Source organism: Streptococcus sp. AM28-20, assembly GCF_003603595.1.
In the GTDB taxonomy this organism is placed as follows: Bacteria; Bacillota; Bacilli; order Lactobacillales; family Streptococcaceae; genus Streptococcus; species Streptococcus ilei.
In genome coordinates this window covers 517,904-575,574 of record NZ_QTNK01000002.1, presented here as the reverse complement: position 1 = coordinate 575,574, position 57,671 = coordinate 517,904, and the positions used below count along the sequence as shown (strand labels likewise).

At 41.0% G+C, this 57,671-nt stretch carries 54 protein-coding genes (2 of these 54 running past the window's edge); 39 read left to right on the top strand and 15 right to left on the bottom strand.

Annotation, left to right across the window (positions count from 1 at the left end; genetic code table 11):
• Together sdaAA and sdaAB are read right to left on the bottom strand one after the other, a co-directional pair.
• Positions 1 to 576, bottom strand: the 5' portion of a protein-coding gene (sdaAA, locus tag DW738_RS07780; RefSeq protein WP_023024777.1) for an L-serine ammonia-lyase, iron-sulfur-dependent, subunit alpha. 297 nt of this gene lie to the left of the window's left edge; the window shows 576 of its 873 coding nt (coding positions 1–576); the start codon lies at positions 574 to 576; its stop codon lies beyond the left edge, outside the window.
• Positions 577 to 585: 9 nt separating this feature from the next.
• On the bottom strand, positions 586 to 1,257 hold the full coding sequence (sdaAB, locus tag DW738_RS07775) for an L-serine ammonia-lyase, iron-sulfur-dependent subunit beta (protein WP_023024775.1): 672 nt from the start codon (positions 1,255 to 1,257) through the stop codon (positions 586 to 588).
• Between the two features lie 230 nt (positions 1,258 to 1,487).
• On the opposite strand from sdaAB, the gene DW738_RS07770 reads away from it, so the two are divergent.
• The 9 genes from DW738_RS07770 (at position 1,488) to rpsD (ending at position 11,351) form a co-directional block, all read left to right on the top strand.
• Entirely contained in the window at positions 1,488 to 2,030 is a 543-nt protein-coding gene (locus tag DW738_RS07770) for a LysM peptidoglycan-binding domain-containing protein (RefSeq protein WP_023027418.1), read from the top strand.
• Between the two features lie 202 nt (positions 2,031 to 2,232).
• Positions 2,233 to 3,354 (top strand): tRNA 2-thiouridine(34) synthase MnmA, encoded by a 1,122-nt coding sequence (gene mnmA, locus DW738_RS07765; RefSeq protein WP_123160743.1) that lies wholly within the window; start codon positions 2,233 to 2,235, stop codon positions 3,352 to 3,354.
• 137 nt (positions 3,355 to 3,491) lie between these two features.
• Positions 3,492 to 3,947: an NUDIX hydrolase gene (locus DW738_RS07760; RefSeq protein ID WP_123159939.1), complete on the top strand. Its 456-nt coding sequence runs from the start codon at positions 3,492 to 3,494 to the stop codon at positions 3,945 to 3,947.
• 8 nt (positions 3,948 to 3,955) lie between these two features.
• The gene (gene mnmG / locus DW738_RS07755; RefSeq protein WP_023027415.1) at positions 3,956 to 5,869 is read left to right on the top strand and encodes a tRNA uridine-5-carboxymethylaminomethyl(34) synthesis enzyme MnmG; all 1,914 of its coding nucleotides are present in this window, start codon (positions 3,956 to 3,958) and stop codon (positions 5,867 to 5,869) included.
• A 193-nt stretch (positions 5,870 to 6,062) separates the two neighbouring features.
• Complete coding sequence (locus DW738_RS07750) at positions 6,063 to 8,060, top strand: DHH family phosphoesterase (RefSeq protein ID WP_165851230.1); 1,998 nt, start codon at positions 6,063 to 6,065, stop codon at positions 8,058 to 8,060.
• A complete protein-coding gene (gene rplI / locus DW738_RS07745) occupies positions 8,057 to 8,509 on the top strand; it encodes a 50S ribosomal protein L9 (RefSeq protein ID WP_023024764.1) in 453 nt (150 codons plus the stop codon). Before DW738_RS07750 ends, rplI begins: the two co-directional genes overlap by 4 nt.
• A 24-nt stretch (positions 8,510 to 8,533) precedes the next feature.
• A complete protein-coding gene (dnaB, locus tag DW738_RS07740; protein WP_023024763.1) occupies positions 8,534 to 9,889 on the top strand; it encodes a replicative DNA helicase in 1,356 nt (451 codons plus the stop codon).
• A gap of 3 nt (positions 9,890 to 9,892) precedes the next feature.
• Entirely contained in the window at positions 9,893 to 10,165 is a 273-nt protein-coding gene (locus DW738_RS07735; RefSeq protein WP_006595358.1) for a Veg family protein, read from the top strand.
• A gap of 574 nt (positions 10,166 to 10,739) precedes the next feature.
• Positions 10,740 to 11,351 (top strand): 30S ribosomal protein S4, encoded by a 612-nt coding sequence (gene rpsD / locus DW738_RS07730; RefSeq protein ID WP_003009175.1) that lies wholly within the window; start codon positions 10,740 to 10,742, stop codon positions 11,349 to 11,351.
• 94 nt (positions 11,352 to 11,445) lie between these two features.
• Here rpsD and DW738_RS07725 read toward each other — a convergent pair whose 3' ends face one another.
• From DW738_RS07725 to DW738_RS07715, 3 genes are all read right to left on the bottom strand, one after another.
• Complete coding sequence (locus DW738_RS07725; protein ID WP_123160742.1) at positions 11,446 to 12,612, bottom strand: site-specific integrase; 1,167 nt, start codon at positions 12,610 to 12,612, stop codon at positions 11,446 to 11,448.
• A gap of 184 nt (positions 12,613 to 12,796) precedes the next feature.
• Positions 12,797 to 13,948, bottom strand: a complete 1,152-nt coding sequence (locus DW738_RS07720; protein ID WP_123160767.1) for a Fic family protein — start codon at positions 13,946 to 13,948, stop codon at positions 12,797 to 12,799.
• 477 nt (positions 13,949 to 14,425) lie between these two features.
• Positions 14,426 to 15,046 carry a helix-turn-helix transcriptional regulator gene (locus DW738_RS07715; protein WP_123160741.1) on the bottom strand — a complete coding sequence of 207 codons (621 nt, stop codon included), beginning with the start codon at positions 15,044 to 15,046 and terminating at the stop codon, positions 14,426 to 14,428.
• 161 nt (positions 15,047 to 15,207) lie between these two features.
• On the opposite strand from DW738_RS07715, the gene DW738_RS07710 reads away from it, so the two are divergent.
• From DW738_RS07710 to DW738_RS07645, 14 genes are all read left to right on the top strand, one after another.
• Positions 15,208 to 15,405 carry a helix-turn-helix transcriptional regulator gene (locus DW738_RS07710; protein WP_123160740.1) on the top strand — a complete coding sequence of 66 codons (198 nt, stop codon included), beginning with the start codon at positions 15,208 to 15,210 and terminating at the stop codon, positions 15,403 to 15,405.
• Positions 15,406 to 15,419: 14 nt separating this feature from the next.
• A complete protein-coding gene (locus tag DW738_RS07705) occupies positions 15,420 to 16,046 on the top strand; it encodes a Rha family transcriptional regulator (RefSeq protein WP_123160739.1) in 627 nt (208 codons plus the stop codon).
• A 219-nt stretch (positions 16,047 to 16,265) separates the two neighbouring features.
• Entirely contained in the window at positions 16,266 to 16,772 is a 507-nt protein-coding gene (locus tag DW738_RS07700) for a hypothetical protein (RefSeq protein ID WP_123160738.1), read from the top strand.
• Between the two features lie 10 nt (positions 16,773 to 16,782).
• Positions 16,783 to 17,112 carry a hypothetical protein gene (locus DW738_RS07695; RefSeq protein ID WP_243634258.1) on the top strand — a complete coding sequence of 110 codons (330 nt, stop codon included), beginning with the start codon at positions 16,783 to 16,785 and terminating at the stop codon, positions 17,110 to 17,112.
• Positions 17,093 to 17,434, top strand: a complete 342-nt coding sequence (locus tag DW738_RS07690) for an HTH domain-containing protein (RefSeq protein WP_123160737.1) — start codon at positions 17,093 to 17,095, stop codon at positions 17,432 to 17,434. The genes DW738_RS07695 and DW738_RS07690 overlap by 20 nt, the downstream gene beginning before the upstream one ends.
• Positions 17,427 to 17,708 (top strand): XRE family transcriptional regulator, encoded by a 282-nt coding sequence (locus DW738_RS07685; protein ID WP_123160736.1) that lies wholly within the window; start codon positions 17,427 to 17,429, stop codon positions 17,706 to 17,708. Before DW738_RS07690 ends, DW738_RS07685 begins: the two co-directional genes overlap by 8 nt.
• Complete coding sequence (locus DW738_RS07680) at positions 17,695 to 18,456, top strand: DnaD domain protein (protein ID WP_123160735.1); 762 nt, start codon at positions 17,695 to 17,697, stop codon at positions 18,454 to 18,456. The genes DW738_RS07685 and DW738_RS07680 overlap by 14 nt, the downstream gene beginning before the upstream one ends.
• A gap of 15 nt (positions 18,457 to 18,471) precedes the next feature.
• A complete protein-coding gene (locus DW738_RS07675) occupies positions 18,472 to 19,296 on the top strand; it encodes an ATP-binding protein (protein ID WP_123160734.1) in 825 nt (274 codons plus the stop codon).
• A gap of 175 nt (positions 19,297 to 19,471) precedes the next feature.
• Positions 19,472 to 19,690: a hypothetical protein gene (locus DW738_RS07670; protein ID WP_123160733.1), complete on the top strand. Its 219-nt coding sequence runs from the start codon at positions 19,472 to 19,474 to the stop codon at positions 19,688 to 19,690.
• 41 nt (positions 19,691 to 19,731) lie between these two features.
• Positions 19,732 to 20,094, top strand: a complete 363-nt coding sequence (locus DW738_RS07665) for a phage replication protein (RefSeq protein ID WP_239665215.1) — start codon at positions 19,732 to 19,734, stop codon at positions 20,092 to 20,094.
• Between the two features lie 74 nt (positions 20,095 to 20,168).
• Complete coding sequence (locus DW738_RS07660) at positions 20,169 to 20,585, top strand: DUF1492 domain-containing protein (RefSeq protein ID WP_123160732.1); 417 nt, start codon at positions 20,169 to 20,171, stop codon at positions 20,583 to 20,585.
• Between the two features lie 219 nt (positions 20,586 to 20,804).
• A complete protein-coding gene (locus tag DW738_RS07655; RefSeq protein ID WP_123160731.1) occupies positions 20,805 to 21,116 on the top strand; it encodes a hypothetical protein in 312 nt (103 codons plus the stop codon).
• 829 nt (positions 21,117 to 21,945) lie between these two features.
• Positions 21,946 to 24,099: a peptide cleavage/export ABC transporter ComA gene (gene comA / locus DW738_RS07650; RefSeq protein WP_123160730.1), complete on the top strand. Its 2,154-nt coding sequence runs from the start codon at positions 21,946 to 21,948 to the stop codon at positions 24,097 to 24,099.
• Between the two features lie 26 nt (positions 24,100 to 24,125).
• Entirely contained in the window at positions 24,126 to 25,487 is a 1,362-nt protein-coding gene (locus DW738_RS07645) for a bacteriocin secretion accessory protein (protein ID WP_123160729.1), read from the top strand.
• Between the two features lie 36 nt (positions 25,488 to 25,523).
• Here DW738_RS07645 and DW738_RS07640 read toward each other — a convergent pair whose 3' ends face one another.
• Entirely contained in the window at positions 25,524 to 26,060 is a 537-nt protein-coding gene (locus tag DW738_RS07640; RefSeq protein ID WP_023024755.1) for a TetR/AcrR family transcriptional regulator, read from the bottom strand.
• Positions 26,061 to 26,195: 135 nt separating this feature from the next.
• On the opposite strand from DW738_RS07640, the gene DW738_RS07635 reads away from it, so the two are divergent.
• Positions 26,196 to 28,991, top strand: a complete 2,796-nt coding sequence (locus tag DW738_RS07635; RefSeq protein ID WP_123160728.1) for a YhgE/Pip domain-containing protein — start codon at positions 26,196 to 26,198, stop codon at positions 28,989 to 28,991.
• A 64-nt stretch (positions 28,992 to 29,055) separates the two neighbouring features.
• On the opposite strand, the gene DW738_RS07630 is transcribed toward DW738_RS07635, so the two are convergent.
• The gene (locus tag DW738_RS07630) at positions 29,056 to 29,721 is read right to left on the bottom strand and encodes a DUF4947 domain-containing protein (protein WP_229039010.1); all 666 of its coding nucleotides are present in this window, start codon (positions 29,719 to 29,721) and stop codon (positions 29,056 to 29,058) included.
• Positions 29,722 to 29,982: 261 nt separating this feature from the next.
• Here DW738_RS07630 and DW738_RS07625 point away from each other — a divergent pair, with 261 nt between their 5' ends.
• The 9 genes from DW738_RS07625 (at position 29,983) to DW738_RS07585 (ending at position 39,132) form a co-directional block, all read left to right on the top strand.
• Positions 29,983 to 31,248: a S41 family peptidase gene (locus DW738_RS07625; protein WP_023024749.1), complete on the top strand. Its 1,266-nt coding sequence runs from the start codon at positions 29,983 to 29,985 to the stop codon at positions 31,246 to 31,248.
• Positions 31,249 to 31,421: 173 nt separating this feature from the next.
• Complete coding sequence (locus DW738_RS07620) at positions 31,422 to 31,550, top strand: teichoic acid D-Ala incorporation-associated protein DltX (protein WP_006595368.1); 129 nt, start codon at positions 31,422 to 31,424, stop codon at positions 31,548 to 31,550.
• 14 nt (positions 31,551 to 31,564) lie between these two features.
• The gene (gene dltA / locus DW738_RS07615; protein WP_123159933.1) at positions 31,565 to 33,115 is read left to right on the top strand and encodes a D-alanine--poly(phosphoribitol) ligase subunit DltA; all 1,551 of its coding nucleotides are present in this window, start codon (positions 31,565 to 31,567) and stop codon (positions 33,113 to 33,115) included.
• Positions 33,112 to 34,362, top strand: a complete 1,251-nt coding sequence (gene dltB / locus DW738_RS07610; RefSeq protein WP_023024745.1) for a D-alanyl-lipoteichoic acid biosynthesis protein DltB — start codon at positions 33,112 to 33,114, stop codon at positions 34,360 to 34,362. The genes dltA and dltB overlap by 4 nt, the downstream gene beginning before the upstream one ends.
• A gap of 18 nt (positions 34,363 to 34,380) precedes the next feature.
• Positions 34,381 to 34,620, top strand: coding sequence for a D-alanine--poly(phosphoribitol) ligase subunit DltC (gene dltC, locus DW738_RS07605; protein WP_006595371.1), 240 nt, complete (start codon positions 34,381 to 34,383; stop codon positions 34,618 to 34,620).
• Entirely contained in the window at positions 34,613 to 35,881 is a 1,269-nt protein-coding gene (gene dltD / locus DW738_RS07600) for a D-alanyl-lipoteichoic acid biosynthesis protein DltD (RefSeq protein ID WP_123160727.1), read from the top strand. Before dltC ends, dltD begins: the two co-directional genes overlap by 8 nt.
• 144 nt (positions 35,882 to 36,025) lie before the next feature.
• The gene (locus tag DW738_RS07595; RefSeq protein WP_181971094.1) at positions 36,026 to 36,262 is read left to right on the top strand and encodes a hypothetical protein; all 237 of its coding nucleotides are present in this window, start codon (positions 36,026 to 36,028) and stop codon (positions 36,260 to 36,262) included.
• Positions 36,263 to 36,362: 100 nt separating this feature from the next.
• Positions 36,363 to 38,117, top strand: a complete 1,755-nt coding sequence (gene aspS, locus DW738_RS07590) for an aspartate--tRNA ligase (protein WP_117744838.1) — start codon at positions 36,363 to 36,365, stop codon at positions 38,115 to 38,117.
• 73 nt (positions 38,118 to 38,190) lie between these two features.
• The gene (locus DW738_RS07585; protein ID WP_023024741.1) at positions 38,191 to 39,132 is read left to right on the top strand and encodes a YitT family protein; all 942 of its coding nucleotides are present in this window, start codon (positions 38,191 to 38,193) and stop codon (positions 39,130 to 39,132) included.
• Positions 39,133 to 39,166: 34 nt separating this feature from the next.
• Here the strand turns inward: DW738_RS07585 and pulA are convergent, their stop codons facing one another.
• From pulA to DW738_RS07555, 6 genes are all read right to left on the bottom strand, one after another.
• Positions 39,167 to 41,218, bottom strand: a complete 2,052-nt coding sequence (gene pulA, locus DW738_RS07580; protein WP_123160726.1) for a type I pullulanase — start codon at positions 41,216 to 41,218, stop codon at positions 39,167 to 39,169.
• Between the two features lie 8 nt (positions 41,219 to 41,226).
• Positions 41,227 to 42,210, bottom strand: a complete 984-nt coding sequence (locus tag DW738_RS07575) for a LacI family DNA-binding transcriptional regulator (protein WP_120701465.1) — start codon at positions 42,208 to 42,210, stop codon at positions 41,227 to 41,229.
• 11 nt (positions 42,211 to 42,221) lie between these two features.
• A complete protein-coding gene (locus tag DW738_RS07570) occupies positions 42,222 to 43,034 on the bottom strand; it encodes a DUF1189 domain-containing protein (RefSeq protein WP_123160725.1) in 813 nt (270 codons plus the stop codon).
• 245 nt (positions 43,035 to 43,279) lie between these two features.
• The gene (locus DW738_RS07565) at positions 43,280 to 44,122 is read right to left on the bottom strand and encodes a sugar ABC transporter permease (protein WP_023024736.1); all 843 of its coding nucleotides are present in this window, start codon (positions 44,120 to 44,122) and stop codon (positions 43,280 to 43,282) included.
• Position 44,123: 1 nt separating this feature from the next.
• Complete coding sequence (locus DW738_RS07560) at positions 44,124 to 45,419, bottom strand: sugar ABC transporter permease (protein ID WP_023027397.1); 1,296 nt, start codon at positions 45,417 to 45,419, stop codon at positions 44,124 to 44,126.
• A gap of 81 nt (positions 45,420 to 45,500) precedes the next feature.
• Positions 45,501 to 46,760 carry an extracellular solute-binding protein gene (locus DW738_RS07555; RefSeq protein ID WP_023027396.1) on the bottom strand — a complete coding sequence of 420 codons (1,260 nt, stop codon included), beginning with the start codon at positions 46,758 to 46,760 and terminating at the stop codon, positions 45,501 to 45,503.
• A 466-nt stretch (positions 46,761 to 47,226) separates the two neighbouring features.
• On the opposite strand from DW738_RS07555, the gene malQ reads away from it, so the two are divergent.
• From malQ to nrdI, 4 genes are all read left to right on the top strand, one after another.
• On the top strand, positions 47,227 to 48,744 hold the full coding sequence (malQ, locus tag DW738_RS07545) for a 4-alpha-glucanotransferase (RefSeq protein ID WP_123160724.1): 1,518 nt from the start codon (positions 47,227 to 47,229) through the stop codon (positions 48,742 to 48,744).
• 21 nt (positions 48,745 to 48,765) lie between these two features.
• Complete coding sequence (gene glgP, locus DW738_RS07540) at positions 48,766 to 51,024, top strand: glycogen/starch/alpha-glucan family phosphorylase (protein WP_123160723.1); 2,259 nt, start codon at positions 48,766 to 48,768, stop codon at positions 51,022 to 51,024.
• Between the two features lie 173 nt (positions 51,025 to 51,197).
• Positions 51,198 to 51,710 carry an ABC transporter permease gene (locus DW738_RS07535; protein ID WP_123160722.1) on the top strand — a complete coding sequence of 171 codons (513 nt, stop codon included), beginning with the start codon at positions 51,198 to 51,200 and terminating at the stop codon, positions 51,708 to 51,710.
• Between the two features lie 55 nt (positions 51,711 to 51,765).
• Entirely contained in the window at positions 51,766 to 52,233 is a 468-nt protein-coding gene (gene nrdI, locus DW738_RS07530; protein ID WP_123160721.1) for a class Ib ribonucleoside-diphosphate reductase assembly flavoprotein NrdI, read from the top strand.
• Between the two features lie 240 nt (positions 52,234 to 52,473).
• Here nrdI and DW738_RS07520 read toward each other — a convergent pair whose 3' ends face one another.
• Entirely contained in the window at positions 52,474 to 52,719 is a 246-nt protein-coding gene (locus DW738_RS07520; RefSeq protein ID WP_006596982.1) for a hypothetical protein, read from the bottom strand.
• Positions 52,720 to 52,885: 166 nt separating this feature from the next.
• Positions 52,886 to 54,574 carry an arginine--tRNA ligase gene (gene argS / locus DW738_RS07515; protein ID WP_123160720.1) on the bottom strand — a complete coding sequence of 563 codons (1,689 nt, stop codon included), beginning with the start codon at positions 54,572 to 54,574 and terminating at the stop codon, positions 52,886 to 52,888.
• Positions 54,575 to 54,676: 102 nt separating this feature from the next.
• On the opposite strand from argS, the gene argR reads away from it, so the two are divergent.
• On the top strand, positions 54,677 to 55,120 hold the full coding sequence (argR, locus tag DW738_RS07510; protein WP_023024723.1) for an arginine repressor: 444 nt from the start codon (positions 54,677 to 54,679) through the stop codon (positions 55,118 to 55,120).
• A gap of 106 nt (positions 55,121 to 55,226) precedes the next feature.
• Positions 55,227 to 57,671, top strand: the 5' portion of a protein-coding gene (gene mutS, locus DW738_RS07505; RefSeq protein ID WP_123160719.1) for a DNA mismatch repair protein MutS. It continues 99 nt past the right edge of the window; the window shows 2,445 of its 2,544 coding nt (coding positions 1–2,445); the start codon lies at positions 55,227 to 55,229; the stop codon falls past the right edge of the window.

The following is a 57,671-nucleotide window of genomic DNA, read 5'->3' as shown; positions in this document are numbered from 1 at the left end:
TTGGTAGGGACTTCCTCCCGCTGCTAGCGTTAAAGCTGCTGCGCTCATAGCAGATGCTGACCCAACCTCTGCTTGACAACCTCCCTCGGCTCCAGAAATCGATGCATTGTTGGCAATAACCAGACCAAAGGCTCCAGCCGCTAATAAGAATTCCAATTGTTGGTGTTCATCTAAATGGAGTTTCTCAATCGCTGAAGTGAGAACAGCGGGTAAACAACCGGCCGATCCGGCTGTTGGAGTAGCACAGACCAAGCCCATTTTTGCATTGTGTTCGTTGACAGCGATAGCATTTTTGGCTGCAGTTAGGACAGTATAGTCAGAGAGGGCTTTTCCAGATTGAATATAGCGATCTAGTTTTGCAGCATCTCCTCCTGTCAAGCCACTTCGAGAAAGCTGATCATTGAGGCCTAAGTGGACAGATTCTTTCATCACCTCAAGATTACGTGTCATAAGAGTCAGAACTTCTTCTCGCTCACGGCCAGTTAGTTCAAACTCGGTAGCAATCATTAATTCTGCGACATTTCCTTCATAGTGGAGGGTCGCTTGCTCAACTAGTTCTGTAATTGAATAAAACATGGGGTCTCCTTATTGAAAGAAATTCACATTGTGTAAATGGGGAATTTGACGGATTAATTCAATCGCTTCGTCACAATTTCGAGAATCTACTTCAATGATCATAATAGCCTTTTCACCAGCTTTTTCGCGGGTTACGTTCATTTGGGCGATATTGATATCATAGCGGGAAAGGGCTTCTGTAACATGGGCAATCATCCCAGGAACGTCTTGGTGAACGATAATAATAGTTGGGGTGTTCATGTTCAGTGAAATTGCGAAGCCATTTAACTCAGTTACCTGAATATTCCCCCCACCAATAGAAATTCCTGTGACGGAGATAGTTTTATGCTCATTTTTTACCGTGATGGTCGTCGTATTTGGATGAGGAGCATTACTCTCCTTTTGAATAGACCAAACGATTCGAATTCCTCTTTCATGTGCAATTTCAAGACTATTGGGAATTCTTGGATCATCTGTGTCCATGCCTAAAATACCAGCTACAAGGGCCAAATCTGTTCCGTGACCGCGATAGGTTTTGGCAAAGGAATTAAACAACTGAAATTCAACTTCTGTCGGATCCTCTCCAAAAATAGAAGAGACAATTTTTCCAATACGAACGGCTCCAGCAGTATGGCTACTAGAAGGTCCAATCATAACTGGTCCAATAATATCAAATACGGATTGGAATTTAAGCGAATTCATCAGTCTGCTCCTTAGGGTTTCTTTTCTTTCATTATAACAAATCTAGGTCTTGTTTTCTCCTATTTGAGAGGGAAATTTTGTTTTAAACTTAAAAGATACTTAAAACTAGTTTATTTGAGGTGTTATTTATTCTCGCTAACACATTGTTGAAACATTTGACGTGATTTCATAAAATTTCCGAAACATTTCTTCTGTAAGATAGAGAGCATACAGAAAAGGAGTGTAAAACCATGAATAAAAAAATGTTTGTAAAACGTGTTATCGAACTTAGCTTATTATCAGGAATGTTTATTCCTGTCCTCGCCAGTGCAGAATCTTACACTGTAAAGTCAGGGGATACCTTATCTGCTATCGCTAAGGAAAAGAACACCACTGTTGATGAAATTGCTAAGAAAAATAAGATTAGCAATGTAAATCTCATTACAGTTGGACAAGTTCTTGAGATTGAAGAAACTAGCTCAACTAAACAGACAACTGAGCAAGCTACCACCAGTAAAGTTGACACTACACAAGCAACAACGACGGGTTCTGCATCAAATGGCTTGAGTGCAGAGGATGCTGCGGCTAAAGAATGGATTGCTCAGAAAGAATCAAGCGGCAGTTATACAGCACAAAATGGCCAATATTATGGTCGATATCAGTTAACAATCACGTATTTAAATGGAGATTTATCACCTGAAAATCAGGAGAAAGTAGCCAATCAATATGTCGTTAACCGCTATGGATCATGGTCTGCAGCTAAAAACTTCTGGTTGACCAATGGTTGGTATTAAAGTACATGAAAGAGTTCAGCAATTGGACTTTTTTTTGATTTACAGAGCTGTAAACGTAGATAAAATAGTAAATAAGAAGAATGGCAAGATGCTTGTTTTCTACTATAAAGCGTGTTACAATTGATAATGCTCAAAACGACCTTCAATCGTTGAAGCAAACCACGACCTTCAATCGTGAGAAACGAAAAGATGGGAGAAATCTATGAGTGATAACTCGAACACACGTGTTGTTGTTGGAATGAGTGGTGGTGTCGATTCATCTGTAACGGCTTTGTTGTTAAAGCAACAGGGTTACGATGTCATTGGCATCTTCATGAAAAACTGGGACGACACAGACGAAAATGGGGTCTGTACAGCTACGGAAGATTACAAAGATGTAGCAGCAGTTGCAGACCAAATTGGCATTCCTTACTATTCTGTCAACTTTGAGAAAGAATACTGGGATCGCGTCTTTGAATACTTCCTTGAAGAATACCGTGCAGGCCGTACACCAAATCCGGATGTCATGTGTAACAAGGAAATCAAATTTAAGGCCTTCTTAGATTATGCCATGACTCTCGGTGCCGATTATGTAGCGACAGGGCATTATGCGCGCGTGGCACGAGATGAGGACGGCATTGTTCATATGCTACGTGGCGTTGACAATGGGAAGGATCAAACTTATTTCTTAAGCCAGTTGTCTCAGGAGCAACTTCAAAAAACCATGTTCCCATTGGGACATTTGGAAAAGCCTGAGGTTCGCCGTTTGGCAGAAGAGGCTGGATTGGCAACAGCTAAAAAGAAAGATTCCACTGGGATCTGCTTTATCGGTGAAAAGAATTTTAAAGAGTTTCTCAGTAACTACCTCCCTGCCCAGCCAGGCCGAATGATGACTGTAGATGGACGTGATATGGGCGAACATGCTGGTTTGATGTATTACACAATCGGTCAACGGGGTGGTCTTGGAATTGGTGGTCAACAAGGTGGGGACAATGCCCCATGGTTTGTAGTTGGTAAAGATCTGAGTCAAAATATTCTTTATGTCGGTCAAGGCTTCTATCATGAAGCACTCATGTCAACAAGTTTACAAGCTAGTCAAGTTCACTTTACACGAGATATGCCAGAAGAGTTTACACTAGAGTGTACAGCCAAGTTCCGCTATCGCCAGCCAGATTCCAAAGTGACGGTTCATGTCAAGGGTGACAAGGCTGAGGTTATTTTTGCAGAACCTCAACGGGCCATTACACCAGGTCAGGCTGTTGTCTTTTACGATGGTGAAGAGTGTCTCGGAGGTGGTTTGATTGACAATGCTTACCGGGATGGAGAAGTTTGTCAGTATATTTAAATTGACAAATTTTCTCAATTTGCTACAATAAGAAAAGCAATAGAAATGATGGTCAAAGCTCATGGATGTTGCAGGCTTTTTTGTCCTGCACTTCTCAGAGTTTTGACTATTTTTGTGTCGTTTCGAAAGGAAGTAACATGCAAGAACAGGATTTTCGGACCAAGTTGAATCAGACGGTTTTTGGTGTGAGAGCAACTGCTTTAATTGTAGAAAATGGTCGATTGTTAGTTATAGAAGACAAGGATGGTTTCTATACAATCGGTGGCGCTCTTCAAGTGAATGAAGCTACAGAAGATGCTGTGGTTCGGGAAGTCAAAGAAGAACTTGGCGTTGCTTCTAGAGCTGGTCAGCTAGCTTTCATTGTTGAAAATCGCTTTAATCAAGCTGGAATCCACTACCATAATATTGAATTTCATTATTTGGTGGACTTGCTGGAAGATGCCCCTTTAACCATGCAGGAAGATACAAAGTCCTTACCTTGCCGGTGGCTTGCTATAGAGGCCTTATCTACTGTTGACCTGAAGCCGGCATTTTTAAAAACGGCCTTACCAGATTGGAACGGACAATTACAACACATACAGCTGGAGAAATAGGAGAAAAGATGACTTATAATTTTATAGAAGAATACGATATTATTGTAATCGGAGCAGGACATGCGGGTGTAGAAGCCTCACTTGCTGCGAGCCGGATGGGTTGTAAAGTTCTACTTGCAACCATCAATATAGAAATGTTGGCGTTTTTGCCTTGTAATCCTTCGATTGGTGGTTCTGCAAAAGGGATTGTGGTCCGTGAGGTAGATGCCCTCGGTGGAGAGATGGCCAAGAATATTGACAAGTCCTACATTCAAATGAAGATGTTGAATACAGGAAAGGGTCCAGCAGTCCGTGCGCTTCGTGCCCAAGCGGATAAGGAACTTTATTCTAAGGAAATGCGTAAGACGGTTGAGAACCAAGAAAATCTGACTCTTCGCCAATCAGTTATTGATGAGATCATCGTCGAAGACGGGAAGGTCAGAGGAGTTGTAACAGCGACTCATCAAGCCTATGGAGCCAAGGCTGTTATTGTCACGACAGGGACAGCTCTCAGAGGAGAAATTATTATCGGGGATCTCAAGTATTCGTCAGGACCAAATCACAGCCTTGCTTCGATTAAACTGGCTGATAATTTAAGAGACCTAGGACTTGAAATTGGTCGTTTCAAAACAGGAACGCCTCCTCGTGTCAAGGCATCGTCAATCAATTATGAAGAAACGGAAATTCAACCTGGTGATGAAAATCCAAATCACTTTTCTTACAATTCGCGTGACGAGGATTATTTAAAGGATCAAATCCCTTGTTGGCTCACCTATACCAATAGTCAAAGCCATGAGATTATCAACAGCAATTTACACCGGGCCCCTATGTTTACAGGTGTTGTAAAGGGTGTTGGTCCTCGTTATTGTCCATCTATTGAAGATAAGATTGTTCGCTTTGCTGACAAGGAACGTCACCAACTTTTCCTAGAACCAGAAGGACGCAATACAGAAGAAGTATATGTCCAAGGCTTGTCAACCAGTTTACCAGAAGACGTGCAAAGAGAACTAGTTCATTCAATTAAGGGGCTAGAAAATGCTGAGATGATGCGTACCGGTTATGCAATTGAGTACGATATGGTTCTTCCACATCAGTTACGAGCAACTTTAGAAACAAAGAAAATATCAGGTCTCTTTACAGCGGGCCAAACTAATGGAACATCTGGCTACGAGGAAGCTGCTGGCCAAGGAATTGTAGCAGGGATTAATGCGGCTCTGAAAATTCAAGGGAAACCAGAACTCATTTTGAAACGGAGTGATGGCTATATCGGGGTCATGATTGATGACTTGGTGACCAAAGGAACAGTCGAACCATATCGGTTGTTAACTAGTCGTGCTGAGTATCGCTTGATTCTTCGTCATGATAACGCAGATATGCGCTTGACAGAAATTGGGCGCGAGGTTGGTTTGGTTGACGATGAACGTTGGAACCGTTTTGAAACCAAGAAGTATCAGTTTGAAAATGAGATGAAACGTCTTGACAGTATCAAGTTAAAACCTGTAAAGGAAACCAATGAAAAAGTTACAGCACTTGGCTTCAAACCATTAACAGATGCAGTTACTGCCAAAGAATTTTTACGTCGACCAGAGGTATCCTATCAAGATGTTGTCAACTTTATCGGACCTGCTGCGGAAGAGTTAGATGATAAGATCATCGAACTGATTGAAACAGAAATTAAGTATGAGGGATATATCTCAAAAGCTTTAGACCAGGTTGAAAAGATGAAACGAATGGAAGAAAAACGAATTCCTGCCAATATTGACTGGGATGATATTGACTCCATCGCAACAGAAGCTCGTCAAAAGTTCAAACTGATTAATCCAGAGACCATTGGTCAAGCTAGTCGGATTTCAGGTGTCAACCCAGCTGATATTTCTATCTTGATGGTTTATCTTGAAGGCAAGAGTCGGAGTATTTCGAAAAACCAAGAAAAAGAATCCTAACTTGATGAGGATGTAAATATGTGAAGGAAGTGGCTGAAGAGCTACTTCTTTTCTCGTTTTATAGTTTGTTTACAATGGTGTAAAGATTCTTTACAGTGTTAGACAAGTGATCAATCAATCCATGATCCATCTTAGCCATTTGTTTGGCGGAAAGGCTTGACTGGCCTCGCTTTTTCTTATATTTTATGGTATAATGGCCCAACAGAGGTTTATGATGAAAAAATTTCGTATGACTCCTATCCATTATTGTATGGTAGGTTTGTTAGCATTTATTATATTAGCCATCAGTTCCAGATTAATGGGTGGCACAATTGCAAATTTATTTGTGATTCTGTTGATCCTTTCCGGTGTCATCTATCTTTTTCTTCATCAATTAAAGCAAGTAGAGTTAGATGAGTTAGAACAAATTCAATATGTTAATCATCAGGCTGAAAATGGATTGGCCTCGCTACTAGATAAAATGCCAGTTGGTGTGATTAAGGTAAACGGTGAAACCAATGAAGTCGAGTGGTTTAATCCCTATGCGGAGTTGATTTTCTCCACTGAGGATGGACAATTTGATGTGGAATACCTGCAACAAGTTTTGGCAATTCCATTTGAGGGGAAAGGCCATTACGCAACCATTGGGGATAAAAAATATTCGGTTTATCTGGATTCCCAAGCTAGTGTCGTTTATTTTTTTGATGCTTCAAGCGAGTACGAAGCCAACGTCGGTCTTGTTACCACTAGACCGGTTATCGGGATTATGTCTGTAGACAACTATGATGACTTAGAAGATGTTGTGTCTGATTCAGATATCAGTAGCATCAATGGATTTATTGCAAACTTTGTTGAAGAATTCTCTGAAAAATACCATATGTTTTACCGAAGAGTTGGGATGGATCGTTTTTATCTCTTTACCGACTATACGGTCCTTGAACAATTAATAGAATCCAAATTTTCTATTATTGACCAATTCCGTGAGGAAGCAAAAAATCGTGAATTACCAATTACGGTAAGTATGGGATTCTCATACGGGGACGGCAATCATGATCAAATTGGTAGAGTTGCTTTATCGAATCTAAACTTAGCTGAAGTTCGAGGAGGCGATCAAGCGGTTGTGAAAGAAAGAGAAGAAGGTAAGGATCCTATTTTCTTTGGAGGTGGGACAGCTTCTTCTATCAAGCGCACTCGTACGCGAACTCGTGCTATGATGACAGCTATTTCTGAAAAAATTAAATCGGTTGATCAGGTATTTGTTGTTGGCCACAAAAAATTAGACATGGATGCTTTAGGAGCATCGATTGGGATGCAATTATTTGCATACAATATCAACGAACGCTCTTATGCAGTTTATGATGATACGTCCATGGCTCAGGATATCAAACGAGCGGTTGAAAAAATTCAATCTGATGGAGCGACTAAACTATTAACGGTTTCAGATGCTTTAAGGATGGTAACCGATCAATCCCTTTTGATTATGGTGGACCATTCGAAGACAGCTCTTACGCTTTCAAATGATTTGTATGAGAAGTTTTCCCAAGTCATTGTCATTGATCACCATAGACGGGATGAAGACTTCCCTGAAAATGCCATGATCACTTATATTGAAAGTGGTGCAAGTAGTGCGAGTGAGTTGGTTACTGAATTGCTTCAGTTCCAGAATTCTAAGAAGAACCGCTTGAATAAGATTCAAGCCAGTGTTCTGATGGCAGGTATTATGTTGGATACCAAGAATTTCTCAGTTCGTGTGACAAGTCGTACATTTGATGTAGCTAGTTATTTGCGAAGCCGAGGCAGTGATAGTGTCCTCATCCAGGAAATTTCAGCTATTAACTTCGATGAGTACCGCGAAGTAAATGAATTGATCCTAAATGGTCAAATGGTCTTCCCACATATTATTGTGGCAACGGGAGCAGAAGATGTTCCTTATGGGACAGTCACCATTAGTAAAGCAGCGGATAGTATGTTGGCCATGTCCAAAATTGAAGCTACCTTTGTTATTGCTCTGAATGAACAAGGAAGCATTTCCATTTCAGCTCGAAGCAGAAGCAAGGTTAATGTGCAAAAGATTATGGAGCAAATGGGAGGCGGAGGCCACTTTAATTCTGCGGCCTCTCAATTGTCAGATGTAACAATAGATCAGGTTCGTGCCCAGTTGATTGACTGTATTCGAGAAGAGGTCCAAAAGGATAAGGAGGAAGAAGAATGAAAGTTATCTTTTTAGCAGATGTAAAAGGAAAAGGAAAAAAAGGGGAAATTAAAGAAGTCCCAACAGGTTATGCTCAAAACTTTTTGATTAAAAAGAATTTAGCCAAGGAAGCCAACGCCCAAGCGATTGGGGAGCTTCGTGGTAAGCAAAAATCTGAAGAAAAAGCCCATGCGGAACTAGTCGCAGAAGCGAAAAAAATTCAAGCAAAATTAGCAGAAGAAACGACCGTTGTCCAATTTACAGAAAAAATTGGTCCTGATGGACGTACATTTGGTTCTATTACCAATAAAAAAATTGCAGAAGAACTACAAAAACAATTTGGAATCAAAATCGATAAGCGTCACATTCAAGTGGCTTCTCCAATTCGCTCTGTTGGCTTGATTGATGTGCCTGTTAAAATTTATCAGGATATTACAGGTGTTATCCAAATTCGAGTAAATGAAGGTTAAGTAAATCGTTAGAAAGGAATGACTATGGCTGAGATAGAAGAATTAAGAACCCAGCCTCAAGATATCCAAGCAGAGCAATCTGTCTTAGGAGCCATCTTTATCGATGAGGGAAAACTGGTTTTTGTTCGTGAGTTTATTGAGCCAGCAGATTTCTTTAAATATGCCCATCGGTTAATTTTTAAGGCGATGATTGACCTTGCAGACAGGGGAGATGCTATTGATGCGACTACAGTTCGCAATATTCTAGATAGTCAAGGGGATTTACAAAATATCGGTGGTCTCTCGTATCTAGCCGAAGTCATCAACTCTGTTCCAACCTCAGCCAATGCGGAATATTACGCAAAGATTGTTTCTGAAAAAGCGGTGCTAAGACGCTTGATTGCTCGTTTAACGGAGAGTATAAATCAAGCATATGATGGAGCTAGTCCGTCGGATGAGATTATTGCAGGTGCAGAAAAAGCTCTGATTGATGTTAGTGAAAAGACTAATCGGAGTGGTTTCAAGAATATTAAGGATATCTTAAATATCAACTTTGGAAGTCTTGAAACTCGGTCTTTGCAGACAACGGATATTACTGGGATTGCAACGGGGTATCGAGATCTTGATCATATGACAACAGGTCTTCATGAAGAAGAGTTGATTATTCTTGCAGCTCGTCCAGCGGTTGGTAAAACTGCCTTTGCTCTAAACATTGCTCAAAATATCGGAACCAAGTTGGATAAAACAGTTGCTATTTTCTCGCTGGAAATGGGTGCTGAAAGTTTGGTAGACCGGATGTTGGCAGCAGAGGGCTTGATTGAATCCCATTCCATTCGTACTGGTCAGCTGACAGACGATGAGTGGCGAAAATATGCAATTGCACAAGGAAATCTAGCCAATGCAAGCATTTATATAGATGATACTCCCGGTATTCGGATTACAGAAATTCGGTCTCGTTCTAGGAAATTAGCACAAGAGACCGGTAATCTCGGTCTAATCCTCATCGACTACTTGCAGTTGATTACTGGGACTGGACGTGAAAACCGTCAACAGGAAGTCTCAGAAATCTCTCGTCAATTAAAAATTTTGGCGAAAGAATTAAAGGTTCCTGTGATTGCCCTCAGTCAGCTATCTCGGGGAGTCGAACAACGACAAGATAAACGTCCGGTTCTATCCGATATTCGTGAGTCAGGATCCATCGAGCAGGATGCAGATATTGTTGCCTTTCTATATCGAGATGACTATTATGAACGTGCGGGTGAGGAAGAAGAAGGCATGCCGAATAATAAGGTTGAAGTCATTATTGAAAAAAACCGTTCGGGTGCGCGTGGAACAGTGGAGTTAATCTTCCAAAAGGAATATAATAAATTCTCCAGCATATCAAAGAGAGTAGAGGAATAATGGATGAGTGATGCATTTACTGATGTAGCAAAAATGAAAAAAATCAAAGAAGAAATCAAGGCTCATGAAGGTCAAATTGTAGAAATGACCTTGGAAAATGGCCGTAAACGTCAAAAAAATAAGTTTGGTCGATTAATTGAAGTCTATCCTTCTTTGTTTATTATTGAATACACAAATGAAAATAGTTTACCTGGTGAACCAGCAACAACCTATGTCGAATCTTACACTTACTCAGATATTTTAACTGAGAAAAATCTGATTCATTACTTAGACTAATTTGGTTAGGGTGAGCTACAAATTTCAACCGTCTCTTCTCGGAGATGGTTTTTTTAATTATATGATCGTTATAGTTATGTAAAAATATTGACAAAGCTGTCAATTTTACAATCAAATATGTCAATAATAGACAGGGAATCTTTTAAAGGCTTTTGTTCTTAATCTTGCTACAATAGGGTTATTTGGGAGACTGTTAAAACAATCATGCTTGACAAGTTGTAAAAAAGTTGTAAAGATTCATGTAAACAAAATAAAAATGAGAGGATAGAAAAGGAAATACATGATAATCGAAGTCAGAAATTAGCGATTTAGAAAGTCGCTAGCTAGAAGCGCCCATTTTACTTTTCACTTATAGAAAGAAATACAAAAAAACGAGAAAGCAACTTTACAAGGACTGGTATTGGTGGTATAATAGAATTTGTGCGAAATGACAGCAGGACAAAATGAAGCTCGTCAACAGGAAGCCAGCTAGAAAAGTAACCTTTGCTGTTTGGGCGAAGGCTTTCTGAACGAATCAGGTTTGTCTAAAACGTTATTTCCTACAAAAAATTATTTTTATAGGAGGACATTTCATATGTCACGTTATACAGGACCATCTTGGAAACAATCTCGCCGTCTTGGCTTGTCACTTACAGGTACAGGTAAAGAATTGGCACGTCGTAACTACGTACCAGGTCAACATGGACCAAACAACCGTTCAAAATTGTCAGAATACGGTTTGCAATTAGCTGAAAAACAAAAACTTCGTTTCTCTTACGGACTTGGTGAAAAACAATTCCGTAACTTGTTCGTACAAGCTACTAAGATCAAAGAAGGAACTGTCGGTTTCAACTTCATGCTTCTTTTGGAACGTCGTTTGGATAACGTTGTTTACCGTCTTGGACTTGCGACTACTCGTCGTCAAGCTCGTCAATTCGTTAACCACGGTCACATCCTTGTTGACGGAAAACGCGTTGATATCCCTTCATACCGTGTAACTCCAGGTCAAGTGATCTCAGTTCGCGAAAAATCAGCTAAAGTTCCAGCTATCCTTGAAGCTGTTGAAGCAACTCTTGGACGTCCAGCATTCGTATCATTCGATGCTGAAAAATTGGAAGGTTCATTGACTCGCTTGCCAGAACGCGATGAAATCAACCCAGAAATCAACGAAGCACTTGTGGTTGAATTCTACAACAAAATGCTTTAATTTTAAGAAAAAACTTGCAGAAAGCCTACAACAGTGGGCTTTTTGTTTTGTCTTAAACCGTTGACTTCTGGGTTTGCTCCCCTTTTTGCTCCCCTTATAGTGCTTTTAGTGCAGTTTCATAGAATGATACTGCTTTTTTTGCGCTTTCTTTTGAGAGGTGGCTATAAATATCCATAGTCATGGATAAAGTGGAATGACCTAAACGATGCTGAAGCTCCTTGTAAGGTATTCCTGAGTTAAGTAATAAACTAGCGTGAGTATGTCTGAAACCATGAAAACCTATATTAGTTACATTCGCCCGTTTAAAGTGGGTTCTTAATCTAGTTTGTAAGGTTCGATTGTTAGGGTACTCATGGATAAAATCAGAGAATACCACGGTTTCAGTTTTACCAATTTTCCAAGCTTCTTGGATTTGCCTAATCTTGTAAGCTTTAAGCATTGTTACAGTCGCTTGATCTATATCTAAATCCCGATAGCTTGCTTTTGATTTTGGGCTATTGGTTTCTTGTTTATAGTTTAGTGTCTTTGTGATATGGACAACTGCATTTTCTAAGTCTATATCAGACCAAGAAAGGGCTAAAGCTTCATTGATACGACAACCAGTAGCAAGTAAGAACTTATAAAGTGTATTCTCGTAACAATAACGAAACTTTTTTAAGTCTAAATTATCGAGATAACCAAGAAACTTTTTTAATTCTTCATTATCAAAGTGTTTTACTTTTTGTCGCTTTGCTTTCTGAGTGTTACGAGGTAAAACAACATCACGCGCAGGATTGGACGGTATCGCCTGCATAGTAACGCCATACTGTAAGATACGTTTATTAAGCGCGTGTATGCTATCGTAGTATAGAAAAGCTCCCTCTTCCCCTTTATTGGTTTTGTCAGCAAGGTTATTGACTATGCTTTGAATAAGTGGAGTAGTGAGCTTATTAAGTTTATAAGCACCAAACAGAGGTAAAACGTGGTTTTTAAGTATTCTTTTGACGTTTATTTTTGTATTGGGCTTTACTGTATGCTTGTAGCTTTCCCACCAAAGATCAGCTAATTCCTGATAGTTTTCTATTGAACTAGCTTTAAATCTAGTACAACCGTCTTTCTGAAAACCTATCTTTTCTTGAATGGCTTTTAGCTTAACTTCCTTTTGCGTCCGACCTGTTACTTTGGTTTTTACCTTTTTTCCTGTTACTTGGTCAACTCCTAGGTAAACACTTGCACGGTAGACTTTACTACCGTCTTTTTTTATAACTTCGGTTATATTCATGATTTAAACCTTTCTAATCCATCAGCAGGCAAGCTATTATTAAAAAGATTTTAGTTTGTGGTTTATATCATGCTAGATCATTCTAAAGTGGAGTTGATACAATTTTAATTTATTGATATTTATTTAGTAAATACATCAAGATTTTTATAGTTCAAACGCAAATATTTATTAAAAATTTAAAGTATTAGAAGTTAACTTTTTTATCGTAATCAAAGAAATCATCAACTATGATGTGTTTTAGTGGACGTTTAGCGACTTTAATCAATACTTTTTTTTCTTCCAATTCTTTTATTGTCTTCTTTAAACTTCTTTGTGAGTATTCAGTATGTTCTAGAAGTTCTAAAAGATTATTGTCATTAATGCTTGCTTCGAAATCTGAAACAAACAATTGAGATTGGATAAGTAAAAATAATACTGTTCCTTCTATATCAGAAAAACTACTTTCTTGTAATTTTGTATGATAGTAATGTAGCATCTCCTGTTTTTCTGCTAGTGTATCTATTATTTCAGACTGTCCTTTAATAATAAAACTAAGCATAGATTGTACAAATTGTGTTCCATCTGCTCTGTTAAGAGTATCTCCAGTTTCTGCAAAGCTTTTATAATATTTAGCTTTATCTTCATTGATCTTCTTGCTGATAATGAGACCTGAAAATTTATCTAGTTTTCTTGAAAGGTATTTGGATAAGATGTAACGACCAGTTCTTCCGTTGCCATCATAAAAAGGATGAACATTTTCAAAAAAATAATGCGCCAAACTTGCTTTTATAAGGAATGGAATGGTTTCTGTATTGATGAAATCAAGCCAACTTTTCAACATTTCTTTTATAGTTTGTTCCTTACTTGGAGCAATATGTTCTATTTTTCCTGTCTTATTATTTACAATAGACACAAGATCTTTTCTAAATAATTCACCGTCTAGCTGATCTTCGTCTTCAATTTCTCCACTTGTTAATGCATCATAAATCTCTCTAATATGAATCAATTCTGTTATGTTTAGATAATCTTCTGAAAGAATATCTAAATACATACGAACAGTTGACTTATGTTTTAATTTTTCTTTTCTATCTTTGTTAAGAGCATCTATTGCAACAGCAACATCTTTCCTAGTTGTTCCAATTCCTTCAATTTCATTTGTTGAAATTATAGCGTTGAAAAGTTGTTCATTGTAAAATTGTTGATGTGCTACATCAGGTAATTTATTAGCTAAATCTGTGATTTTTGAAGATAGTTCTATAATTTTTTGTGATAAAAGTTGAATTTCTAAAGTTGGGACAACGAACAATGGATATTGATGTGTTGAAAAGGTATCTTTCTTCATAAGGTATGGAAACATTGCAGTTTTTGTAGTTCCATATCCATTTAATCTTTGTAAATACTCATCTTCATAGATACTGTTATTACTGTAATATATTTTTTTTAAACTTTTATATTCCATATTGTAAATTATATAACTGACAAAAATACTTTTTTGTCAATTATGACTCCTTTACGTTTTTTTTTTATTGACAAAATGCTATTTTTGTCAATAATTGTATAAAAAATTATTGTTCATAATAAACAAAATAGTTGATTTATTAATATTCTTTTTTTATTTAACCTATAAAAATATACCGTCTAAACATTAAAAGTAATAAATAAAAAGAAGTTAGGATAAATAGAGAAATCACGCGCTTCTGTCTATATTGCTCTTTTAGGGGAGCCGAAAGCGCCGATTTTATGTTTTAGACTTTGTGGCGCGTGATATGCTATAGGTCGCTTTTTAATTTTCTCTATATATGATATGCTTTACCCTTGACCAATGGTAACCTTACTAATCTAGGTAGTCGCGTTCGCCATATGCTGATTGCAAGACTTTCAAGAGTTTTTCGGTCTTTTCTTTGGTTCTGGTTTCATCATAGATATAACCGTGTATTTGCTCCTCTAAATCATTTCTAGCAAACTCATTGCCGAAAACTAATGAGTAATCATCGATTATTTGTTTAGATTCGTCATTATCAGAAAAAATCAAATCGGTAAACTGTTTTCCTCTTGGTGTAGCATTATTGAGATTGGCAGCATGCACCATAGAATATAGAGACAAAATTTCATCATCGCTGATAAAGATAATGTTGTCACGGAAAAATGTAACAAAGTCTTTAAACATCTTTTCCTGGAGCTTCTTGTTAGAACGTTTAAGAGAGTGAGCTAAAATTATCCCCTTTTCAGGTTCTATTACCACTTCATCATCATATATTTCCGAGTCATCAATATACCCTAACAGATACCCAACGCTTACTCCAAAGTAGTCAGCTAGTTGTTGGGCTTTTTCTGGTTTAATTTGGCTTTCTCCGTTTTCCCAGCTTTGCAAAGTTCGCAGAGGAATCTCTAATTCAAGACCAAGCTCTTTTTGAGTTTGTTTTTTTTGTCGTCGTAATTCTTTTAGTCTATTCATACTTCCACTACCTTTCACAATAGACTATAACACATTTTTTTGAACCACGCAAAAAATTTACGTCTTTGCCAGAAATATCACTTGACCGCGCAAAGAAATAGCGTTATAATATTTTATATAACGCAAATAACTTGCGTACTTTAGTAGAAAGGAGATATGACATGAAAAACAATATGCGTGTTCTTTTAGCGAAGCAACGCAAAAAAGTTTCAGACGTGCATAAGGCTACTGGTATTTCTAAAAGTGCATTAACTGCTTTGTATTATGAACGCACTAAGCGTCCAGATATTGAGACTTTGCAAAAAGTAGCTGAGTATTTAGGCGTAACCGTAGACGATTTTTTAAAAGCCGAAGATTAGAAAGGAGCTGACCAATGGAACTAGTATACATGGACGGCAAAAAAGAGCCGTATACATTAAGTAGTATTGTTGCAGAGTGCACAGGATTGCAACATCATACAATAACTAAAACGATCCGCAAACATCAAGCAAGGTTTGAACAGTTCGGAAAGGTTGGATTTAAAATCCAAGCTATGGAAAGTGGCCAGAATACCAAGGACTATATCTTGAATGAGCAACAAGCGACCTTGTTAGTTACTTTCTTAAAGAATACTGAGCAAGTGGCCAACTTCAAAACAAACCTAGTCAAAGCATTCTTTGAAATGCGTGAGGAGCTTTCTAATTTTCGTATGCAAAGGGCGCTAGAAAAGCCAAAAAGAAAAACACTGCATGACAGTATAGAGACATGGACTAATGCACCCAAGCACGCGCACAGCACCATGAACAACTTACTACTAAAGGCAGTGACCGACAGGAACGCTAGGCAGTTAGTGGAAGAACGTGGGGGATACAATGGCATTGATAGCTTGACCAGCGACGAACTGGAACAATACCAGGTATTCGAGGACATGGTAATAGCCATGATTGACTTGAATATGAGCTATCAGGAAATTAAGTCCATGGTATTCAAAAATAAAAAAACACGCCTAGAAAGCGCGTGATCGCAACAAAAAAGGCTTAGCAATAACCACACCGCAAAGCCTTTCACACTAACACTAAAACGAATTTAACAAAAAGCAGGCAAGCTATTATTAAAGAGGTTTTAGTAAAGATTTATACCTAGATTATAGCATATTTAGGACACTTTGACCATACAGAGAGCGCTAACTCTTTAAACTGGTGTCATTGAATTATATTGTAAAGAATTGGAGTAATAAAAAATGGTAGTACCAAATGTAACACTAGAAGTTGAAGAACTATCTGGAACTGCTTTATACCGGCATGCTGAGCGATTGGAGCGACTTCGCCAAGACTACACTTTTGACGGTGGTGAAAGCTATTCTGAATTAGAACAAAAATACAAAAGTATTCTTGAGGAAATAGAACTTTTGGTAATTTCAACAGGCGCTGAGTCAAGAACTTGGGAAAAAGAAACGGAAAGTCATATTAATTTTATAACATATAACGTAAAGGCTTTAATGGGACTGTTAAATTTCTTTGATTATAGAGTATCTATCAAGAAGCAATTTCAAAAATTAGCCCCTTTTTCAAATACCCGATATTCGATATTAGAACAAGTTGTTTATAAGACAATGAAAAGTATAAATCCAAAAGTGACCTACAAGATGATAAGTGATTATGTTTTAGAATTGATAAAGCAAGACTTTGCTAAGTTAGAAACTGAAGAAGATAGCGTACTTTATAAAATGGCTAAAGATAAGAAATGAGGTTAAGGTTATGACAGTAACAGGTTTAAATAACATGAATGAACACGGTTCAAACAGCGTCCTAAAAATATATCCTAACCCTGAAGAAGTGCCAGATAAGCCATATTTTACTAAGGAGATTTTTCTAAATGTTTGTTTGAGTGATATGACAAGGTTAGCTGTAGTTAGGGGATTGTTAACTGATCAGCTTTTAGATAAAGAAACTAAAGGAGTTATTTGTACAACCTTGGATACAATCATAGAAAATCAAAAAGCTATTTTGCAAGGGGTAGCAAGCGGGCAAATAACCTTTGTAAATAAAGCTGGTAAGGGGGAAATGAATGAATCTAACCGTAAATGACAAGCGAGTATTAAAATTAATTAAAGTAGGAGCTGAGAACTCAATTACAGGGGCAGAAATTAGCCTAATCACCAAGTTATCAGAAAGAACCGTACAGGATATCATCAGCCGTCTGATTACGCGCTACGGTGTTCCTATCGTCGGTGTACGTAATGGAGCTTTTAGAGGGTATTTTATCCCAGCCAATCAGGAAGAGCTATCGGACGGTGCAAAGGCATTCTATAACCAAGTACAAGAGGAGCAGAAACGTCTAACCGTCCTTTTAAACGCTGATTTAGAGAGTTATAAGCCATTACTGAAAGGAGATAATGAATATGTTTAGTCTCAGTAAAGAGAGTGAGCAGGAGCTAGCTCATGGCGTTCTGGAGCTTGTGGAGAATTACTTGGGGGCGCGTGATACAGTCAAACCACGTTTAACGGGTTTAATTTCAGCCCAGGAAGCCATGGACGAGTTAGATATAAAATATAAGACACTCCAAAAGTGGGAGAGTGCAGGGCTAAGACGATACCAACCCCCACTAGAAGATACTAGGAAGATCTATTATAGAGTTTCTGACATTTGTAAGTTTTTGGGGGTGGAAAATGGCAAAGACTAAAATATATTTTTGGCTAAAAGTTGATAAAAAGTTTTTTGACAATATTTTTATCAAGCGACTTAAAAACACGCCAGGCGGTTATACTATGACAGTGATATATATCCGCTTAATGCTGGAAAGTTTAGAAAGTGACTGTATTCTGTACTATGAGGGGTACTTTAATGAACTGACCGAAGAATTGGCTTTAAAGTTAGATGTGTCCGAAGATGATATCAGAATGACTATGGCCTATTTTACAAAATGCGGTCTGATCCAAGTAGATGGAGATAAAAACGCTGAACTACTCCAAGCCAAAGCCATGATAGAAAGTGAAACAAACTGGGCGGGTTATAAAAGAGAACAGAGAAAACAAGCTAAATTGGACACTGTCCAAAATAAAAGGAAAAAATCCAACTCGTGTCCAACAGAGATAGAGATAGAGTTAGAAGAAGAGATAGATAAAAAAAACTCTGCTACTGAAATTTCTAGTCACTACCAAAAGCGCATAGGGGTTATAGACGGACAACAGTACCAGATATTGACCGACTATCTCACTCTTGACGGTATGGAGCTAGAGGTTATCAAGACAGCCATAGACAAGGCGGCAGATAACAGCAAGCGATCTTTTAGCTATATCAATTCAATACTCAAGAACTGGAGAAATAACGGTATTAGAACCATGGTACAAGTCGAAGACGAACAGAGACAGTTTCGGCAAAAGAAACAAGGTCAGTCTGACAATGATATTCAAGACCCGTTTACCTACTGACGGAGAGGGGAAGAAATGGAATTACTGAATGCAGACCAGCTCAATGAAAAAATAAAGGTCACTGATGAGTTTTGTCCAACTCATCAGATTAACCTTGTACAATTTAAAAAGCCAGATGGTTATACATCTCCCTACTGCATGGAATGTACTAGGGAGGATATTAAAAAGACAGAGATAGAGGGCATAGAAAAAGCCTTAGGGCATAATCTGGACTATTCAACCTATGATGTGCTAGCGCGTGAAAGTACTGTGTCAAATGAGCTGAGAGAGGCCTCTTTTAGCACTTTCAAGGTAGAGACAAAAGAGGAACATAAGGCCAAGGAGTTCGCTATCAATCAAGCTAAACAATACCTAGACGGTATGAAAGGGAATACGCTGTTTATGGGCGATTCTGGGACGGGAAAAAGTCATTTGACTTATTCCATGGCCAGAGCTTTAAACGAGGGTTACAAGGCCAAGGGAGAGCCTAAGAGCGTGTTATTTGTCAGCATATCAGAGATAGTCACTCGTATTCAATCTGGCTGGCAATATAAAAATAGCGATTTTACAGAGCATGACGCTGTAAAGCTATTGACAGAGGTTGACTTCCTTTTCATTGATGATTTAGGAACAGAAAGTACAATGAACAGTCAGAAGATCGAAGCGAATAACTGGATTCAAACTTTCCTTTTCAAAGTCTTTGACAAACGAGAAACAACAATCATCAATACTAACCATAACGGGCAAGAGTTGGCGAGGATATATAATAAAAAGCTAGTCAGTCGAATAGGTAAACAGTCAGAGGGAAATGTATTCAAAATGACAGGCATTAAAGATAAGAGAATGAAACGCAACTTCTAAAAGCAGTCAAAGCAGGAGTTAATAAATCGAGCTTATCCCAAAAATGAAGAATAGCAAGAAATACTACAAACTGGGTATAAATGACACCGTAAAATAGGAATATAAACAATAGGCGGTCTCTTAGATCTTTAGATCTTTGGTGATCGCCTTAGTTTGTAAAAAAGAGGTGCAGAAAATGGATCTATCAAAGAAATTGAAACGACTGGAAACCATACAGCGAGATAAAAACAAGCATACAACTATTGAGGTATGGCTGGGAGAGTGGGACGAAAAAGAAAATGAATATCCAAAAAGTTTAAGATCACATGATAAGACAATAGTTTTTAAAAATGAGAATGAATTTAAAGAATGGATAAACTCAAATGACGTTATAAAAGTAACAGGAGAAGAATAATCTAAATTTTGAATTGATAGGAGGTGTTAAATATTACAAACTTGAAACCAAAACAAGAGTTGTTCTTGATAGCACTTGTGAGTGAGCCTACTATGGATAAGGCGATAGAAAGAGCAGGAATAACAAAGAAAACCGCTTATAGGTATTTGAAGAATAAAGATTTTTCTGCAGAATACTCACGATTAAGACAGGAAATGCTCAAACGTTCTACAAGTATGCTATTACAAGCGAGCGGGAGGGCTGTAGAGGTTTTGTATGAAGTAGCAGACAATACAAAAGCAAGCCCATACGCAAGGGTACAGGCTTGTAAAACGATTCTGGAGATGGCATACAAGGGCATGGAGATAGAAGATCTTAAAACACGGATAGAAGCCCTAGAACTTGAAATAAACAAAGGATATTAAAAACATTTTGTTTTAGTAGTCTAGGTTTGAACCTAGAGCGAACCACGAGAAATGGTTATGATAGGAGATGAAATATGAACGCAAAACAGCGCTTAGATCGCTTGAAAAACTATGAGACAGACGTAGAAACGTTAAATAATGAATTGATAGCGTTAAAGTCATTAGTTCTAAAAGGACAGGTTCTTTCCCATGATCCAATAAGGACAAAGAGAGGGAACAAAACGGAAGAATTAAATGTCAGTATAATCGATAAATCAGATCAAATCTATCAGAAACTTGAGCAGTTACTAGATGAGCGAACAGAAATAGTAAAAGCGATTGAGAGGCTGGGAGATCCACTAGAGAAACTTGTATTAAGGTATTTCTATATTCATGGTTATTCAAGGGAAAGAACAGCGCGAACGCTAGACCGTTCAGCAAGCACTATCAGCCGTGTTAAAAGTAGCGCAATTCGTAATTTAGAGGCTATTTTAGCCCCCACTGATAAATAACGGGGCTATAGTTCATTTAGCCAGTGGACGCTCCCCTATTTTGTATGAAAAATTCCCTTTTTGAAGTTTTAACATAGGTTAGGATTTGATTGAGTATGTACCTGCTGTAAATAAAATTGGCAATTTCTTCGAGAAACAAAAATCTATCAAAATGATATAATTACACTGAGAAACACCATTACCTCTTCTATTTATCTTGTTGTGAAAGAAGGTTACAAATTGTTCGAGTTAAATAAAATCATAGGTATAGATGACAGTCGTAACAATATTCTAGTTACACTAACAGACGGACGTTGCGCTTTGGTTGATTTAAAGCGTAAAGGATTTGTTGTCGAGGTTTTGTTGGATTCATTTTTTAAATGGATGAGCTTTTCAGATAACTACACCGAGGAAGATATTGATAATGTAAAAAGTATTTTAGCTAACCCTCAAGGGGTTGGTTATGGTTCACTTGCTGAAAGGTATATATCCGACACGAAAGTGAAGCAAAAATTTGACAAAATAAAAAAAGAAATCGGCTATAAATATTAAGCACCTAGAGAGATCTGAGCGCTTTTTCTTGTCATTTACGAATAATAAAGCAGGGGTTGATATGGTATAATTGTTTCCTGTTACATAGACATGAAAAAACAATTGAGATATGTTATAATTTAACTATGTGGTAGGCCTTCGAGCACCCATTGGTGCGCGGACGCCTACCATTTTTGTTTTTGACATAAAAAGCGCGCGCCCTCTTTTGCGTTAAAAATTCTTTTAAAAGCTTTTAAAATGTGAAAAAGTGTATAAGATATGCTATAATTTAACTAGGTGGTAGGACATCGAGCACCCACTTTTGGTGCGCGGTAGCCTACCACTTTTATAGATGAAAAAAGCACCGTGTGAGGGTGCTAGTTCTTGCCTGCTGAACTCATTAAAATATTATGCGTTTTTTTTGCTCCCCCTTTTGCTCCCCTTGGAGGAACAAGTAGTAAAAAGTAGTATTATTAGTTTTCGTTAAAAAGCGCGTGATATAAGGGTTAGAGAACTCTAAGGAAACATAAAGTAAGACATTCCTAATTCTACAACAAAATGCTTTAATTTTAAGATATATCTTACGAAAAGCCCATGGTTGTGGGCTTTTTGCTTTGTCTTAAACTGTTGATTTCTGGGTTTGCTTAGATATTTGTTCCCTATGCTTGCTTCATAGAAAGAAATGACCGCCTGTAAAAATAGGCGGTTTTTCTTTTTCAAAATAAATGATCATTCTCCTGATTTGGAGATTTTTATGACCAAATACCTAAAATAATAAACCAAATAGCGATTTTTTCTACTCAGATTGCCCATTTTGTTAAGATGAAACAAACGATTGGAAAGGGTTCTTATGGGATTTAAGAAAAAACATTATCGCCAACAAGTTGACATGAGAGACTGTGGTGTTGCAGCTTTAGCCATGGTCTTTGGCTACTATGGATCATACTATTCTTTAGCTAGTCTGCGGGAGAAGGCAAAAACGACTGCAGATGGAACGACTGCCTTAGGTTTGGTCAAGGTAGCTGAAGAGTTGGGCTTTGAGACACGCGCCTTTCGAGCAGACCGCACTCTTTTTGACTTAGAAGGAGTGACCTATCCATTGATTGTCCACGTGATCAAGGATGGGCGTCTCCCTCATTATTACGTAGTGTATAAGAAAGATAAAAAACATCTTTACGTAGCAGATCCAGATCCAAAAGTAAAGATGACCAAATTGACGATCGAAGAGTTTGAAAAGGAATGGACAGGGATTGTCATTGCCTTGGCCCCGACTCCGGCCTATCAACCTAGTAAGGAAAAGAAAAATGGGCTCCTAGACTTTGTCCCTCTTTTGTTTAAACAGCGGCAATTGGTTCTGCATATTGTTCTTGCAACGTTATTGGTAACCCTCATCAATATTGTTGGTTCTTACTACCTACAATCAATTATTGATACCTATGTGCCTGATCAGATGAAGCAGACCTTGACTGTGATTTCACTAGGTTTGATTGTGGTTTACATCTTACAGCAAATCCTCACCTACGCTCAGGATTATTTGCTCTTGGTATTAGGTCAACGCTTGTCTATTGATGTCATTCTGTCCTATATTAAGCATGTTTTTCAGTTGCCCATGAGTTTCTTTGCAACTCGACGGACAGGGGAAGTGGTGTCGCGTTTTACAGATGCCAACCGCATTATTGATGCTCTGGCTAGTACGCTACTTTCAATCTTTTTGGATCTATCCATCGTCCTGATTTTATCAGTAGTCCTGTTTAGTCAAAATGCTCATCTCTTTTTCTTGACCATTCTCTTGCTGCCGATTTATGCAGTCATTATTTTTGCCTTTATGAAGCCTTTTGAGCGCTTAAATAATGAAACTATGGAAGCCAATAGTGTCTTGTCTTCTTCTATTATCGAAGATATCAATGGGATTGAAACCATCAAGTCTCTTACCAGTGAGCGTAGTCGTTATCAAAAGATTGACTCAGAATTTGTGGATTATCTGAAGAAGTCCTTTGCCATGAGCAAGGCGGAAAGTCTTCAAAAGGGGCTCAAGCACTTGGCTCAGTTGATTTTGAATGTTTTGGTCTTGTGGATGGGAGCTCATTTGGTCATGAAGCAAGAATTGAGTTTGGGTCAGCTGATTACCTACAATACTCTCCTTGTTTATTTCACAGGGCCTCTAGAGAATTTGATCAACCTCCAAACCAAACTTCAAGCCGCCCGAGTAGCTAATACCCGTCTGAATGAAGTCTATCTGATAGACTCTGAGTTCGCAGAGAAGAAGCCCCTTCAAGAGCGTGAGGCTCTCGATGGTGATCTAGTATTTGAGGGAGTAGATTACAAGTACGGTTTCGGGGCCAATGTTCTAACAGATATTAACTTAAGAATCAAAAGAGGGAGCAAGGTAAGTTTTGTCGGTATTTCAGGTTCTGGAAAAACAACGCTAGCTAAAATGATGGTGAATTTCTACCAACCCACTAAAGGAACGATTCGTCTGGGAGGAAGGGATATCCAGCAAGTGGATAAAACCTTGCTCCGCCAGCAAATCAATTATTTACCCCAGCAGCCCTATGTCTTTAATGGCACAATATTAGAGAACTTGTTACTAGGAGCGCGGGAAGGAACTAGTCAGGAAGATATCTTGCGCGCTGTTGAAATCGCAGGAATTCGAGAAGATATTGAGCGCATGCCCCTCAATTACCAAACGGAATTAACAACGGATGGTATGGGAATTTCTGGTGGACAACTGCAGCGGATTGCTTTGGCGCGTGCTTTGTTAACGGATGCTCCTATTCTGATTCTGGATGAAGCGACCAGCAGCCTAGATATCTTGACGGAGAAGAAAATTGTGGACCGCTTGATGGCCTTAGATAAGACCATTATCTTTATCGCCCATCGGTTAACGATTGCAGAACGGTCTGAAAAAGTCTTCCTCATGGACCAAGGTCGTCTTAAGGAAGAGGGAAGCCATGAAGAACTACTGAAAAAGAATGGCTATTACAGCCATTTAGTTACTTGTTAAGAGAGGACTAGGAGAAAAAAGAGAGTATGATGAACGAAAAATATTTTGAAAGTGCAGAATTCTATCAGAAACGTTTCCATAATTTTGCTAGTTTATGGGTAGTCCCTTGTTTTCTTTTACTACTTTTTGTTGTGGGATTCTCTGTCTTTGCCAAGAAGGAAGTGACCTTGTCTAGTCGAGGGACAATTGAAGCTACGCGCGTGATTGATCAAATCCAATCAACCAGTAATTCTCCCATTCAAGTCAACCATCTAAAGGAAAATAAAGAGATTAAGAAGGGAGAAATCTTGGTAGAATACCAAGAGGACCAGGAAAAACAACAAGGAATGAGCTTAACGCAACAGCTAGACCTCTTAAAGAAACAGGAGGAACAATTAAAATTGTTGAAAACGAGCATTGAGACAGGGGAGAGCCAGTTTACAGGAAATGAGCATTTTGGTTATGACCAGCTGTTTAAGGATTACCAGCAACAGATAGCGATTCTCCAAGCTCAAGCCCATCAACAAAATGCAACCATTGCTTCTCAAAATGCCAGTGCAAGTTCCAGTCAAGCAGAAATTGGCCAAGTTATCCAAGACCAAGAGAAGCGCTTAGCTGATTACCATAGTCTAAAATCAGCTCTACTAGAGGGGAGAAGTCTGGATGCGACTCATCCACTTTACTCTTTCTACCAGAGTTACGCTCAGCAAGCACACGGAGAGGAAAACGCTCAAGCACAAGCTTCTTTTATTGGCCAGCTGGATAGTCAAATCCAGCAGTTAGAGGCAAGTATTTCTAATTATCGAATCCAATATGCGGGATCCGGAAGCCAACAAGCTTATTCGACCAGTTTAGATAGTCAAATAGCCTCCCTGAAAGCTCAACAACTGAGTAAGGTCGGACAAGATCTTCTGCTTCTTTCTCAGCAAATCGCAGATCTAGACAGTAAGGTAAAAACACAAGAAACTCTTCTTCAGAAGACTCGGATTCTAGCGAAGGGTGAAGGGGTGCTCCATTTGAATGATGAAACAAAAGGAGCGAATATTGTAGCGGAAGGGACTCCTCTGGCTGTAGTTTATCCTCTCATTCAGAAAGAAAAAGAAGTCAAGATTGTCACCTATATTCCTTCAAAAGATATAGCCACGATTCATGTGGGAGATCGGATTCGCTTTAGCACGCAGGGAAGTAAACAAAAACCAATTACGCTAGAAGTCCGTATTAGCTCAATAGCTTCGAGTGCAACTCGGACAGAACAAGGCAACTTTTTCAAAATAGAGGGAGTTCTTCGTCTTAAGGATCATGAGGCCAAGCTCCTACGGTACGGTTTGGAAGGGAAGTGTGTCTTGATTACAGGAGAAAAATCTTACTTCAGTTTCTTTGTGGATCAATTTTTAGGAGCGGGGAACTAAAGAAGGATAATAGAAAAAGAGACCGAGGTCTCTTTTTTATTCCAGCATTTTTAATAGGAAGTCAGCCATTTGTTGCGGGCTTTCTTTTTGGCCTCGCGCAACCCACATTTGACAGACTCCAAAGAAGGCATTGGTGAGGTAGACAGAACTGTAGTCTCTTTCGATTTCTGTCAAAGATCGATGGCCATAACGCTCTTGCAAGCTATCGACTAGTAGAACTTGTAGTTTATGCCGTAAGAAGGATTGAATTTCTTTTGTCCCATTCTCGGTTAGAAGGACAGCAAAGAGGGGCTCCTTGGTGAGAAATTCGAAAACTTCGGTAACGGCTTGGTGTTTATCTTCTTTTTGTTTGTCAAAGATGTATTCAACTTTGTGGAAAAATTCCTGTTGGTAGCGCTCGATCATATCATACTTATCGCGGTAGTGAGTATAGAAGCTACTCCGGCTGATACCAGCCTCTTTTGCCAACTGAACGGTTGAAATCTCATCAAAGGACTCTCTATGAAGTAGGTCAACCATGGCTTCCTGGATGATCCGTTTTGTTTTTATTCTCTTGTTGCTTTCGGTAACCATTCTAGTCCCTTTCTTTTATATACAAAATTATACACAGTGTCCAAAAATTGCTTTTTTAACTTGCGGTTTTTCAAAAGAACTGTATAATCAATTATATCAAAAAATTAGACAATGTGTATAAAAAGGAGACAAAAAATGTTTAAGGAATGGAAAGCGATTTTTAGAAAACCGACCATTATGGTTGTGATGTTAGGGGTTGCTTTGATACCAGCTCTCTATAATGTGATCTTTCTATCTTCTATGTGGGATCCTTATGGCAAGGTTTCGGACTTGCCGGTAGCAGTTGTCAATCAAGATCAGCCAGCTCGTTATCAAGAACAAGAATTAACAATTGGAAAAGACATGGTGTCCAATTTTGAGAAGAGTGATGCTCTGGACTTTCATATTGTCGATGAAACAGCAGCTAAAGAAGGACTGAAAAAGGGTGATTATTATATGGTGGTGACCTTGCCCCAAGATCTATCCGCTAAAGCGGCTTCTATCTTAAGCAATCATCCCGAACAAATGACCATTGCCTACCAAACATCTAGCGGCCATAGCTTTATTGCTGGTAAGATGAGTGATTCAGCCATGATAAAAATTCAGCAAACCGTTGCTAGTAATGTTACCAAAACCTATACCAACGCTCTTTTTGAAAAGATGGGGAGTTTGAAGACAGGAATGGGAACAGCAGCTGAAGGAAGTCAAAAGCTGGCAACCGGTGCTGGTCAGTTAAAAGAGGGTGGGCAAACCCTGACAGACCATTTGACAACCTTGTCCAATTCGAGTCTGTCTTTCTCAAATGGGGCACAGACTCTTAGCACAGGACTCTTGGCCTACACCAATGGAGTTGGTCAATTAGCGACAGGTCTTCACCAAATGAAGGAGAAAGTTCCGACCCTCGTATCGGGAGTTGGGCAACTTCATAATGGTTTTACCTCCTTTAGTAGTGGACTGACGGCCTATACGTCTGGTGTTGGACAACTTGGAGATGGTTTGAACCAAATGGCTAGTCAAACGCCTCAGTTAGCCTCTGGAATTGGCCAATTGCATACAGGAATGAACACTCTCACAACAGGACTGGATACCTACACAAAAGGAGTCAGTCAGTTGAATGTTGGTGCTAGCAATTTGACGAATGGTCTAACAAACTATAGCACAGGGCTTGCTACTCTCAGTGGTGGAGCTAGTCAATTAAGTGGTCAATCGGAAGCATTGAGAAATGGAGTGTCTCAGTTAGAAACAGGAATTCAAACCTTATCTACACAACTTTCTCCGTCACCAAGTCAACAAGAGCAGCTTGCCCAATTAACAGCAGGCCTCACCCGATTAAATGAAGCTATTCAGAACACGAGCGGAGATACTAGTCAACTCAGCACAGCATTGGCAACCATTGCCACCTCTGCTCAAGGGATTTCAGCTGCAGCACAGGCTGACCGCAATTCAGTACTAGCCAATCTTCAAGCTACTGCTGCCTATCAATCGATGACAGCCGAACAACAGGCAGAACTGACGGCTGCTGTGTCTGCTGCTTCAAGTACGACGGAGACTGCTGCTCAAGCGATTTTAACTACCGTTCAAGGTTTGCAAGAAGGCTTAACGACCGAGAGTCCCTTGGCCACAGTAAAAGAAAGTGCCAATCAGATCTTGCCAACAGCTTCGTCTACCTTGAATACTCTTTCAACTAGCTTGAGCTCCGTGCAGATAGCAGTGACAGAGCAACTTCTACCAGCTAGCCAAACTCTCAACCAAGGAGTGCAACTCTATACGACAGGGGTGGACCAGTTAGCTGGCGGAGCTAGTCAGCTTAATGATAATAGTAGCACCTTGATAGCAGGCGCTACTCAATTGAGTGCGGGGACCAGTCAACTGGAGCAGAAATCTGCGGATTTGGTATCTGGAAGCAGTCAACTAGCAACAGGATTGGGAGAACTAAATGGAAAGATGCCAACTCTGATTATGGGAATGGACCAATTAGTTTCAGGGGCCAACCAATTGACTAGTAAGTCTAGCGAATTAACAACAGGTGCTGGACAACTGGCCAGTGGGATTGGTCAATTAAACACTCAAACACCAGTTTTAGCTAGCGGTGTTGATCAACTCGTATCAGGAGTCGATCAGTTATCGGATAAATCAGCTCAGTTACTATCAGGTTCTTATCAATTGGCGGATGGTGCAAGTAAAATAGCTGATGGCTCTGGTCAATTAGCGACAGGAGGCCAAGTTCTTGTCGGGGGCTTGGGGGATCTCCAAACAGGTAGTCAGAATCTCAGTCAAGGCTTGAGTTCGGCTAAGGACCAATTAAATAGCGCTAGCACTAAAAAAGAAAATGCCAGCGTATTGTCAGATCCAATTACCCTTTCAAAGACAGACCATGATAATGTTTCAGTGAATGGAGTGGGAATGGCGCCTTATATGATATCAGTTGCCCTTTTCGTCGCTGCTCTTTCTACCAATATGATTTTTGCCAAATTGCCATCTGGGCGTCATCCAGAAAGTCGTTGGGCTTGGCTGAAATCGAGATTGGAAGTGAACGGGATAATTGCTGTCTTGGCTGGTGTCCTGGTCTACGGAGCTGTTCATCTGCTAGGGATGGCAGCAAACCATGAAGCTTTGACACTTTTCCTCTGTGTGCTAGGAAGTGTGACCTTCATGTCCATGGTGACGGCCTTAACGACATGGAACAACAAGGTAGGAGCTTTTATCTCTTTGATTCTCTTGCTCCTTCAACTGGCTTCTAGTGCAGGAACTTATCCGCTTGCCCTCACTAATCGTTTCTTCCAAACCGTTCATCCGCTGTTGCCGATGAGCTATACCGTATCGGGACTAAGGGAAACCATTTCCTTGTCTGGTCAGATAGGCGGGCAAGTCACCTTCCTTACCCTGGTTTTGATGCTGTGTATTGGTTTAGGAATGCTGGCCTATCAACCTCAAAAGATGGAAGAAGACTAAACTACCTCTATCCATAGTTTCATGTGAAACAAATCCCCTTCTCTGAAGAGAAAGGGGATTTTTCTTAGTTAAAATAAAGCACTTCAGGATCTGGAGTAACATAGACAAGGTTGTCACCCTTAAAGACAAGTTGAACTTGTCCTTCTTTGTAGGTAAAGACTGTAAAAGTTTGCTCTAATTGAGCCGTTTGAGCTAGATCGACTACACCAGCCCAAAAAGCATGGAGTTGCTCGTCAGTTAAAAGGCCCTCTTGATAGAGATTAACAAGGTTTTCTTTTTCCTTTTCTGAAAAGGTCTCGAGCATATAATTTGAATCAACATGGGTTTTTTCAGGTTTACCAAGAATTTTTTTGACTATTTTTGTTGTATAGCCTTCGAAATCAGGTGTATGCACTTTTAATCCACCGTCATATTTTTTATAGTAAACGACAGAATCACCAGTTGCATAGATCTTGTCCTTGGGGGCTTCGCTAGCATTGGCAGGGAACACCTCCATTTTTTTGCTTGAGCTGGTTTTTGTCTTAGACTCTTTCTTTTCTTTGTTCGAAGAGCTAGCTTTAGATGATTTTTTAGAAGATGAGGCTTCTTTTTCACTTTTCTCTTGTTTTTTAGAGGAGGAACCAGTGCTTGTTTCTTCCGGTTTGAAATATGATTGAAAATCAGACATACAGGCTGTCAAGAAGAAAAGACTCAAAAAGAGAGTTGCAAGGAGAGTGATTTTTTTAGACATAATGTAAATCCCTTTCTAATCATAGATCATCATTTCTTCTATTGTACACTATAAAAGATTGAAAAGCACGAAAAAATAGGAGAGAAGCTGTACGAAGTAGGTATTTATTTCATACAATCTTTCTCTCCTGTAAGGGACAGCTCGTTGTGATCTTATTTGAAGCGAGGAGGCTAGGACTTTTGTCCCAGCCTCTTTTTAGGGGTTTAAGAACTTTTTAAGGAAAAGTGGTATACTGTTTCTAAAAAAATTAAGGAGTCTTGCATGAGAAAGAGAGCTATTTTTGAAGATATCGTCTCCATTATGACTCACGATTCATCTACTATCAAAGATCGAAAAGGATGTGATCCAGAGCCTTTTCGGGAAAAAATAACAGATGATATGGCGGATGATGCCTTTCTTTATCAAGTCAGGTCCTACCTAGCCAGTTTTGGTATTATTGGGCACATCTCCTTTCAGAATAAAAAAGCTGGTCAGAAAGGCTTTCTCTTACGTGTAATGGACCATCAACTTTATGTTGAAAAGGCGCATGCAGACACTGGTCTCCAGGCAGGGGATCAGATCCTAGGTCTGGATGGAAGTGACTTGGAGCAGGTGGCGTCTCTTCATAAGGACTATTTTATAAGTAAGACCCCCGAAAGACACTACCGAGAATGGGCGGATTTGGTCTCTCAGTCCAAAAGAGTCACCCTGCTTCGAGAAGGGGTAGAAAAGACCATTGAAGTAGCGCCCAGTCGAGAGCCGATCCAAGATCAGATTTTTTGGAAACGGTTAGACGATGAGATTCTTTATCTTTGTCTGGATAACTTTATGGATGAAGGAGCTATTAGTCGCTTATACCAAGAGTGTTTACCGATGATGACGGAAGTCAAGTTCCTTCTCATTGATGTCCGACAGAACGGTGGAGGGACAGATTCTTTATATTTCCCTCTATTACATCTAGGCTTAGAGAAGGGTCAGGGCTATGATTCGCTTGACTGGGATGATGATGGCATGGAAATTCTCTACACGGAACGCAATGTCGACTTACGCTTGAAGGATTTTGAGGACTGGATGCAACAGGAAGAGATTAGTTCCGAAACAATTAAACTCCTTGAAGAGATGAAAGAGGATCTACTCCGCTATCGGGGCAAAGGCTATGTGCTGTACCAGCAAGAAAACGAGGAATTCTTCCCAGAGGTTAGAGGCGGCCAATATCCCGAACAGATCTTTATCTTATCAGATATCTATTGTGCTTCATCTGGGGACAATTTTGTCCAGATGATGAAGCAGTTTAAGAAGGTAACGGTGGTAGGTAGACCAACTCTCGGAATTTTAGACTATTCCAATTGTTGTACCGTTGATTATGGTGATTATCGATTGATGTTTCCTACTTCTCGCTGTCTAAGCGTAGATCAAGGTAGAGGAATGACGGATAAAGGTGTTGAACCGGATATAGAAATTCCCTGGACTCCAGCTCATTTTGAAAGAGACGTAGAAGTAGACAAGTGTTTGGAATTGATTCGTCAGAGTCGCGGAACGGCAAAATAAGGCTTAGATTAGATGATGGTTGACTTAAATCAGAAAAGCAATCAATTTAAGGGCAGATCTCAATTGTCTCTTATGGTAACGTTTTCTAGTATTTTTTCCTTGTGTTTGGATTGCTATGACTGAACAAAAAATGGTAAAATAGTCAGTGATAATCAAAATGAAGAGTGAAAAAGATGAAACATAAAACACTTTATAAATTTATAGGGCAAACAATCTTGTATTTCGCTATTTTCTTAGCCCTACTCTATTTCTTTAGTTACCTTGGTCAAGGTCAAGGTGGCTTTATTTACAATGAATTCTAAAGGAGATCCCTACCGTGTCAAACCAACCAATTACTGATATGATTGAGGCGATTGAACGTTACGCCCAACTACAACCAGACTATCCTGTTTACAATGTCCTTGGAGAAGAGCATACCTATGGCCAATTGAAGGCTGATTCAGATAGCTTAGCGGCCCACATTGACCAAATGGGACTTCCTGAAAAGTCACCTGTTGTGGTCTTTGGTGGACAAGAATATGAAATGTTGGCAACCTTTGTGGCCCTGACCAAGTCTGGCCACGCCTATATCCCAATTGACAGCCACTCTGCCTTAGAGCGCGTGTCTGCTATTGTTGAAGTGGCTGAGCCAAGCTTAATTATCGCCATCAATGAGTTTCCAATTGAAAACCCAGCTGCTCCAGTCATGTCCTTGGAGCAAGTGCGTGAAGCTTATGCGGCTCAGAATGCGTATGACTTGCAACATCCGGTCAAAGGGGATGATAACTACTACATCATCTTTACTTCTGGAACAACTGGAAAACCAAAAGGGGTGCAAATTTCGCACGACAACTTGCTCAGCTTCACCAACTGGATGATTACAGACAAGGAATTTGCGACACCAGAGCGTCCGCAAATGTTGGCGCAACCACCCTATTCCTTTGACTTGTCTGTCATGTACTGGGCACCAACCTTAGCTCTTGGAGGGACCCTCTTTGCCCTTCCATCAGCTATCACTCAAGACTTTAAACAACTCTTTGCGACTATCTTTTCTCTTCCGATTGCTATCTGGACTTCAACGCCATCTTTTGCAGATATGGCCATGTTGTCTGAAGATTTCAATGCTGAAAAGATGCCAGGCATTACCCATTTCTACTTTGATGGGGAAGAGTTAACGGTTAAAACGGCTCAAAAACTGCGCGAGCGTTTCCCAAATGCGCGCATCATCAACGCTTACGGACCAACAGAAGCGACGGTAGCTTTGTCGGCAGTTGCTATCACAGATGAGATGCTAGCGACTCTTAAACGCTTGCCAATTGGTTATACCAAAGAAGATTCTCCAACCTTCATCATTGATGAAGAAGGAAACAAATTGCCAAATGGAGAGCAAGGAGAGATCATCGTGTCTGGACCGGCTGTTTCAAAAGGTTATATGAATAATCCAGAGAAAACAGCAGAAGCTTTCTTCGAATTTGAAGGACTTCCAGCCTACCATACGGGAGATGTTGGAACCATGACAGATGAAGGTCTTCTTCTCTATGGTGGTCGGATGGACTTCCAGATCAAGTTTAATGGCTATCGTATTGAACTAGAAGATGTTTCTCAAAACTTGAACAAATCTCAGTACATCGACTCGGCTGTTGCAGTGCCACGCTACAACAAAGATCATAAGGTTCAAAATCTCTTGGCCTATGTCATCTTAAAAGATGGCGTCAAAGAGCAATTTGAACGCGAGATTGATATTACGAAAGCCATCAAGGAAGATTTGGAACACATCATGATGTCTTATATGATGCCTTCAAAATTCCTTTACCGTGATAGTTTACCGCTAACTCCAAACGGGAAAATCGACATCAAAGGGTTGATTAGTGAGGTTAACAACCGATGATCGAGTTTTTGAAACAGCTCCCTCATTTAGAACCCTATGGAACCCCGGTCTACTTTATTTATCTGATTGGGGCCTTATTGCCCATCTTTGTTGGCCTCTTCTTTAAAAAACGATTCCCAGTCTATGAAGCCTTGGTCAGTCTCGCATTTATTGTTCTAATGCTGACAGGGACGGATTTGAAACAAATCTATGCGGTTCTTTTCTACCTCTTTTGGCAAATCCTTTGGGTCTACTCCTATAAATTCTATCGAAGTCAGCGTGACAACAAGTGGGTCTTTTACCTCCACTCTTTCTTGGTCGTTTTGCCCTTGGTTTTTGTGAAGGTGCAACCAGCCATTGATGGCACCCAGTCCTGGATGGGCTTCCTTGGGATCTCTTATCTGACCTTCCGAGCAGTGGGCATGATTATCGAGATGCGAGACGGAACCCTCAAAGACTTTAGTCTCTGGGAATTCTTGCGTTTCTTGCTCTTTATGCCGACTTTTTCAAGTGGGCCGATCGACCGCTTCAAACGCTTCAATGAAGATTATCTGACGATTCCGGATCGAGATGAGCTTCTAGATATGTTGGAGCAGAGCGTCAAGTATATCATGCTTGGCTTCCTCTATAAGTTTATTCTAGCTCATATCTTTGGCCATCTCTTACTAGGACATGTCAAGACCTATGCCCTTCTTCAAGGGGGAATCTTTAACCTAGGCACCTTAGGGGTCATGTATGTCTTTGGTTTGGATCTCTTCTTTGACTTTGCAGGCTATTCTATGTTTGCCCTTGCGGCATCTAATTTGATGGGAATTAAGAGCCCAATCAACTTTAATCTCCCTTTTAAGTCACGTGACTTAAAGGAATTTTGGAATCGTTGGCACATGAGTTTGTCCTTCTGGTTCCGGGACTTTGTCTTTATGCGTCTAGTCATGGTTTTGATGCGCAACAAGGTCTTTCAGAGTCGGATTACAACGTCAAACGTTGCCTATATCATTAACATGTTGGTCATGGGCTTTTGGCATGGGGTTACCTGGTATTATGTAGCCTATGGTCTCTTCCACGGTCTGGGTCTTGTAATCAACGACGCTTGGTTGCGGAAGAAAAAGACCATCAATAAAGAACGCAAGGCAAAAGGACTGGAGCCCCTACCAGACAATCGCTGGACCCAGGCTCTTGGTATCTTTATTACTTTCAATACCGTTATGCTGTCCTTCCTGATTTTCTCAGGTTTCTTGGATCAGCAATGGTTTCCAAAAATGAAATAAGAAAAGGAAAAATGAAAAATGGATGTAAAATCACAAGTAATTGAAATTATTGATGAATTGTTTATGGAAGATGTCTCAGATATGATGGATGAGGATCTCTTTGATGCGGGTGTTCTTGATAGCATGGGAACCGTTGAGTTGATTGTTGAATTGGAAAACCGCTTCGATATTCGGGTTCCAGTATCTGAATTTGGTCGTGATGACTGGAACACAGCCAACAAAATCGTAGAAGGTGTCATGGAGCTTCAGAATGCTTAAACGATTGTGGCTGATTCTGGGTCCGGTCTTTTGTGCCATGGCTCTTGTCGCCACTCTTCTCTTTTTCTATCCGATTAACCATAAACATAATCTGACAGAGGAGAAAAAGGCCGCAGTGAGCTTGACAGCAGAAGGCTTTAAAAGACGTGCCCGTAAAGAAGAAGCGCTCGGGGATCCCAACTATCGTTTTGTACCCTTCTTTGGTTCCAGCGAATGGTTGCGGTTTGATATCGTCCACCCAGCAGTACTAGCTGAGAAGTATGATCGTTCTTATCGCCCGTATTTTCTAGGGCAACGAGGAGCAGCGTCCTTGAACCAATATTTTGGGATGCAGCAAATTCTTCCTCAACTAGAAGGAAAAACCGCTGTCTATGTGGTATCGCCCCAGTGGTTTACGAAGGATGGCTATGATTCGTCGGCCTTTCAGCAATACTTTAACAGCGATCAATTAACTAGCTTTTTGGCCAACCAAGAAGCTGGCCCAGCAAGCCAGTATGCGGCGTCTCGTCTTTTGCAACAGTATCCTAATGTTGCTATGCAGGGAGAAGTTCAGAAGCTAGCGAAAGGTCAAAACCTATCTGGTTTTGAAAAAGGTCTCAATCAGACCCTCATGCGCTTTGTTCGTCGGGAGGATGCCTTCTTTAGCACCTTTACGGCAATGAACAATAGCAACTATGAGAAGAAAGTTCTCTCTCGCTTAAATGACTTGCCAGATACATTTTCTTACGAAGCTTTGGAAGAGGTAGCGACTGCGGAAGCCAAAAAGAAAACCAATAATAACAAACTAGGCATTAGTAATAGCTTTTACAACCATCGACTTGCAAGTAAGTTAAAGAAACTCAAAGGATTCCAAAAGAATGAATCCTATGAGCAATCTCCAGAATACAATGATTTACAACTGGTCTTGGATCAGTTTGCTCAATCGAAAACCAATGTGATATTTGTCATCCCTCCAGTTAACTCTAAATGGATGGCCTATACAGGTTTGAGTAAAGAAATGTATCAACGGACAGTTGAAAAAATCCGTTACCAATTAGAAAGTCAAGGCTTTACCCATATTGCTGATTTTTCTAAAGATGGTGATAAACCCTACTTTATGCAAGATACCATTCATATGGGCTGGAATGGATGGTTGGCATTTGATAAAGCAGTTGATCCTTTTGTCTCCAACCCTCAACCTGCCCCTGAATACAAGATTAACAATCGTTTCTTAAGTCAGGACTGGGCTAACTATAAAGGTCAGCCGGATCAATTTAAGTAAGATGCGAAGAGGTTGAGAATACCCGGTCTCAACCTTTTTTCCTATGGTTTTGAATGAACTTATCCCCATATTCACAGACTTATCCACAAACTTGTGGATAAGTCTGTCTAATACAAAGAGAGGAACTGGTACAAGATGAAAACAATGAAGAAAATAGCCTTTTATGCGATTCTTCAAGGAATAGTGATCTTTCTCATTACGGGCCTCATCACCCAATTAGTCAGAGGAGATTTCTTTTTCCGTAGCTTGGCCCCAATATTTGGAGTCTTGGCAGCTGTCATGCGTTTTGGAACAGCTAGTCTGATGAAAATGTTGGCCCCAACGTTATACGATGAAGAGGTAAAACAAGAGAAAGCTCCTACCAAGAAAGAAGCTGAATAAAAAAATTGTTTTTTCTGGAAAAATCTCTGGGAAAGCACTTATCTAACAGGCTTTATGGTAAAATAGAAGGAAGAATATTAGTTTGGAGAGTAAAAATACAATGAAACGTTCCATGTATGCTGGGCGTGTTCGCGAGGAACACATTGGACAAGAACTAACCCTCAAAGGATGGGTGAGTCGACGCCGTGATTTGGGTGGCTTGATCTTTATTGATTTGCGGGACCGTGAAGGGATTATGCAATTGGTCATCAATCCGGAAACTGTTCGTTCGGAAGTCATGGCAACGGCCGAGAGTCTTCGTAGCGAATATGTGATCGAAGTGACAGGTCAAGTTGCTGCCAGACAGCAAGCGAATGATAAAATTGCAACAGGTCAGGTTGAAATGCATGTGTCTTCCTTGACTGTCCTCAATACTGCAAAAACCACGCCATTTGAGATCAAGGACGGCATTGAAGCAAACGATGATACTCGTCTACGCTATCGATATTTGGACTTGCGTCGTCCAGAAATGTTGGAAAACTTAAAATTGCGTGCCAAGGTAACCCATTCTATCCGTAATTATTTGGATGAGTTGGAATTTATTGATGTGGAAACACCATTCCTTTCTAAATCAACTCCAGAAGGGGCGCGTGACTACCTCGTACCATCTCGCGTCAACAAGGGTCACTTTTATGCCTTACCTCAAAGCCCTCAAATTACCAAACAATTGTTGATGAATGCTGGCTTTGACCGCTATTATCAAATCGTCAAATGTTTCCGTGATGAAGATTTACGTGGCGACCGTCAACCGGAGTTTACACAGGTCGATTTAGAAACTTCCTTCCTGACAGAGCAAGAAATTCAAGATATTACGGAAGGTTTAATCGCACGTGTTATGAAAGAAACTAAGGGAATCGAAGTGACACTTCCTTTCCCACGGATGAAGTACGACGATGCTATGGCTCTTTATGGTTCTGACAAACCAGATACTCGTTTTGAGATGCTCTTGACAGACTTGACAGAAGTTGTAAAGGGTGTAGACTTCAAGGTCTTCTCAGAAGCACCTGCCGTTAAAGCCATCGTTGTTAAAGGCGCAGCAGACAACTACTCTCGTAAAGATATCGATAAGATGACTGAAGTAGCCAAGCAATATGGGGCAAAAGGTCTAGCGTGGGTCAAGGTAGTTGATGGTGCTTTAAATGGGCCAGTAGCTAAGTTCTTGACAGGTGTGACAACAGAGTTGACAAGTGCTTTACAGTTGGAAGAAAAGGATTTGGTTCTCTTTGTAGCTGATACACTAGAAGTGGCCAATGCAACTCTAGGTGCCCTTCGTTGCAGAATTGCCAAGGAATTGGACCTCATTGACAATAGTCAATTCAACTTCCTATGGGTGGTCGATTGGCCAATGTTTGAGTGGTCTGAAGAAGAAGGTCGTTACATGAGTGCCCACCATCCATTTACACTTCCGCAAGCAGATACAGCTCATGAATTAGAGGGTGATCTTGCCAAGGTACGGGCCATTGCCTATGATATTGTGCTCAATGGTTACGAGCTTGGTGGTGGTAGTCTTCGGATCAACCAAAAAGAATTGCAAGAACGGATGTTTACCGCTCTCGGTTTCTCAAAAGAAGATGCGACAGAGCAATTTGGTTTCTTGCTAGAAGCCATGGATTATGGTTTCCCTCCACATGGTGGATTAGCTCTTGGTTTGGACCGTTTTGTCATGCTGTTAGCTGGTGAGGAGAATATCCGTGAAGTGATTGCCTTTCCTAAGAACAATAAGGCAACGGATCCAATGACCCAAGCCCCTTCTACAGTAGCTACCAAACAACTGGAAGAGTTGAGTCTACAAGTAGAAGTAAAAACTGAGGAATAAGAAAAGTAAAAGCGGAAAATTACCATAAGCAACTTGTGGGATTTTCCCTTTATTTATAAATTGAGAGATAATCATGAAAAAAACTCGCTTAGGCAAGATCTTGCGTTATTATATACGAAGATTGGCCTATAACTTTAAATTACTACGGGTCTTAAAAAGTATTTCCCGAGAGAAGTACGATGAAAAGATTTCGGCTTCTTTGGTCTATGGCTTCCTATCTGCCGTTGCTGTGAACTTCTTTTTCCAGCCGGGACGTGTGTATTCCAGTGGTGCGACAGGATTGGCCCAGATTATATCCGCCCTTAGTGATCGATTTTTAGGCTTTACCATTCCGGTCTCTTTGTCATTCTATGCCATCAATCTGCCATTAATGATCATCGCTTGGTATCAAATTGGTCATAAGTTTACTATTTTCACCTTTATTACGGTGTCTATGAGTTCCTTCTTTATCCAATTTATGCCAGTGGTTACCCTGACCAATGATCCTATTATGAATGCTCTCTTTGGGGGAGTTGTAATGGGGACAGGGATTGGATTTGCGCTTCGCAACAATATCTCCAGTGGGGGAACCGATATTGTTAGCTTGACCATTCGAAAGCGAACGGGCAAGAACGTCGGAAAAATTTCTCTCATCGTCAATGGGACCATCATGTTGATAGCAGGGATGACCTTTGGTTGGAAATATGCCCTCTATTCGATGATTACCATTTTTGTGTCCAGTCGAGTGACAGATGCAGTCTTTACCAAGCAGAAGCGGATGCAGGCTATGATTGTCACTAGCCAACCGGATAAGATAATTGAGAAAATTCATAAGCGTTTGCATCGTGGAGCAACCATTATCCACAATGCGGAAGGGACTTATAATCATCAGGAAAAAGCGGTCTTGCTCACCGTTATTACCAGAGCAGAGTTTAATGAGTTTAAATTTTTAATGAAAAAAGAGGATCCTGAAGCTTTTATTACCATATCAGAAAATGTTCATATTATTGGACGTTTTGTCGAAGTGGAGGATTAAAAAATTCCTGCAAGATAGGCTTGCAGGAATTTTTTTATGCTTGTACTACCAAAATCCAACTATAGGCTGGAATGGTGAATTCTCTTTGAGAAATTTGTTGCTCTCTAGTATAAACATGGGGGTGAGCAATTGCTAATCTAGCAGGCTGTTTGAGTGAATAAGTCCACTCTTGATCCCCCAGGTTGACCAAGATAAGAAGTTTGCGTCCATCTTTTTCGATGCTGTAAGAGAAAGTATTTTCCGAAGTCCAGGTGACTTGACAGTAGTCTCGAATGTCTTGAGCCTTCTCTAGGTGGAGGAGGTCTTCCTCTTTACGATAGGCAATCAATTCACGAAGGAACTGAATATCTCTTTCATAGGCTGTAGAAGAAAGCCAGTCTAGTTGATTTAGAGCATCTGGAAGATTGTAAGTATTTTCTTCTAAGCCTTTGCTGCGATAGAACTCTTGGCCAGCATGTAGGAAGGGAACGCCTTGAGACAAGAGGACGAGGTGCAAGCCGAGACGGGCTTTAGCCTGTCGCTTCTCCTCTGAAATGTTTGGATCTTCAACCTTGAGATAGTCAAAGAAGGTTGCGTTATCGTGGCATTCCACATAGTTAATCGCCTGTTGAGGACGCACAAAGTGGGCTGCTCCTTTGAGCCCGACATTGCCAGTCAAAATATTGGCAAGATCATTGGCCTGATAGCGACTTTCTACACGTCCTTCTTTCAAGATGCTTCGTTTAACGGTATCTCGGAAGTTGTCACTGAAAAAGCCATAAGGACGAAGGTGACTGGCATTGTATTGATGAGCCAGGAGTTCAGGATCCAGTCCGGTATCCATCTTCCACCCTTCCCCATAAAGGTAAATGTTGGGGTAAATAGCGCTTAATTCTTCTTGAATTTCCACCATGGTTTGGCGATCAAGAATGCCCATCAGGTCAAAGCGGAAGCCATCAAATCCGTAGAGTTGAACCCATTGTTTGACAGATTGTTTGATATAGTTGCGAACCATAGCTCTCTCGCTCGCTACGTCGTTGCCACAGAAGGTTCCGTTGGTTCGTTGGCGGTCTTGGTCATAGCGATAAAAGTAGCCTGGGACAATTTGCTCAAAAGCAAAATCATCAGAGAGGTAAACGTGGTTATAGACGACGTCCATGATGAGGCTGAGGTCTGCCTTATGGTATGCATCAATCACTTGTTGTAGCTCAAGGATCCGTTGGTAAGGATCATTTGGCTGGGTGCTAAAACTTCCTTCAGGGACGTTGTATTGGACAGGGTCATAGCCCCAATTGTAGCCAGCGACAGGGTTGGTTTCATCCACGCTTCCAAAATCATAGAGGGGCATGAGCTGAACATGAGTAATGCCAAAGGATTTCAAATAGTCAAAGCCAAAGGTCTGGTTTCCATGTTTAGGAGATTCTAACAAGGCTGGGAAGGTCCCAGGGTGTTGGAATCCTGCTTCTTTTTGCATGGAGAAGTCCCGGACACTCAGTTCATAAATAATGGCCTGAGTCGGATCCAGTTGTGTCGTTGCACGCTGAATGGGGCGCTCAATCTTGTGGCGGTCGATGACATAGCTAGCTCCTGAATTGGCTTCAGAAGAAAGGGCATAAGGGTCATGAACGATATGGGTTACACCATTGACCTGATGCTGGTAGTAATAAGAGGCTTTTTCCCAATCTCCCTCGAGTACTAGACGCCAAACTCCTTTTTCTGTTCGCTCCATCGGGTAGGCAGTTTGGTTGATCAAGAGCTCAACCTTTTGAGAGATAGGAGCCCAGAAGGCAAAGGTCGTTTTTTCTTTTGAGTAATGAGCTCCTAAATCCTCTCCATCATAAGCATAAAGCTGATCAAAGATGGGTTGACGGACGATATCCCGGAAGTGGAGGAGGCAGGACTCTCCTTTACCATTTGAAAGAGTATAGCTTTGACTCATGTCGATGGGAAGGGGGCTTCGAAGAGTTTTTTCTTCCTCTGTCGGCAGGAGTTCAATCGTTTTTGAACCAGACGTCAATGTAAAAGGAAGAGAGGCCATTACGCTCTCTCCTCCTTCCACGCGAATCAAGTCTTGGTCATCTAAATAAGCTGAAAAATGAGTTGTCATAGGTTCTCCTAAAGTTCAATAATCGAATGTTCAATAAGCTGTCTGTAGCAAACAGTTTTGTTTTCCTTGTTGTCCTTAATAATTTGGAGTAAGGTTCTAACAGATTCACGTCCTAATTCAACCGTATTGATATCAATATAGGCGTCAATTGGAATCCGTGGTTTAATGGAGTCGAAGGAAATAATCGGAAGATCGACTTGTTTGTCGCTCAGGTATCGCCGGACCCCTTCGGCAACGAGAATATCCGTTGTCATGAGAGCTTCGAGTTCTTCAAAAGGCAGGGTATCCATGATTTGGTATGAATTTTCTTCGAGCAAGAAACCAAAGGAGAACTTAACCAATTCCTCACGAAGAGGGATTTGATGACTGGCCAGAGCTTCTTGATAACCCTTGTAGCGGTCTTGAGAAACAGCCAATTCCTTATTTCCTCCAAGGAAAGCGATATGTTGGTATCCCTTGTTGATAAAATATTCGGTCGCATCAAAGGCTGCTTTAACATTGTCGTTATCGACTAATGATACAAAAGGGGAAGTTGCTTTCCCTAAAATCAAGAAAGGAAATTTATCTTCAATACAGAAGTCAACCAGAGGATCATTCAATTTGGAATAGAGGAAGATGAGTCCATCTACCCGCTTACCATAAATCATTTGTTTGAGTTGAGCGAGGCGGTGGGGTTCATTAGCCCCTGTACAAATCTGAATCGCATAGCCATGATCAGAGGCGACCTGGCTAATCCCACGGAGGACCGTAGGGAAGAAGGGGTTTTGGAAGAACACATCACTTTCATCGGGCAAGACAAGGGCAATCACCTGACTGGACTGGCTCACTAAGCTACGAGCATTTAGGTTTGGATGGTAATCCAGTTCTTTCATGGCAGAACGAACCCGCTTTTTAGTGGCTTCACTGATGGTAGATTTATTTTGAATCACTCGTGTAACGGTAGATGGTGCAACGCCAGCTAGTTTGGCGACATCTTTGATGGTGACACGCATAAAGGACCTCCCTAAGGTTTGTAATCTGGATCCCGGAAATGAGTCTTATAGAAGGCAAGCGCTAGGAACAAGACAAATAGGATATTTTGGATCAAGATGGTTGTGGTGAAGACTTGGTGGAACAATAAACTGACCAGGACGCTGGCAAGAATAGGCAATCCAAGACAGTTGAGAGTGAAGTTGAAGCATTCTTTGAAGGTCTTGAGAGAGAAGAGACGTGACTTCCGTGTCAAGAAGAGGAAGAAGGAAGCTCCAAATACTAAAATTGCAAAATTCACAGCAGATAAGAAACCTGAGAAGAGGACGAGGAAGAGGCTAACTGCCAATCGATTGGCTTGGAACCAATCTTTGGAAATGGCTTGGCTTAAAGCATCTTTATTTTCGAGACTCTTTTGATTGATTGCCTGATAAGGAATACTTGCAAGTTCTTTGTTTTCTCTGCTAATCACTAGTTGGGTCTTATCGAAATAGAGGGTTAATTTTTCACCTAACGAAGTCCCTTCGTGATGACCGATGATAACATGGCCAGCTTTGTTCTTGTGAACTCCAAAATGACTGTTATAGACTAGTTCATGCTCTTCAATACGGACACTTTCTTTCAAGTCCTTCATAACATCCTCCGTTAAGGGATCAAAGACATCGCTAACGAAGGTAGTTAAAGGGTAGGTCTGGAGTTCCGCATTTTGAACGGCGACAGGAATGAGTGTCAAGGATAGAAGAAAGAGTGAGGTGAAAATCATTTGGAACCAATTGAGTTGTTTACGGTTCGCAAAGGCTTTTCTTACCTGAAAAAGGCTGGAAAAATAATTAAATGGATAGGGCATGAATTGACCTTTCTAATCTCCGAAATGTGGAGAGCATAGCAAGATTTTATCCTTAACCAAAGATGGGAGAGAGACCGGTAGCAAATCAATCAACTTGCTATCCTTGTCCCACTCCCATCCTTTCCTTAAAGATAAAATTTATGTGACTGGGAGAAAAGTAGGAGAGGAATTCTCCTCCTTTTCTTCATTGATGGAAGTTGTACCTATCCAAGGAAGGTGACAAACTTCTGATAGAAAACCTTATTTTATCCTTTATCCCCACCAGCTGTCAAGCCTGAAACAAAGTTCTTTTGGAGGAAGAAGAAGAGCACACAGATTGGGACTGCAATCAGAATCGCACCTGCCGCAAAGAAGGCAATCTTTTGATTTTTTTGGTCACTGATAAAGGTTTGAAGACCAACCGCTACCGTGTAGTTGATTTCGTCACGAAGCAAGAATTTAGACAAGATGTAGTCTCCAAAAGGTCCCATGAAGGCCCAAAGTGCTTGGACCGCAATCATTGGACGAACCAATGGAAGGACGATTTGCCAGAAGCGACGGAAGTGTCCAGCACCATCTAATTTTGCAGATTCATCAAGTGAAATTGGGACTGTATCGAAGTAACCCTTCATCAACCAAGCATTCATTGGAATTCCTCCACCGACATAGAGGAAGATCAGGAACCAACTGTGGTTCAAGGCGTTCAACATCAAGGCCATAACGAAGAAGGCAGTCAAAGCAGCCATGGTAGGCACCATTTGGATAATCAAGAAGAAGACCAAACTTTGCTTACGAGCCAAGAAGTTGTAACGGCTGTAGGCGTACCCTGCTAGAGTAATGATGGATGTTTGAGCAACCATGGTAATAATGGCGATAATCAAGGTATTGAGATACCAAGTGCCATAGAGGGTATCCGTAAAGAGCTTTTGGAAGTTATCAAAGCTGAGACTGCCACTGAAATCAAGCGTAAAGGCACTGACGTTACCAGTTTTGAAGGCTGAAAGAACCGTAATCAACAAGGGATAGATGATGACGATGGATAGGACAACCAAGTAGAGGTAAGTCAAGAAATGATTAAGGCGGCGTTTAAATTGAACTGAGTTTTTCATTTTACACATCCTCCATATCAAATGCGTGCAGTTTCTTGAAAGCAATCATCGAGATAGAGATCACAATCAGAGAGATAATCAACGTAACCGCAGCAGCCATTGAGTATTGAGGTGATGAGTTCGTTGTCAATTTATAGATCCAAGAAATCAAGATATCTGTCGAACCAGCATTTCCTCCAACAGATCCAGGTCCACCATCGTTAAAGAGGTAGATAATGGAGAAGTTGTTAAAGTTGAAGGTGTATTGGCTAATGAGCGTTGGTGCCGCAACAGCCAAAATCATTGGGAAGGTAATGTTGCGGAATTTTTGCCAAGCGTTTGCCCCATCGATATAGGCTGCTTCATAAAGATCGTTTGGAATAGATTGCAAGATTCCCAGTGTCAAGACGTAAATGTAAGGGAAGCCGAGCCAACCTTGCATCATAATCAAAGCAATTTTTGTCCAGGTAGGGTCCGTTTTCCAAGGAATGAGAACCCCATCTAAGAATGGGAAAATCTTTGCAAAGAGAGGGATGACTTGCGCATTGATTGCCCCGATACTATCGTTGAACATGTTTGAGAAGGTCAAGATAGTGATGAAGGCAGGAACCGCCCATGGAAGAAGGAAGATGACACCAAAGATGCGTTTTCCTTTAATGAATGGTTGGTTAGAAATAATGGCTGTCAAGATACCAAGAACGATTTGAAGTGTTGAAGCTGCCAAGGCCCAGATCAAGGTCCAGCCCAATACAGATGTAAAGGCAGAACGGAAGGTACTCAAAGTCCACATGTTGGTGAAGTTTTGAAGTCCGATCCAATCAAGTAGCGTAAAGCGAGCTGTATGCTTAAAGTCGTAGTTAGTAAAGGCAATCATCAAGGTAACCAAAACGGGGAAGATGATTGCAAAGGTCATGGCAATATAAGAAGGGATGATCAAAAGATAGGGGAAGCCATTTTCATAGATAGCATTGACCATCTCTTTTAGGGTCATCGGTACTCGAATGCCATTATTAATCCGCTTGGCTACAGTACCCGCATCTTTGATATTCAGAGCGTAGAACATCAAATAAACGACTGTGATAATTAAGTGGAAGGCACCACGGATTAAGATAAAAAGAGAGTTATCTTGTCCACGGACGGTACCGAGGGTGATGAGTTTGGACAATTCCCCCAAACCAAGCCCGAAAAAGTAAGCGAGAAAGACAAGCGTTACACCGAGAAAGATGTATCCTTTTGCTTTCTGTTTGTTATAGATTTGTCCCAAGCCAGGAATGAGGGATAACCACATTGCCTTTTTTGGATTTTGTTGTGTTTCCATATCGACTCCTTATATGTGAGCGGTCAGAGGCCACATCACAGCGAAAGGCTGGGAAAGATTCCCAGCCCCTTGGGAACTGTTTTACTTGCCACCGAATTTTTGTTCGATAGTTTCTTTGATCAATTTAACAGCATCGTCAGCAGCATCTTTAGCAGATTTCTTACCACTTACAGCGTCGAAGAGCATAGTTGCAGCTGGATCCCAAACAGTACTCATTTCAGAGATGTTTGGCATTGGTTGTGCATTTTCAAACTGTTTAACAACGGCAGTTGTCAACTCATCGTTTTTACCAACAGCGTATTCACGAGCTTCTGTGTTAGCTGGCACTTCGTTAGTCTTATCGTAGAAGGCTTTTTGTTGATCAGTTGTAGTCAAGAAGTCAACAAATTTTTGAGCTGCTTCAGGGTTGTTAGCACCTGCAGGGATAACCCAAGCTTTACCACCACCGAAGGCAGAATATGCTTTTCCGTTTGGAAGGGTAGGGATAGTTGCTACACCGTAGTTTACTTTAGCTTCTTTCAATGAAGATGCTTTCCATGGTCCATCGATGATGGCAGCTGTCTTACCTTCTTGGAATTGAGTTTGGATGAAGTTTGCAGCACCTTTAGTGTCTTGCAATCCTTTAGGCCATTTAGCGTACCAAGTTTTCGCGTATTCGATACCGTCGATGGCACCTTGGTTGTTCAAACCTACGTCTTTTGGATCAGTACCATCTTTACCGAAGACATATCCACCGTTACCTGAAAGGAGTCCGTATGCATAGTAGAAGTTTGTCCAGTCAGCAAGGAAGGCAGTGTTTTTACCTTCTTCACCAGCGAAGTTATACTTGCTGTCTTTTGCTAATTCTTCAAGTTCACCAAATGTTTTTGGAGCTTCTTGTAGGAGGTCTTTGTTGTAGTAAAGAACCAATGTTTCGATAACTGCTGGTGCTCCATACACTTTACCACCGTTTGTTACAAGTGATTCAGTTGTTTTGTCAGTCTTGCTATCTTTGTTCAATTTAACTTCAGCCAATTGACCGTCGTTACCAAGACCACCTACGCGGTCGTATGGTGCCATCATAACGTCTGGAGCTTTACCAGATTGGTTGTCAAGAGACAATTTGTCCAAACCACCAAGAGCGTCACCAGTCTTGATGTTTACTTTTGTACCACTTTCTTTTTCAAAAGCTTTCGCAGCTTCTTCCATGTAAGATTTGTAACCATTATCGACGTAGACAGTCAACTCGTTTTTAGTAGTAGAAGAAGAATCTTCTTTTTTGCCTCCACAAGCTACCAAAAGAAGTGATGCGAATCCGACTGTACCAAGTACAGCAGCGCTTCGAAGAATTGTGCGTTTCATGATTTATTCCTCCTAAAGAATAAAAATAAGATTATTAGTTGAAAACGTTTTAGACAAACGTTTTCCTTAACACGAATAGTATATCACAGGGAGAAAACGTTTGCAAGTATTTGTGCAAAAATTTTTAAAATTTTTTTATCTTCTATTATACACACAAATAGTTGACAAGAAAATGAGAAAGGGATACACTAGGCATAGGGTTAACCTGCAGAAAAAACATAAAAGTTTAGGAAACCTCTTGCATAAACCACAGGATTACTTTATAATGGATAATAACGCAAACGTTTTCCTTGAACGTTGCATAAAGATGATCTAGGGTCATTTATAAATAGGTTAAATTCAGTTCTATGTCTGATGACTGCCCTTCTTCTATTCTTTCTGAGAGTTGGAGTGGATCAGAAACAGTATAGAAGGTTCGTCTATTTTCTTAAAACAAAAATATATTAAACTAAAGGTGGTACCCCCAATGAAAAAACGCCAAAGTGGTGTCTTGATGCACATTTCATCCTTGCCTGGGAAGTATGGAATCGGTTCGTTTGGCCAAGCAGCCTACGATTTTGTGGATTTTCTCGTTCGTACCAAGCAACGGTATTGGCAAATTTTGCCTCTCGGAACAACAAGCTACGGTGATTCTCCTTACCAATCCTTCTCGGCTTTTGCAGGCAACACCCATTTTATTGACTTTGATCTTTTAATTGAACAAGGGCTCTTGGATGCATCTGATGTAGAAGGTATTGATTTTGGTCAAGATCCAACTGAAGTAGACTATGCCAAGATCTTCGAGCAACGTCGTCCTCTTCTAGAAAAAGCGGTTGAAGCTTTTCTCAAAACAGGTGATTGGGATGACTTCAGCCGATTTGCAGAGCAAAATGCAGCTTGGTTGGAATTGTTCGCTGAATACATGGCCATTAAAGAACATTTTGAATTAAAAGCATGGACAGAGTGGCCAGATGCAGCGATTCGCGCTCGTCAACCAGAAGCTCTTGCTTCCTACCGCGCTCAATTGGAAGATAAATTGACTTACCATCGAGTGACACAGTATTTCTTCTTCAAACAATGGTTGAAATTGAAAGCATACGCTAACGATAACCACATCGAAATTGTAGGAGATATGCCAATCTACGTAGCGGAAGACTCAAGCGATATGTGGGCAAATCCACATCTCTTTAAAACAGAAGAAAACGGAAAAGCGACTCACATTGCAGGTTGCCCTCCAGATGAGTTTTCTGCGGATGGTCAACTTTGGGGGAACCCAATCTATGACTGGGAAGCAATGGACCAAGATGGATACAAATGGTGGATTGAACGCTTGCGTGAAAGCTTTAAAATCTACGATATCGTTCGGATTGACCACTTCCGTGGATTTGAGTCTTACTGGGAAATCCCTGCTGGTTCTGATACAGCAGCACCTGGTAAATGGGTCAAAGGACCTGACTACAAACTCTTTGCAGCGGTTAAAGAAGAACTTGGTGACTTGAACATCATCGCAGAAGACCTTGGTTTCATGACTGACGAAGTCATCGAACTTCGTGAGCGTACTGGATTCCCAGGGATGAAAGTCCTTCAATTTGCCTTCAACCCAGATCACGAAAGCATTGACAGCCCTCACTTGGCACCAAACAACTCTGTCATGTACACAGGAACACACGACAATAACACTGTTCTTGGTTGGTATCGCAATGAAATTGACGATCCAACTCGTGAGTACATGGCACGTTATACAAACCGCAAGGAATATGAAACAGTCGTGCATGCGATGCTTCGTACAGTCTTCTCATCAGTAAGCTTTATGGCTATCGCCACTATGCAAGACTTGCTAGAGTTGGATGGTTCAGCTCGGATGAACTTCCCATCTACCCTTGGTGGAAACTGGTCATGGCGAATGACAGCAGATCAATTGACACCAGCTGTCGAGGAAAACTTACTTGACTTGACAACCATTTATCGCCGAATCAATGAAAATTTGGTGGATTTAAACCAATAGAAAATTTCAGGAGACACAAAAATGTTACCATTAAAAGAATTTGTACAAAATCGTTACAATAAATCTATCGCAGATTGTAGTAACGAGGAGCTTTACCTTGCTCTTCTTAACTACAGCAAACTTGCAAGTAGCCAAAAACCAGTCAACACTGGTAAGAAAAAAGTTTACTACATCTCAGCTGAGTTCTTGATTGGTAAACTCTTGTCAAACAACTTGATCAACCTTGGTCTTTATGACGAAGTTAAGAAAGAACTTGCTGATGCAGGTAAAGAGTTGATCGAAATCGAAGAAGTAGAATTGGAACCATCACTTGGTAACGGTGGTTTGGGACGATTGGCGGCCTGCTTTATCGACTCAATCGCTACACTTGGTTTGAACGGTGACGGGGTTGGTTTGAACTACCACTTCGGTCTTTTCCAACAAGTTCTTAAAAACAACCAACAAGAAACAATTCCTAACGCTTGGTTGACTGACCAAAACTGGTTGGTTCGTTCAAGTCGTAGCTACCAAGTGCCATTTGCACACTTTACATTGACATCTACTCTTTACGATATCGATGTACCTGGTTACAAAACAGCGACTAAAAACCGCTTGCGTTTGTTTGACTTGGACTCAGTTGATTCTTCAATCATCAAAGATGGTATCAACTTTGACAAGACAGACATTGCTCGCAACTTGACTCTCTTCTTGTATCCAGATGATAGCGACCGTCAAGGTGAATTGCTCCGTATCTTCCAACAATACTTCATGGTTTCAAACGGTGCTCAATTGATCATCGACGAAGCGATCGAAAAAGGAAGCAACTTGCACGACCTTGCTGACTACGCAGTTGTACAAATCAACGATACTCACCCATCAATGGTGATCCCTGAATTGATCCGTCTTTTGACTGAACGTGGTATCGAACTTGATGAAGCAATTTCTATCGTTCGTAGCATGACTGCTTACACCAACCACACCATCCTTGCTGAAGCTCTTGAAAAATGGCCTCTTGAATTCTTGGAAGAAGTGGTTCCTCACTTGGTACCAATCATCAAAGAATTGGACAGCCGTGTTAAAGCAGAATACAAAGACCCAGCTGTTCAAATCATTGATGAAAACGACCGTGTACACATGGCTCACATGGATATCCACTACGGATACAGTGTTAACGGGGTAGCAGCACTCCACACTGAAATCTTGAAGAACTCTGAGTTGAAAGCATTCTACGACATCTACCCAGAAAAATTCAACAACAAAACAAACGGGATCACCTTCCGTCGTTGGCTCATGCATGCGAACCCAAGCTTGTCTCACTACTTGGATGAGATTCTTGGACGCGATTGGCACCACGAAGCTGATGAGCTTGAAAAACTCTTGTCATACGAAGACAAGGCTGCTGTCAAAGAAAAATTGGAAAGCATCAAGGCTCATAACAAGCGTAAATTGGCTCGTCACTTGAAAGAACACCAAGGTGTGGAAATCAATACAAACTCTATCTTTGATATCCAAATCAAACGTCTTCACGAGTACAAACGTCAACAAATGAACGCTTTGTATGTGATCCACAAATATCTTGACATCAAGGCTGGTAATATCCCTGCTCGTCCAATCACAGTATTCTTTGGTGGTAAAGCAGCTCCTGCCTACACAATCGCTCAAGACATCATCCACTTGATCCTTTGCTTGTCAGAAGTGATCGCAAACGACCCAGCAGTAGCACCACACTTGCAAGTGGTAATGGTTGAAAACTACAACGTTACTGCAGCAAGCTTCCTCATCCCAGCATGTGATATCTCAGAACAAATCTCACTTGCTTCTAAAGAAGCATCAGGTACTGGTAACATGAAATTCATGTTGAACGGAGCTTTGACTCTTGGTACTATGGACGGAGCAAACGTGGAAATCGCTGAGTTGGTTGGAGACGAAAACATCTACATCTTCGGTGAAGATTCAGAAACTGTTATCGACCTTTACGCAAAAGAAGCTTACAAATCAAGCGAATTCTACGCTCGTGAAGCTATCAAACCATTGGTTGACTTCATCGTCAGCGACGCTGTTCTTGCAGTTGGTAAGAAAGAACGCTTAGAACGTCTTTACAACGAATTGATCAACAAAGACTGGTTCATGACTCTTCTTGACTTGGAAGACTACATCAAAGTCAAAGAGCAAATGTTGGCTGACTACGAAGACCGTGACGCATGGTTGGATAAAGTCATCGTTAACATTGCCAAAGCAGGATTCTTCTCATCTGACCGTACAATCGCTCAGTACAACGAAGATATCTGGCACTTGAACTAATTTGTTTTCGACATTCTAGAAGCAATATACTTAGAAAGAAGAGCTCCTTTTGAATCATATCCTGATTTAGAGGGAGCTTTTTTAGCACAGGATCGCTGGGAAAATCTAAACTTGCGCTTCCCTAAGGTTCACGTTATAATAAATACTATGGATATTAGAAACGAGGAAATACAATGAAGAAAAATCCAATTTATATGTATGTCTTGCTAGCTCTATCAGCGATGGGAACTCTATTAACTGCTCAGTCCTTCTTTGGATTGGCTAAAGTGGAGCTCACAGATGAAATGGCAGCTTCTTTGAACTTAACCACTGCTCTTGAACGGGAAGAATACAAAGCCTTCCTTGAGAAATTAATCGTAGCCTTACGCGGACCGATTGCTTGGTTGTTGCTATCTCTTTTGATTGGGGGCTTGATTGCAGTTGCCTATTTCTTCCTGTCTAAAAAGGATATTGTTAAGGCGACCTATGCCTATATGGGACAGATTGGTGCCTTTGTCTTAATGAGCTTGCATAATTTCTTGTCTTATCGTTCTTCTATGTCTGTGATCACGTCAGACAAATTGCGGACCTTGTTACAGGCTTCTAGCTTATATGCACTTGTCTTGAGTGTGGTTGTAGCCCTTGTTTACTTGGGAATCCTCCTCTACAAATTGAAAAATAGACCAGTTAGCGACCTTCAAGCTTAGATCATAGCATTAAAAAACTCCTCAAGTCTGGAACAAAGAAGAGGAGCTGGTCTGATTGGAGAAGAAAATGAAAGTATGTTTTGTCTATATCAGTTTAAGTGGCAATACTGAAAGTTTTGTTCGTCGTCTCAGTGATTATCTATGGGAGCAGTACCCTGACTTGGTCATTGAAAAAATCCATGTCAAAGACCTAGTCAAAGAAGGGAAGCCCTTCTTTGAAGTTGATACACCTTTTATCGCCTTTTTGCCGACCTACCTAGAAGGAGGAAATGGTGTTGATAATGGAGATGTGGAAATTTTAACGACCGATGTAGCAGACTTTATCGCCTATGGAGACAATGCCACTAAATGCTTGGGAGTTGTAGGATCAGGAAATCGCAACTTCAACAATCAATATTGCCTAACGGCCAAGCAGTACAGCCAACGCTTTGGTTTCCCTATGCTAGCAGACTTTGAGATGAGAGGAATGCTAGGGGATATCAAAAAAGTAGCGGCCATTGTAGAAGATTTGTATCGTCTTTAAAACAAAAGAGGCTGGGACAAAAGTCCTAGCCTCTCAATTGTCTTTGGATTATCGAGCAAGACGCAGTGGTTGAGTGGGCTCTACCACGCTGATTTCATCAGCTTTTACAGCCCTACTCAACTGTGCGGAGGTGGGACGACGAAATCGAATTCTAACGAATTACCGATTTCTGTCCCACTCTCTTATTTGTTGCGGTTGAAGAGAGAGGGGTCATATTTTGTATGACTCCTCTTTTAGGGCTTATTTTAATTGATCTGTGATCTCTTTCGAAAGCAAGAGGCCGAGGCGATAGTCCTTATTGATGGCGTGGATGACATCGTTGATGTTTTCCGTCGTTTGGATTTGTTCCTTGATGCTTGCCTTGAAGGCTTCATCTTTTAAGAGTTGCTCTTGTAAAATCTTTTGTAGTTTTTCTCTCTCGTATTTATTGATTAAAAAGAGAATGAGCAGACTAACTAAAATAAGAATATAAACAGTTTGATTCATAGGGTTCTCCAGAGGGTAAGATAATGGATAAAGGGAAGCGATAATCCCTAAAAATATAGGTGTATTGAGCATGAGAAAAGGAGTGAGATGGAACTAAATAAGGTTTATTTAGCGATTCCTCTCACCCCTACAAGAGATGGTTTCCTATCAAAAAGTAAGGAAGATATTACATTTTCTCAGGTGCTTCGACACCCAATAGACGAAGCGCTTCTTTCAAAACAACTGCTGTTGAGTAGCTAAGAGCAAGGCGGCTATCGCGTTCTGGGCTTTCATCCAAGATCCGAGTGTGAGCATAGTACTTGTTGAAGGCTTGAGCCAAGTTGATGGCATATTTGGCAATCAAGGATGGGTCATAGTTTTCAGCAGCACGTTTCACGACACGAGCAAAGTCTTGGAGAAGTTTGATGATTTCCCAGCTTTCAGGGTCGTTCAAGCTGTATGTTGCATCTGCAGATGGAGTGAAGTTGGCTTTGCGAAGGATGGATTGGATACGTGCGTATGCGTATTGAACGTATGGTCCAGTTTCCCCTTCGAAGGATACCATGGCTTCAAGGTCAAAGTCATACCCGTTGCGACGATCTGTCTTCAAGTCGTAGAACTTAACGGCACCAACACCGACTGCACGTGCTACTTCTTCCTTGTTTTCCAATTCAGGGTTCTTTTCTTCGATCTGCGCTTTAGCACGAGAGATGGCTTCTTGAAGGGTTGGTTCGAGCAGGATGATATTTCCTTTACGAGTTGACAATTTTTGGCGGTTCTTTGTGACCAAACCAAAGTCAACGTGGATCATATCGTCGCTCCAGTCAAATCCCATTTTCTTCAAAACAGCTTTCAACTGACGGAAGTGGTTGGATTGTTCTTGACCTACAGCATAGATGTTTTTCACAAAGTTGTAAGTCCGTGCACGGTAGATTGCGGTTGCGATATCACGAGTGATATAAAGAGTGGCACCGTCTGATTTCTTAATCATAGCTGGTGGAAGGTTGACATCATCCAACTCAACGATGCTAGCTCCCTTAGACTCTTTCAATAAGCCTTTTTCTTCAAGGATTTGGACAGCTTCATCCATCTTGTCATTGTAGAAAGCTTCTCCGTTTAAGCTGTCAAATTCAACACCGAGGAGTTTGTAGATACGGTTGAATTCTACCAAGCTCTCGTCACGGAACCATTGCCACAATTCAGTTGCTTCTGGATCTCCATCTTCCAATTTCTTGAACCAGAGACGTCCTTCCTCGTCCAAAGCAGGATCATTTTCGATTTCGGCATTGATGCGGACATAGAGTTTCAACAATTCATCGATTGGATTGGCTTCGACAGCTTCCTTGCTACCCCATTTTTTATAAGCCACCATCAAGAGACCGAACTGTTTACCCCAGTCTCCCAAGTGGTTGATTTTAATGGTATTGTAGCCCATTTTTTTATAGATGTTTGAAATAGCATCCCCGATAACGGTTGAACGTAAGTGACCAACTGAGAAAGGTTTTGCGATGTTTGGACTAGAAAGGTCGATGGTAACGTTCGCTCCTTGGCCTTCTTCTTGTTGTCCATAGTCAGCACCCGCTTGGATAACAGATTTGATGACTTGGTCAGAGATTTGTGATTTATCTAAGAAGAAGTTTACGTAAGGACCAGTAGCAACGACTTTTTCAAAGTGAGAGGCATCGATTTTTTCCGCAATATCAGCAGCAATCGCTTGAGGAGCTTTGCGTTCGATTTTAGCCAAAGAAAAGGCAGGAAAGGCGATATCTCCGAGGTCTGAAGATTTTGGTTGCTCTAGTAAATTTAAGATAGTTTCTTGGTCTAAGCCTTCAATGACTTTTGCCAATTCACTTGCAATAAGTTCTTTATGATTCATAGTAGCTCCTTTGGTCTTTTGTTACTATTCTATCACAAAATTCGGCCTTTCTTCAAACTTTTTGGTATAATCAAAGTATAATTATTCAAAAGTGGAGCAAAAATGAAAAAAGATGAACGTCAGCTTTTGATTCGAGAAATTATCCAAAATGAGAAGTTATCGACGCAAAAAGAAATTCAAGACCGTTTAGATCAGAGAGGGGCGGGAGTGACCCAGACAACCTTATCCAGAGACCTACGAGAAATTGGTCTGATCAAAGTAAAAGAGAAGGGTGGTCTCTATTATAAACTAGCCGATGAACCTGATCGAACAGATATTTTCAGACTGATTGCTCAATATGCACAAGTGGTCTCGAGAGCAGAGTTCACACTGGTTGTTCGGACGGAGCTTGGAGAGGCGGCGATTTTAGCCAATGCAGTCGATGAAATTTTGGATGATCAAATCCTTGGAACCGTCGCAGGGGCCAATACCCTTTTAATTGTTTGCAAGGACCAAGAAGTCGCACAAACGGTCCAGCAGACCATTCTCCAACATTCTAGTCACTAGTCAAGGGCGAGGGACCAGTCCAGAAAGGGATCGGCCCTCCTTTTATGTCAGATTAGTGTTGGAGTAAGTTCTCAGAATGAATGAAATGATAGAGAAAAGGAGCGATATGGCAGCAGAAAAAATATCACCTGGCATGCAGCAATACCTAGATATCAAAAAAGACTATCCGGATGCTTTTTTGCTCTTTCGGATGGGGGATTTTTACGAGCTCTTTTATGAAGATGCCGTCAATGCCGCACAGATTTTAGAGATTTCCTTGACTTCAAGGAATAAAAATGCAGAAAATCCGATTCCCATGGCTGGAGTACCTTATCATTCAGCCCAGCAGTACATCGATGTTTTGATCGAAAAAGGCTATAAGGTGGCTATTGCAGAGCAGATGGAAGATCCTAAGCAAGCCGTCGGTGTGGTCAAGCGGGAAGTGGTCCAAGTCATTACTCCAGGGACCGTTGTCGATTCGACCAAGCCAGACAGCGCCAACAACTTCTTGGTAGCCTTGTCTCATGATGAGACGGATTATGGCCTTGCCTATATGGACTTGGTGACTGGAGAGTTTCAGGTCACTAGTTTGAATGATTTTGCCATGGTCTGTGGGGAAATACGAAACCTGCGGGCGCGTGAAATTGTCTTGACCTACTCCTTGTCAGAAATGGAAGAAAGAGTCCTTCTTGGCCAAATGAACCTCTTACTCTCCCCTATCTCAGAAGTGGCGGAGGATGTTCAACTTCTAGGGGCTGAGTTGACTCATTTGGAGAGAATAGCGGCTGGAGGTCTGCTCCAATACGTACAGGAAACCCAGAAGCGGGAGCTCCACCATATCAAGCCTGCCCATCACTATGAAGTCCGTGATTTCTTGCAGATGGATTATGCGACCAAGGCGAGTTTGGACTTGACAGAGAATGCCCGGACAGGTAAAAAACACGGTAGCCTCTACTGGCTCCTAGATGAAAGTAAGACAGCCATGGGAGGACGTCTCTTGCGGGCTTGGATCCAGAAACCCTTAATGGACCGTCATCGGATCGAAGAGCGCCAAGAGATTATCCAAGTCTTCTTGGACCATTTCTTTGAGCGAAGTGATCTGGCAGATCGTCTCAAAGGTGTGTATGACATCGAGCGTTTGGCCAGTCGGGTCTCCTTTGGTAAGATTACTCCCAAGGACCTCTTGCAATTGGGGGAAACGCTGCGCCACGTTCCCTTGATCAAGTCGCTCTTGGTCGAGATGGGAGAGCCTGTTCTAGACCTCCTCATTGCTCAGTTAGATGAGCTACCAGAGCTTTGCCGTCTCATCGAAGCGGCTATTGATCCGGATGCCCCTATCGTTCTGACAGAAGGCAATATCATCCGTACCGGCTTTGATCCAACTCTGGATCAGTACCGTGTCGTCCTCCGAGAAGGGACCGGCTGGATTGCAGAAATTGAAGCCAAGGAACGCGAAGCCAGTGGTATTACCGGTCTTAAAATTGACTACAACAAAAAAGACGGTTACTATTTCCATGTGACCAACTCCCAATTATCCCGTGTGCCAGCTCATTTCTTCCGCAAGGCGACCTTGAAAAACTCCGAGCGCTTTGGGACAGAAGAATTGGCTCGGATCGAAGGAGAGATGCTAGAAGCTCGGGAACAATCAACCAGTCTGGAGTATGCGATTTTCCTACGAATCAGAGAGGAAGTCGGCAAGTACATTCAGCGCTTGCAGTCACTAGCCCAAGCTCTAGCGACGGTGGACGTTTTGCAGGGGCTGGCCTGTGTGGCTGAAAGGCAACAACTGACCCGTCCAGTCTTCCAAGAGGCGCGTGATATCCGGATTGAAAAGGGCCGTCATCCGGTTGTTGAGAAGGTAATGGGAGCTCAAAGCTACATTCCCAATAGTATCCTTATGGATGAGACCTGTGATATCCAGTTGATTACGGGGCCCAATATGAGCGGGAAGTCCACCTATATGCGTCAATTGGCTATCATTGTCATTATGGCCCAGATTGGCTCCTTTGTACCAGCTCAGGCGGCGATCCTCCCCCTCTTTGATGCCATTTACACTCGGATTGGGGCGGCAGATGACTTGGTGTCCGGCCAGTCGACCTTTATGGTTGAGATGATGGAGGCCAACAATGCCATTCGCCAAGCGACTCCAGCCTCTCTTATCTTATTTGATGAGTTGGGACGGGGAACGGCGACCTATGATGGCATGGCTCTGGCCCAAGCCATTATCGAATACATTCATGACCGGACAGGGGCCAAGACACTCTTTGCCACCCACTACCATGAGCTAACCGACTTGGAGCAGACCCTATCTCGCTTGCGCAATGTCCACGTCGCTACCTTGGAGAAGGATGGCCAAGTGACCTTCTTGCACCGGATCGAAGAGGGACCTGCTGATAAGTCCTACGGGATCCATGTGGCCAAGATTGCAGGCCTGCCAAGCGATCTATTGAAGCGGGCAGATGCCATCCTGAGTCAACTAGAAGGCCAAATCCAAGAAGTGCCGGTAGCAGCTCCAACCAAGCAACCCTCTCAAGAGCTTGGAGAGCAGTTATCTCTGTTTGCAGCAGACACC

What these genes read in the sequence shown, in the direction of transcription:
- sdaAB (WP_023024775.1), bottom strand. Translation starts at nt 1,257, where the DNA reads ATGAATTCGCTTAAATTCCAATCCGTATTTGATATTATTGGACCAGTT.
- DW738_RS07770 (WP_023027418.1), top strand. Translation starts at nt 1,488, where the DNA reads ATGAATAAAAAAATGTTTGTAAAACGTGTTATCGAACTTAGCTTATTA.
- mnmA (WP_123160743.1), top strand. Translation starts at nt 2,233, where the DNA reads ATGAGTGATAACTCGAACACACGTGTTGTTGTTGGAATGAGTGGTGGT.
- DW738_RS07760 (WP_123159939.1), top strand. Translation starts at nt 3,492, where the DNA reads ATGCAAGAACAGGATTTTCGGACCAAGTTGAATCAGACGGTTTTTGGT.
- mnmG (WP_023027415.1), top strand. Translation starts at nt 3,956, where the DNA reads ATGACTTATAATTTTATAGAAGAATACGATATTATTGTAATCGGAGCA.
- DW738_RS07750 (WP_165851230.1), top strand. Translation starts at nt 6,063, where the DNA reads ATGGCCCAACAGAGGTTTATGATGAAAAAATTTCGTATGACTCCTATC.
- rplI (WP_023024764.1), top strand. Translation starts at nt 8,057, where the DNA reads ATGAAAGTTATCTTTTTAGCAGATGTAAAAGGAAAAGGAAAAAAAGGG.
- dnaB (WP_023024763.1), top strand. Translation starts at nt 8,534, where the DNA reads ATGGCTGAGATAGAAGAATTAAGAACCCAGCCTCAAGATATCCAAGCA.
- DW738_RS07735 (WP_006595358.1), top strand. Translation starts at nt 9,893, where the DNA reads ATGAGTGATGCATTTACTGATGTAGCAAAAATGAAAAAAATCAAAGAA.
- rpsD (WP_003009175.1), top strand. Translation starts at nt 10,740, where the DNA reads ATGTCACGTTATACAGGACCATCTTGGAAACAATCTCGCCGTCTTGGC.
- DW738_RS07725 (WP_123160742.1), bottom strand. Translation starts at nt 12,612, where the DNA reads ATGAATATAACCGAAGTTATAAAAAAAGACGGTAGTAAAGTCTACCGT.
- DW738_RS07720 (WP_123160767.1), bottom strand. Translation starts at nt 13,948, where the DNA reads ATGTTTCCATACCTTATGAAGAAAGATACCTTTTCAACACATCAATAT.
- DW738_RS07715 (WP_123160741.1), bottom strand. Translation starts at nt 15,046, where the DNA reads ATGAATAGACTAAAAGAATTACGACGACAAAAAAAACAAACTCAAAAA.
- DW738_RS07710 (WP_123160740.1), top strand. Translation starts at nt 15,208, where the DNA reads ATGAAAAACAATATGCGTGTTCTTTTAGCGAAGCAACGCAAAAAAGTT.
- DW738_RS07705 (WP_123160739.1), top strand. Translation starts at nt 15,420, where the DNA reads ATGGAACTAGTATACATGGACGGCAAAAAAGAGCCGTATACATTAAGT.
- DW738_RS07700 (WP_123160738.1), top strand. Translation starts at nt 16,266, where the DNA reads ATGGTAGTACCAAATGTAACACTAGAAGTTGAAGAACTATCTGGAACT.
- DW738_RS07695 (WP_243634258.1), top strand. Translation starts at nt 16,783, where the DNA reads ATGACAGTAACAGGTTTAAATAACATGAATGAACACGGTTCAAACAGC.
- DW738_RS07690 (WP_123160737.1), top strand. Translation starts at nt 17,093, where the DNA reads ATGAATCTAACCGTAAATGACAAGCGAGTATTAAAATTAATTAAAGTA.
- DW738_RS07685 (WP_123160736.1), top strand. Translation starts at nt 17,427, where the DNA reads ATGTTTAGTCTCAGTAAAGAGAGTGAGCAGGAGCTAGCTCATGGCGTT.
- DW738_RS07680 (WP_123160735.1), top strand. Translation starts at nt 17,695, where the DNA reads ATGGCAAAGACTAAAATATATTTTTGGCTAAAAGTTGATAAAAAGTTT.
- DW738_RS07675 (WP_123160734.1), top strand. Translation starts at nt 18,472, where the DNA reads ATGGAATTACTGAATGCAGACCAGCTCAATGAAAAAATAAAGGTCACT.
- DW738_RS07670 (WP_123160733.1), top strand. Translation starts at nt 19,472, where the DNA reads ATGGATCTATCAAAGAAATTGAAACGACTGGAAACCATACAGCGAGAT.
- DW738_RS07660 (WP_123160732.1), top strand. Translation starts at nt 20,169, where the DNA reads ATGAACGCAAAACAGCGCTTAGATCGCTTGAAAAACTATGAGACAGAC.
- comA (WP_123160730.1), top strand. Translation starts at nt 21,946, where the DNA reads ATGGGATTTAAGAAAAAACATTATCGCCAACAAGTTGACATGAGAGAC.
- DW738_RS07645 (WP_123160729.1), top strand. Translation starts at nt 24,126, where the DNA reads ATGATGAACGAAAAATATTTTGAAAGTGCAGAATTCTATCAGAAACGT.
- DW738_RS07640 (WP_023024755.1), bottom strand. Translation starts at nt 26,060, where the DNA reads ATGGTTACCGAAAGCAACAAGAGAATAAAAACAAAACGGATCATCCAG.
- DW738_RS07635 (WP_123160728.1), top strand. Translation starts at nt 26,196, where the DNA reads ATGTTTAAGGAATGGAAAGCGATTTTTAGAAAACCGACCATTATGGTT.
- DW738_RS07630 (WP_229039010.1), bottom strand. Translation starts at nt 29,721, where the DNA reads ATGTCTAAAAAAATCACTCTCCTTGCAACTCTCTTTTTGAGTCTTTTC.
- DW738_RS07625 (WP_023024749.1), top strand. Translation starts at nt 29,983, where the DNA reads ATGAGAAAGAGAGCTATTTTTGAAGATATCGTCTCCATTATGACTCAC.
- DW738_RS07620 (WP_006595368.1), top strand. Translation starts at nt 31,422, where the DNA reads ATGAAACATAAAACACTTTATAAATTTATAGGGCAAACAATCTTGTAT.
- dltB (WP_023024745.1), top strand. Translation starts at nt 33,112, where the DNA reads ATGATCGAGTTTTTGAAACAGCTCCCTCATTTAGAACCCTATGGAACC.
- dltC (WP_006595371.1), top strand. Translation starts at nt 34,381, where the DNA reads ATGGATGTAAAATCACAAGTAATTGAAATTATTGATGAATTGTTTATG.
- dltD (WP_123160727.1), top strand. Translation starts at nt 34,613, where the DNA reads ATGCTTAAACGATTGTGGCTGATTCTGGGTCCGGTCTTTTGTGCCATG.
- DW738_RS07595 (WP_181971094.1), top strand. Translation starts at nt 36,026, where the DNA reads ATGAAGAAAATAGCCTTTTATGCGATTCTTCAAGGAATAGTGATCTTT.
- aspS (WP_117744838.1), top strand. Translation starts at nt 36,363, where the DNA reads ATGAAACGTTCCATGTATGCTGGGCGTGTTCGCGAGGAACACATTGGA.
- DW738_RS07585 (WP_023024741.1), top strand. Translation starts at nt 38,191, where the DNA reads ATGAAAAAAACTCGCTTAGGCAAGATCTTGCGTTATTATATACGAAGA.
- pulA (WP_123160726.1), bottom strand. Translation starts at nt 41,218, where the DNA reads ATGACAACTCATTTTTCAGCTTATTTAGATGACCAAGACTTGATTCGC.
- DW738_RS07575 (WP_120701465.1), bottom strand. Translation starts at nt 42,210, where the DNA reads ATGCGTGTCACCATCAAAGATGTCGCCAAACTAGCTGGCGTTGCACCA.
- DW738_RS07570 (WP_123160725.1), bottom strand. Translation starts at nt 43,034, where the DNA reads ATGCCCTATCCATTTAATTATTTTTCCAGCCTTTTTCAGGTAAGAAAA.
- DW738_RS07565 (WP_023024736.1), bottom strand. Translation starts at nt 44,122, where the DNA reads ATGAAAAACTCAGTTCAATTTAAACGCCGCCTTAATCATTTCTTGACT.
- DW738_RS07560 (WP_023027397.1), bottom strand. Translation starts at nt 45,419, where the DNA reads ATGGAAACACAACAAAATCCAAAAAAGGCAATGTGGTTATCCCTCATT.
- DW738_RS07555 (WP_023027396.1), bottom strand. Translation starts at nt 46,760, where the DNA reads ATGAAACGCACAATTCTTCGAAGCGCTGCTGTACTTGGTACAGTCGGA.
- malQ (WP_123160724.1), top strand. Translation starts at nt 47,227, where the DNA reads ATGAAAAAACGCCAAAGTGGTGTCTTGATGCACATTTCATCCTTGCCT.
- glgP (WP_123160723.1), top strand. Translation starts at nt 48,766, where the DNA reads ATGTTACCATTAAAAGAATTTGTACAAAATCGTTACAATAAATCTATC.
- DW738_RS07535 (WP_123160722.1), top strand. Translation starts at nt 51,198, where the DNA reads ATGAAGAAAAATCCAATTTATATGTATGTCTTGCTAGCTCTATCAGCG.
- DW738_RS07520 (WP_006596982.1), bottom strand. Translation starts at nt 52,719, where the DNA reads ATGAATCAAACTGTTTATATTCTTATTTTAGTTAGTCTGCTCATTCTC.
- argS (WP_123160720.1), bottom strand. Translation starts at nt 54,574, where the DNA reads ATGAATCATAAAGAACTTATTGCAAGTGAATTGGCAAAAGTCATTGAA.
- argR (WP_023024723.1), top strand. Translation starts at nt 54,677, where the DNA reads ATGAAAAAAGATGAACGTCAGCTTTTGATTCGAGAAATTATCCAAAAT.